Origin of the sequence: Chitinophaga varians, from assembly GCF_014529945.1 — a bacterium.
Lineage (GTDB): Bacteria > Bacteroidota > Bacteroidia > Chitinophagales > Chitinophagaceae > Chitinophaga > Chitinophaga varians.
In genome coordinates, this window is the sequence record NZ_JACVFB010000006.1 from 461,371 (window position 1) to 519,041 (window position 57,671).

At 49.2% G+C, this 57,671-nt stretch carries 52 protein-coding genes (2 of these 52 only partly in view); 35 read left to right on the forward strand and 17 right to left on the reverse strand.

What is annotated here, in order from left to right:
* The 7 genes from ric to ICL55_RS28370 form a co-directional block, all read right to left on the reverse strand.
* Positions 1 to 60 carry the start of an iron-sulfur cluster repair di-iron protein gene (gene ric, locus ICL55_RS28340; RefSeq protein WP_188103988.1) on the reverse strand. 681 nt of this gene lie to the left of the window's left edge, so the window shows 60 of its 741 coding nt (coding positions 1-60); it begins with the start codon at positions 58 to 60; its stop codon lies off the left edge, out of view.
* A gap of 37 nt (positions 61 to 97) precedes the next feature.
* A complete protein-coding gene (locus tag ICL55_RS28345) occupies positions 98 to 487 on the reverse strand; it encodes a group III truncated hemoglobin (protein ID WP_188103990.1) in 390 nt (129 codons plus the stop codon).
* Positions 488 to 644: 157 nt separating this feature from the next.
* On the reverse strand, positions 645 to 1,940 hold the full coding sequence (locus tag ICL55_RS28350) for a hypothetical protein (RefSeq protein WP_188103993.1): 1,296 nt from the start codon (positions 1,938 to 1,940) through the stop codon (positions 645 to 647).
* A 158-nt stretch (positions 1,941 to 2,098) separates the two neighbouring features.
* The gene (locus ICL55_RS28355; RefSeq protein WP_188103995.1) at positions 2,099 to 2,791 is read right to left on the reverse strand and encodes a GDSL-type esterase/lipase family protein; all 693 of its coding nucleotides are present in this window, start codon (positions 2,789 to 2,791) and stop codon (positions 2,099 to 2,101) included.
* A gap of 21 nt (positions 2,792 to 2,812) precedes the next feature.
* On the reverse strand, positions 2,813 to 4,204 hold the full coding sequence (locus tag ICL55_RS28360) for a glycoside hydrolase family 28 protein (protein WP_188103997.1): 1,392 nt from the start codon (positions 4,202 to 4,204) through the stop codon (positions 2,813 to 2,815).
* A 74-nt stretch (positions 4,205 to 4,278) separates the two neighbouring features.
* A complete protein-coding gene (locus tag ICL55_RS28365) occupies positions 4,279 to 4,797 on the reverse strand; it encodes a hypothetical protein (RefSeq protein WP_188103999.1) in 519 nt (172 codons plus the stop codon).
* Positions 4,798 to 4,801: 4 nt separating this feature from the next.
* Positions 4,802 to 5,434, reverse strand: coding sequence for a DUF6000 family protein (locus ICL55_RS28370; RefSeq protein WP_188104001.1), 633 nt, complete (start codon positions 5,432 to 5,434; stop codon positions 4,802 to 4,804).
* Positions 5,435 to 5,543: 109 nt separating this feature from the next.
* Here ICL55_RS28370 and ICL55_RS28375 point away from each other — a divergent pair, with 109 nt between their 5' ends.
* The 7 genes from ICL55_RS28375 to ICL55_RS28405 all read left to right on the forward strand — a co-directional run bounded on the left by ICL55_RS28375 (position 5,544) and on the right by ICL55_RS28405 (position 12,858).
* Positions 5,544 to 6,020, forward strand: a complete 477-nt coding sequence (locus tag ICL55_RS28375; protein ID WP_188104003.1) for a hypothetical protein — start codon at positions 5,544 to 5,546, stop codon at positions 6,018 to 6,020.
* A 97-nt stretch (positions 6,021 to 6,117) separates the two neighbouring features.
* On the forward strand, positions 6,118 to 7,320 hold the full coding sequence (locus ICL55_RS28380) for an acyltransferase family protein (protein ID WP_188104005.1): 1,203 nt from the start codon (positions 6,118 to 6,120) through the stop codon (positions 7,318 to 7,320).
* Between the two features lie 8 nt (positions 7,321 to 7,328).
* Positions 7,329 to 8,357, forward strand: coding sequence for a sensor histidine kinase (locus ICL55_RS28385; RefSeq protein WP_188104007.1), 1,029 nt, complete (start codon positions 7,329 to 7,331; stop codon positions 8,355 to 8,357).
* A 1-nt stretch (position 8,358) separates the two neighbouring features.
* A complete protein-coding gene (locus ICL55_RS28390) occupies positions 8,359 to 9,069 on the forward strand; it encodes a LytR/AlgR family response regulator transcription factor (protein ID WP_188104009.1) in 711 nt (236 codons plus the stop codon).
* A gap of 65 nt (positions 9,070 to 9,134) precedes the next feature.
* Positions 9,135 to 9,707, forward strand: coding sequence for a DUF4142 domain-containing protein (locus ICL55_RS28395; protein WP_188104011.1), 573 nt, complete (start codon positions 9,135 to 9,137; stop codon positions 9,705 to 9,707).
* A 124-nt stretch (positions 9,708 to 9,831) separates the two neighbouring features.
* Positions 9,832 to 12,171 (forward strand): T9SS type A sorting domain-containing protein, encoded by a 2,340-nt coding sequence (locus ICL55_RS28400; RefSeq protein ID WP_188104013.1) that lies wholly within the window; start codon positions 9,832 to 9,834, stop codon positions 12,169 to 12,171.
* Between the two features lie 3 nt (positions 12,172 to 12,174).
* Positions 12,175 to 12,858: a hypothetical protein gene (locus tag ICL55_RS28405; protein WP_188104015.1), complete on the forward strand. Its 684-nt coding sequence runs from the start codon at positions 12,175 to 12,177 to the stop codon at positions 12,856 to 12,858.
* Here ICL55_RS28405 and ICL55_RS28410 read toward each other — a convergent pair.
* The 4 genes from ICL55_RS28410 to ICL55_RS28425 all read right to left on the reverse strand — a co-directional run bounded on the left by ICL55_RS28410 (position 12,851) and on the right by ICL55_RS28425 (position 15,873).
* Complete coding sequence (locus ICL55_RS28410; protein ID WP_188104017.1) at positions 12,851 to 13,459, reverse strand: immunity protein Imm33 domain-containing protein; 609 nt, start codon at positions 13,457 to 13,459, stop codon at positions 12,851 to 12,853. The genes ICL55_RS28405 and ICL55_RS28410 overlap by 8 nt on opposite strands.
* Positions 13,460 to 13,467: 8 nt before the next feature.
* Positions 13,468 to 13,962: a YdeI/OmpD-associated family protein gene (locus ICL55_RS28415; RefSeq protein WP_188104019.1), complete on the reverse strand. Its 495-nt coding sequence runs from the start codon at positions 13,960 to 13,962 to the stop codon at positions 13,468 to 13,470.
* 115 nt (positions 13,963 to 14,077) lie between these two features.
* Complete coding sequence (locus ICL55_RS28420; RefSeq protein ID WP_188104023.1) at positions 14,078 to 14,896, reverse strand: hypothetical protein; 819 nt, start codon at positions 14,894 to 14,896, stop codon at positions 14,078 to 14,080.
* A 149-nt stretch (positions 14,897 to 15,045) separates the two neighbouring features.
* On the reverse strand, positions 15,046 to 15,873 hold the full coding sequence (locus ICL55_RS28425; RefSeq protein WP_188104025.1) for an alpha/beta fold hydrolase: 828 nt from the start codon (positions 15,871 to 15,873) through the stop codon (positions 15,046 to 15,048).
* 98 nt (positions 15,874 to 15,971) lie between these two features.
* Here ICL55_RS28425 and ICL55_RS28430 point away from each other — a divergent pair, with 98 nt between their 5' ends.
* From ICL55_RS28430 to ICL55_RS28475, 10 genes are all read left to right on the forward strand, one after another.
* Positions 15,972 to 16,841, forward strand: coding sequence for a helix-turn-helix domain-containing protein (locus ICL55_RS28430; protein ID WP_188104028.1), 870 nt, complete (start codon positions 15,972 to 15,974; stop codon positions 16,839 to 16,841).
* A gap of 58 nt (positions 16,842 to 16,899) precedes the next feature.
* Positions 16,900 to 17,481, forward strand: coding sequence for an RNA polymerase sigma factor (locus ICL55_RS28435; RefSeq protein WP_188104030.1), 582 nt, complete (start codon positions 16,900 to 16,902; stop codon positions 17,479 to 17,481).
* 72 nt (positions 17,482 to 17,553) lie between these two features.
* Positions 17,554 to 18,717, forward strand: a complete 1,164-nt coding sequence (locus tag ICL55_RS28440; protein ID WP_188104032.1) for a FecR family protein — start codon at positions 17,554 to 17,556, stop codon at positions 18,715 to 18,717.
* Positions 18,718 to 18,945: 228 nt separating this feature from the next.
* On the forward strand, positions 18,946 to 22,305 hold the full coding sequence (locus ICL55_RS28445; RefSeq protein WP_188104035.1) for a SusC/RagA family TonB-linked outer membrane protein: 3,360 nt from the start codon (positions 18,946 to 18,948) through the stop codon (positions 22,303 to 22,305).
* Between the two features lie 28 nt (positions 22,306 to 22,333).
* A complete protein-coding gene (locus ICL55_RS28450) occupies positions 22,334 to 23,737 on the forward strand; it encodes a RagB/SusD family nutrient uptake outer membrane protein (RefSeq protein ID WP_188104038.1) in 1,404 nt (467 codons plus the stop codon).
* Positions 23,738 to 23,767: 30 nt separating this feature from the next.
* Positions 23,768 to 24,502, forward strand: coding sequence for a DUF4843 domain-containing protein (locus tag ICL55_RS28455; RefSeq protein WP_188104040.1), 735 nt, complete (start codon positions 23,768 to 23,770; stop codon positions 24,500 to 24,502).
* A gap of 4 nt (positions 24,503 to 24,506) precedes the next feature.
* Positions 24,507 to 26,174: a PKD-like family lipoprotein gene (locus tag ICL55_RS28460; RefSeq protein WP_188104043.1), complete on the forward strand. Its 1,668-nt coding sequence runs from the start codon at positions 24,507 to 24,509 to the stop codon at positions 26,172 to 26,174.
* Positions 26,175 to 26,182: 8 nt separating this feature from the next.
* A complete protein-coding gene (locus ICL55_RS28465) occupies positions 26,183 to 27,349 on the forward strand; it encodes a thioredoxin family protein (protein WP_188104045.1) in 1,167 nt (388 codons plus the stop codon).
* Between the two features lie 8 nt (positions 27,350 to 27,357).
* Positions 27,358 to 28,551 (forward strand): CE1 family esterase, encoded by a 1,194-nt coding sequence (locus ICL55_RS28470; RefSeq protein ID WP_188104048.1) that lies wholly within the window; start codon positions 27,358 to 27,360, stop codon positions 28,549 to 28,551.
* A gap of 103 nt (positions 28,552 to 28,654) precedes the next feature.
* A complete protein-coding gene (locus ICL55_RS28475) occupies positions 28,655 to 29,281 on the forward strand; it encodes a GrpB family protein (RefSeq protein WP_188104050.1) in 627 nt (208 codons plus the stop codon).
* A 90-nt stretch (positions 29,282 to 29,371) separates the two neighbouring features.
* On the opposite strand, the gene ICL55_RS28480 is transcribed toward ICL55_RS28475, so the two are convergent.
* Positions 29,372 to 29,965 (reverse strand): hypothetical protein, encoded by a 594-nt coding sequence (locus ICL55_RS28480; protein WP_188104053.1) that lies wholly within the window; start codon positions 29,963 to 29,965, stop codon positions 29,372 to 29,374.
* A gap of 229 nt (positions 29,966 to 30,194) precedes the next feature.
* Here ICL55_RS28480 and ICL55_RS28485 point away from each other — a divergent pair, with 229 nt between their 5' ends.
* The gene (locus tag ICL55_RS28485; RefSeq protein WP_188104055.1) at positions 30,195 to 31,424 is read left to right on the forward strand and encodes a thioredoxin family protein; all 1,230 of its coding nucleotides are present in this window, start codon (positions 30,195 to 30,197) and stop codon (positions 31,422 to 31,424) included.
* A 196-nt stretch (positions 31,425 to 31,620) separates the two neighbouring features.
* Positions 31,621 to 32,997 carry a SpoIID/LytB domain-containing protein gene (locus ICL55_RS28490; protein ID WP_188104057.1) on the forward strand — a complete coding sequence of 459 codons (1,377 nt, stop codon included), beginning with the start codon at positions 31,621 to 31,623 and terminating at the stop codon, positions 32,995 to 32,997.
* A 44-nt stretch (positions 32,998 to 33,041) separates the two neighbouring features.
* Here ICL55_RS28490 and ICL55_RS28495 read toward each other — a convergent pair whose 3' ends face one another.
* The gene (locus tag ICL55_RS28495) at positions 33,042 to 35,927 is read right to left on the reverse strand and encodes a ligand-binding sensor domain-containing protein (protein ID WP_188104059.1); all 2,886 of its coding nucleotides are present in this window, start codon (positions 35,925 to 35,927) and stop codon (positions 33,042 to 33,044) included.
* Between the two features lie 182 nt (positions 35,928 to 36,109).
* Here ICL55_RS28495 and ICL55_RS28500 point away from each other — a divergent pair, with 182 nt between their 5' ends.
* From ICL55_RS28500 to ICL55_RS28535, 8 genes are read left to right on the forward strand one after another with little or no spacing between them, the layout of a single operon-like run.
* A complete protein-coding gene (locus ICL55_RS28500) occupies positions 36,110 to 39,187 on the forward strand; it encodes a SusC/RagA family TonB-linked outer membrane protein (RefSeq protein ID WP_188104061.1) in 3,078 nt (1,025 codons plus the stop codon).
* 60 nt (positions 39,188 to 39,247) lie between these two features.
* Positions 39,248 to 40,783, forward strand: coding sequence for a RagB/SusD family nutrient uptake outer membrane protein (locus ICL55_RS28505; protein ID WP_188104063.1), 1,536 nt, complete (start codon positions 39,248 to 39,250; stop codon positions 40,781 to 40,783).
* Between the two features lie 21 nt (positions 40,784 to 40,804).
* Positions 40,805 to 41,620 carry a glycoside hydrolase family 16 protein gene (locus tag ICL55_RS28510; RefSeq protein ID WP_188104065.1) on the forward strand — a complete coding sequence of 272 codons (816 nt, stop codon included), beginning with the start codon at positions 40,805 to 40,807 and terminating at the stop codon, positions 41,618 to 41,620.
* A 51-nt stretch (positions 41,621 to 41,671) separates the two neighbouring features.
* A complete protein-coding gene (locus ICL55_RS28515) occupies positions 41,672 to 42,763 on the forward strand; it encodes a Gfo/Idh/MocA family protein (RefSeq protein WP_188104067.1) in 1,092 nt (363 codons plus the stop codon).
* Positions 42,764 to 42,775: 12 nt separating this feature from the next.
* Positions 42,776 to 43,531, forward strand: coding sequence for a glucosamine-6-phosphate deaminase (locus tag ICL55_RS28520; protein WP_188104068.1), 756 nt, complete (start codon positions 42,776 to 42,778; stop codon positions 43,529 to 43,531).
* The gene (locus tag ICL55_RS28525; protein ID WP_188104069.1) at positions 43,512 to 44,372 is read left to right on the forward strand and encodes an ROK family protein; all 861 of its coding nucleotides are present in this window, start codon (positions 43,512 to 43,514) and stop codon (positions 44,370 to 44,372) included. Before ICL55_RS28520 ends, ICL55_RS28525 begins: the two co-directional genes overlap by 20 nt.
* Positions 44,373 to 44,384: 12 nt before the next feature.
* Entirely contained in the window at positions 44,385 to 46,073 is a 1,689-nt protein-coding gene (locus ICL55_RS28530; RefSeq protein ID WP_188104070.1) for a GMC oxidoreductase, read from the forward strand.
* 57 nt (positions 46,074 to 46,130) lie between these two features.
* Entirely contained in the window at positions 46,131 to 46,982 is an 852-nt protein-coding gene (locus ICL55_RS28535) for a helix-turn-helix domain-containing protein (RefSeq protein ID WP_188104071.1), read from the forward strand.
* Here ICL55_RS28535 and ICL55_RS28540 read toward each other — a convergent pair.
* Positions 46,937 to 47,425, reverse strand: a complete 489-nt coding sequence (locus ICL55_RS28540) for a putative quinol monooxygenase (RefSeq protein WP_188104072.1) — start codon at positions 47,423 to 47,425, stop codon at positions 46,937 to 46,939. The two genes, ICL55_RS28535 and ICL55_RS28540, sit on opposite strands and share 46 nt — an antisense overlap.
* Positions 47,426 to 47,656: 231 nt before the next feature.
* Here ICL55_RS28540 and ICL55_RS28545 point away from each other — a divergent pair, with 231 nt between their 5' ends.
* A complete protein-coding gene (locus tag ICL55_RS28545; RefSeq protein ID WP_188104073.1) occupies positions 47,657 to 48,070 on the forward strand; it encodes a hypothetical protein in 414 nt (137 codons plus the stop codon).
* Positions 48,071 to 48,132: 62 nt separating this feature from the next.
* On the opposite strand, the gene ICL55_RS28550 is transcribed toward ICL55_RS28545, so the two are convergent.
* Positions 48,133 to 48,396: a transporter suffix domain-containing protein gene (locus ICL55_RS28550; protein ID WP_188104074.1), complete on the reverse strand. Its 264-nt coding sequence runs from the start codon at positions 48,394 to 48,396 to the stop codon at positions 48,133 to 48,135.
* Positions 48,397 to 48,709: 313 nt separating this feature from the next.
* On the opposite strand from ICL55_RS28550, the gene ICL55_RS28555 reads away from it, so the two are divergent.
* The 5 genes from ICL55_RS28555 (at position 48,710) to ICL55_RS28575 (ending at position 54,337) form a co-directional block, all read left to right on the forward strand.
* Entirely contained in the window at positions 48,710 to 48,916 is a 207-nt protein-coding gene (locus ICL55_RS28555) for a hypothetical protein (RefSeq protein ID WP_188104075.1), read from the forward strand.
* Positions 48,917 to 49,156: 240 nt separating this feature from the next.
* A complete protein-coding gene (locus tag ICL55_RS28560; RefSeq protein WP_188104076.1) occupies positions 49,157 to 49,702 on the forward strand; it encodes an RNA polymerase sigma-70 factor in 546 nt (181 codons plus the stop codon).
* 44 nt (positions 49,703 to 49,746) lie between these two features.
* Complete coding sequence (locus tag ICL55_RS28565) at positions 49,747 to 50,748, forward strand: FecR family protein (RefSeq protein ID WP_188104079.1); 1,002 nt, start codon at positions 49,747 to 49,749, stop codon at positions 50,746 to 50,748.
* Between the two features lie 43 nt (positions 50,749 to 50,791).
* On the forward strand, positions 50,792 to 53,371 hold the full coding sequence (locus tag ICL55_RS28570) for a TonB-dependent receptor (protein ID WP_188104081.1): 2,580 nt from the start codon (positions 50,792 to 50,794) through the stop codon (positions 53,369 to 53,371).
* 213 nt (positions 53,372 to 53,584) lie between these two features.
* On the forward strand, positions 53,585 to 54,337 hold the full coding sequence (locus tag ICL55_RS28575) for a DUF4397 domain-containing protein (RefSeq protein ID WP_188104083.1): 753 nt from the start codon (positions 53,585 to 53,587) through the stop codon (positions 54,335 to 54,337).
* Positions 54,338 to 54,476: 139 nt separating this feature from the next.
* On the opposite strand, the gene ICL55_RS28580 is transcribed toward ICL55_RS28575, so the two are convergent.
* Positions 54,477 to 55,595 (reverse strand): type I restriction endonuclease, encoded by a 1,119-nt coding sequence (locus tag ICL55_RS28580; protein ID WP_188104085.1) that lies wholly within the window; start codon positions 55,593 to 55,595, stop codon positions 54,477 to 54,479.
* Positions 55,596 to 55,990: 395 nt separating this feature from the next.
* Complete coding sequence (locus tag ICL55_RS28585) at positions 55,991 to 56,620, reverse strand: BPL-N domain-containing protein (protein ID WP_188104087.1); 630 nt, start codon at positions 56,618 to 56,620, stop codon at positions 55,991 to 55,993.
* An 8-nt stretch (positions 56,621 to 56,628) separates the two neighbouring features.
* On the opposite strand from ICL55_RS28585, the gene ICL55_RS28590 reads away from it, so the two are divergent.
* Together ICL55_RS28590 and ICL55_RS28595 are read left to right on the forward strand one after the other, a co-directional pair.
* The gene (locus ICL55_RS28590; protein WP_188104089.1) at positions 56,629 to 57,363 is read left to right on the forward strand and encodes a helix-turn-helix domain-containing protein; all 735 of its coding nucleotides are present in this window, start codon (positions 56,629 to 56,631) and stop codon (positions 57,361 to 57,363) included.
* Positions 57,364 to 57,382: 19 nt separating this feature from the next.
* Positions 57,383 to 57,671, forward strand: partial view of an FAD-dependent oxidoreductase gene (locus ICL55_RS28595; protein WP_188104091.1) — the 5' portion only. 977 nt of this gene lie beyond the right edge of the window; only the first 289 of its 1,266 coding nucleotides appear in the window; its start codon is at positions 57,383 to 57,385; the stop codon falls past the right edge of the window.

Below are 57,671 nucleotides of genomic sequence, written 5' to 3' on the forward strand. Positions count from 1 at the left end.
GGCAGTGCGGTAGTCGGCGGCTACCAGTTGTCCAACGATGGTGTTTTCATTGATTTCCATCTTAAAGCTGTTTTATAGGTATACGGGCCGGTATTCGCTAACGCAGCGGAGGCTGGCCCTGATAATATTCGATTTTGGAGAGGAACATCTGCGCCATTTTTTCGCCGCGCCAGCAGGCTTCTTCCGCTTTGGGGCCTTCGAAGAGACCGTTGACCGTGGCGCGAAACAGCTGTACCCAACGGGTGAAATGGAGCGTGTTGACCGGCATGGTGGCATGCGGATGGAAGGGCGCACCGTGATAGGTGTGGCTGTCCAGTAGTATGGTGTCCCAGAAACGGTACATTTTTTCAAGGTGCTCCGGCCAGCGGTCTTGTATGAGATGGTTGAAGATAGGCCCCAGTAGCTCGTCTTCGCGGACCGTGGTGTAAAAACTGTCTACCATACGTTGTATATCGGCGAGTGTGGAGATATCTTTCTTTGTTTCCATATAAATAAATACTTTTTTGTCCTTAATTACTCGTCGCGTTGGCAACTGTTATCAGGATGCAGGACAAAAGTAAGTATTCTTCCTATAATAAAGGACTAAAATATCTTTTATTTGGGTAAAAATTACGGCGCCAGCCATGGGCGCCGTTTGTAGGGTATTATTGTTTTTTCAGTGCATAGTTGCCGGCAGCATTTTTTTCCAGGAGATATCCTTTGTTCAGTTCCAGTTTCCAGCCCTGACCGGTGACCAGCTGGTCGCTGATATTTTGTGGCAGGCCAACGGAGACCTTGTCCCATTGGGTGCTCATCAGGGCGCCTTCTGTTACGGTAAGAATACCCCAGGCATCGGAGATGCGCATGGTAGGGTAGACGGTACCGTAACCATCTATCGGCACGATATTACCGGGGTTGAAAGAAATATTCATTTTTTCGAGCCGCAGTTCGGTATGCGCCTGTTTGATGAATAATTGCGTATAGGCGGCAATTTGTTCCTGTATTCTTTTCTCGCGGGCGGCTTCTTCCAGTGCCACAGCGTCTCCTTCATACTCCCGTGCATAGGTGGCGGCAGCAGATTTTACATCGGCCGGTATTGCTAACTTAAACGCCTGTACGATCAGCGGCGTCAGTTTTGACTGGCTGTTCAGTTGCCGGTTCCATCCGGGTTTAGCCTGTGAAAGCATATAGCCATACATGGGTATGGTCTGATACGCAAACGACCGTACGAAAGTAGGGTAGTAGTGCACGAAATCGTACAACGATTTATCAAAATGTTTGATGGCCGTAGCTTTATCGCGGTTGCAAACCATCATACCGGTGAATTCTGCCATCCCTTCATGGAGTTCGAGGGCATTTTCGGTAGTGTCAGCACCGGGATACAATTCATAACGGTAATGCCGGAACGTCATGGCATGCAACAGATGTTGCTGCCTTGCTGCCGGAGTCGTGGCGGCAAGGGCCTGTTGTAATGCTGCCAGTTCCAGCCGCAGGTAAATACGGCCGTCTTTTTTGTCGAGGTGGTTGTTGGTCGGATCGGTAGTGTTGAAATGCAGGGTGGGTTGTGCCCGGTGAAACAACTCATGAGCGATCAGATTGATCCTGTCGTCTTTGTCTGTGGGCAGCGGGAGCTGTACCATGGCCCAGCTGCGGCCTTCCCAATACAGCGACGTGTTGGCGATATTGATTTTGGAAGGCAGTTTTCCCGTGTATACAGCGCCCTGTTTCTGTAGTTTCCCGGAGCTGTCGGGCATATTGGCGTACAATTCCCGGGTGGCCGGATTCACGAGCAACATCGGCCCGTAGAGGTCTATGCCCCAGAGGCGTTGTTGTTTTTTGGTAGCGATAGCAGCTTCCTGAAAGGCATGCTGTGCCTGCGTGGCAACGGTATCGGTTTGCTGGCATAAGGCGTCGCCGGCGGTGCAGCCTAACAACAGGCCGGCTAGGTAAAGTGTTTTCATCATTCGTTTGTTAATTCAATGAGGACGGTTGCAGGTATATAAAAGAAAGGAGCAAAAAATTATGAGGCCTAATTTACATTAAAACAATGATACCATCAGCAGAAAGATGAACTGCGGGATGATTATTTATCCCGCAATCCGTATGTTTTGAAAATCAATCAATGGAGATAACCACCTTTCTGCAGCACGTCGGCCCATACGGCATAACCTTCTGGTTTGAGGTGAAGACCGTCCATCGTTAGTTCGGCCCGCAGGTGTTTATCAGCATCCAGAAAATGCGGATAGAGATCGATAATGGTAACATGGTTGCCTTTCAGTTGTCTGATCTGATCGTTCAGCCAAAGAATATGTTCGTCCTTACCGTAATGGTTTTTGAATTTGTTGAAAGCCGCGTTTACCGGCAGCAACGTATAAAAATAGATCTGTGTTTTCTTCGATCCTTTCCGGATACGGCTGATGATGGTTTGATAGTTACGCAGGATCACGCTGTCGGGGATATTCCGGGATACGTCATTGATGCCGATCAGGACAAATACTTTAGCGGGCTTGCCGGCAATTACTTCGTTGAGCCGTTCCAGTACCCCAAAGGTGATATCACCTGAAATACCTCTGTTGACTGCATTAGGTAATGATAATAGTTTAGCCCAATCGGTGCCGGCAGTGATGCTGTTGCCCAGAAATACGAAGTTTTTCCGGGTGATTTTTTCGGCGTTGAACCTGGCGACAAGTTCTTTGTATTTGCCGGGGCGATGGGTGCTATCCCACGCGGGGGCCTGTGCCTGTACGTTACCGGTATAAAGGGCGATGCCCAGGAAGGCTCCGGTGAGCCATTTGCAGCATGTGTTGATCATGTTATGATAGCGATTCAGTTTTCAGTGTGATGGATGGATGACGTTGGCGGCAGTGCTATTAAGGCGGCAGCGGATTGTTTCAAAGCCGGTAACATCGTTAAGCAGGAAAGCTGGCCTGGCATCGGGTTCCAGCGTTTGTACCTGTACATCATCGAAAGAGATGTTTTTCGCATGCCGCACATAAAATGCTGCTGCCGGTAAGACAGCCCCAAACATCCGGTTTTCCGGATAAGCGGTTATATTTTCCGGAACGGCCGTAGCATAGCCGGCGGGCGTGCCACCCGGCGCTATGATACGGACATGGCTGATGCTCACGTTTTCCACCGGATGGCCGGGGATACCCGAGATACAGGAGGTGAGCCGGCTGACGCTGCGCGCGATGATATGGCTGATGATAATGTTTTTAAGGGAGCTGACGGTATTACCCGGACCTTTTTTACGGTCGCCGAGGCGGATGAAAACAGGTGTTTGGACATCCTGCATGGTCACGCCTGAAATAATGACCTGGTCCATGCTACCGCCGTCTACCACTTCCAGTGCAATACCGGCGATGACGCTGGTATCAGCGGTGATGCCCATCCAGGGAAAATTTTTCTTCCAGTGGCGGCGGTTTTCTTCGGATGCTTTATGAATAGCGATGTTATTGACCGTAATGTTTTTAAAGCTGCTGAAGGAGCCGGTACCAAATTTAAGCGCGTTACAGTTGCTGCGCAGGAGACAGTTGCTGATTACAATGTTTTCACAGGAGGCGTTGACTTCACTTTTGAGGCAGAGGGCATCATCATCGGTATCGATGTTGCAATCGGCGATGATGACATTGGCGCTGCCGCTGATATCGATGCCGTCGTTGTTGAAGTTGCCGTGGCTGTATACTTTCAGGCCGCGGAGGCTTACATCGTTGCACTGTTCGTACTTCTGCACCCAGTAGGCAGCGTTGCGGATATGCAGGTCTTTGACCTCAATATGCTGGCAGCGTTCAAAATGCAGCAGCATGGGGCGGATGGCGCCGGTCTTACTATCGTCGCCCAGCTGGAAATTGGGATGGTCGCCCTGGCCGTCGATGGTACCTTCGCCGCAGAGCGTGATATGGGACGCGTCTGAGGCGTAGAGGAGCGCCGGAGCGCTGCCACCGGCGGACTTAGGATAACGGGCCATGTCGGCGATACCGGTGAGGGTAGCACCCAATTCAAGATAGATACGGATATCGGATGACAGGGTGAGCGGTCCGGTGAGATAGTTGCCGGCAGGGATGATAAGAGTGCCCTGTCGGCAGTCGCGGATAGCCTGTTGGATGATGGCGGTATTGTCTGTGTGGCCATCTCCTTTAGCGCCCCGGTCAGCGATGTTGACGCTGCCGGCAAAGGCGGAGCAGAGCCAGCTGGCGGCCATTAGTGTTAGAAAAACTGTTTTCATAACGGGATCTTATTTTATCTGGATGGTAAAAACCATCCGGTAAAAATAAAAAACCGCGTTATAAAATGCATGTGTTATCGGGGAAGCAGGCCCGGATTTTTGCTGATATAGGTATCGAGCTGGCCCTGATCAATGGCTTCAGCGAGTTTATCGAGTGCTTTGTTCTTTTTGATGGCGATGCCTTTACGGTATACTTTGGCGATGGCGGTCAGCCCGGCTTTGGTAGGTTCGAGCGGGTCTTTGTATGATTGCTGGCGGATGCAGTAACTGGAATAGTTGGCCATATATACCGGTAGTAGCATGGGATTACCATCCATTAGTTTGATATGGGGTTTTTCAAATGTGATGGTCACATTGGGAGAGCCGGTTAGCCAGCGAACGACGAATTGGTTAGTGGCAGCCCGTACATCCGGTTGTTTGTCGAGGTCTGTTTCCATGAGCCATTCGGCTGCTGCCACCATGGTTGGCTCATATTTGGCGTAGTCTTCTTTTACCTTCAGCCCGTTTTCATCCGGGAAAGAAGGACGGTATTGTGCCTGTACTGCGGCGAAACCCAGTAATACGAGGACTAGTGTTAGGACGGTATATTTCATGATGTTAGTTTCGCAGGTTTTTGATGACGGCCAGTTGTTCTTCGAGGTATTGCAGGGAAAGACCGAAAGCATGCATCCATTGCTGGCGGAGTTTTTCCCAATGCGGGAAATGCCGGCTGGTATGGTCGGTGCCGTTGATGGCATCCAGGTAGAGGGAGGCTTCCATGGCGGCTTGCTGATCTACATGAAGCTCAGGTCTTTTCAGGTAATAGTGCAGGTATTTGTCGAGGTAGGTTACACTTTTGCTGCTGTTGAAGCTGGCCAGTACCAGGGTATACATGCTGCCTACACAACTGAGTTCACTTTTCAGGAAATGGGTACCAATCATATCTTCCAGATCGGTGTATTGATTTACTGCGGCAAAATAAGCGCCTACTTTCCTTGTCTGCCAATTTACATCTCCCAGTAATAAAGTTGTCAAGTCGTGTGTAATCAATGATTTAACCTGGTAGAAAGGTTCGATCCATTCATCATTCCCGGAACCGACATTCATATAGTAGGGTTTCACCCATTGTTGGAGGATGGAAGCGGGCAACTCAAAGCCATTTTCGTGTGAAGTCAGGCTGGCAAAGGGTGACAGGTGTCTGATAATAGCTCCGGCCGCGTGCAGGTCGGTCACTTTCTGCAAGTCATTCATGGTATAGGATAGCTTAATTGAGGGTAATTTACACGGAATGAACTGAAATAACAAATGGCAACATGACGCTAATTTCCGTAAATTCACGGATACCCCTATACGATGTATCATGAAAGAACCTGCCGTCATTGAATCTTCCTGGTCCCGGGACGTATATTGGGCCAATAAACTCGTTTCCTGGATATTGTTATTGGTGCCGCCTGTAGTGGTGTCGGTGTTTTCTATATTTGATAACGCCGGCGATGATTTCCTATTTCCTGTATTGATACTCACGGGTGTTTGTATCCTCTTCGTCTTCAGTCGTTTTACGACGGTGCTGAGCGTAGAAGGCGACCGGATAAAGGTAATATATGTGCAGTATTTCCGGCGGCGGCAGCGTTATTTTGATATAGCCGGTACCGTGGTAGAGGTACGGAAATATGATGGGATGATGGGAAAAAATATGAGGGAAAGCCCTCCTCATTACTGGTTGCAGATTGTGCAGCAGGGAGACCTGAAATGGCACCTCGATAGCCGCAGAGGGTTTCTGCTGGAGGAAATGCTCCGATTTGTGCAGGTATTTGCCACTGCCCGCTCCGGCAGCTGAGGTTGTTTTTGTCTGTTGACCGCCCCAAACTGTCCACATGTCAAATATCTTTTACCAGGGTCCTGCCAGCGGGTAGGTTTGTGTAAAATTGATATTTATGCAAACCTCTTCCCGACAAACTTATCTGGACTGGCTGCGGATCATTGCCATAGCCGGGGTGCTGTTTTTCCATTCCGCCATGCCCTATGTGGCCGAATGGGGATGGCATATCAAAAATAACGCTACCAGCCATGTGTTGCTGGAAATGAATGATTTTCTTCACCGGTTCCGGATGCCACTACTGTTTTTTATTTCCGGGACGGTAAGCTATTATATGCTGCAAAGCCGGAGTGGCAGTGGATTCCTGGGGTTACGGTTCCGCCGGCTGTTTGTGCCGCTGCTGCTGGGGATACTGGTGATCGTGCCGCCGCAGGTTTACCTGGAGCGGGTTACACAGGGTTATCACGGCAATTTCTGGCATTTTTATGCGGAGATGTTCCGCACCGGCGTCTATCCTAAGGGTAATATGAGCTGGCATCATCTCTGGTTTATCTGTTATCTGCTGGCGTATGATATCCTGTGTGCGCCTTTGTTTGTATGGTGGTCATCTCCCGCAGGGAAAAAATGGCTGCAAAAACTCAATGTGCTGGCATCCGGCAAATGGATATACGTGTTGATGATACCCAGTGTGATTTCTCACGCGTTTTTGTCCCGTATGTATTGGCAGACCGGTGATCTGATCCATGACTATGCCTATTTCCCTTATTGGATGCTGTACCTGGTGGCCGGTTTCGTGTGTATCGCCAATCCTTTGCTGATGGACAGCCTGGAGCGTAACCGCCGCACTTCTTTCGCAGTAGCTTTTGTCACTATCATTGTTATCAATTATTTCCGGTGGAACAAGCTGGAGCCTATGCATGGCTGGCAGGGGATGGCAGGATGGAGTTATACCGCGCTGGCGGTGGTCAGTGCCTGGATGTGGGTGTTTGCCGCTGTAGGGTATGGCAAACGGTACCTGAACCGGAAAAGCAGGGTGCTGGGGTATGCCAACGAGGCGGTGTATCCGTTTTACATCCTGCATCAGACGGTGATCGTGATATTGACTTATTATCTGGCGCCCTTACAGGAAGATATCGGACTGAAATATATTTTTACCGTGGTGCTTACTTTCATGATAAGTATGAGTATCTTTCATTTGTTTATCCGTCCTTACGCGCCGATGCGCTTTGTGTTTGGGATGAAGCCGGCTGCGCGCCGGCAGCCCAAAACGGAGACAATAGACGAACCATCTTTACAACCACAGACCGTACCTGCGACATGAAATTTTTCATGAAATATATATTCCCCGCGTTATATGGGCTAACGGCGTATTTCTTCATCCGCCTGCTGACAGACAGTGTGACAGGCATGGAGTTTTGGCAGCGCTCCTGGGGGTTGAACGGCATAGAAATGAGTTTCGCGATGGGCATGGGATATCTGTTCATCTGGGCTTGTAACCGGTTGATCGCCTACTATGACCGGCGGGGGTACGATCATTTTTCCACCGGCCGGATCGCGAAGGAGTTGTGGGGTGTGTTCCTGCTCAACCTCCTGGTGCAGAACCTCTTCATGACACCGATGGTAGCGTTGACAGACAACGGGCTGCAGTGGTTCGATCTGGCAGAAATCAACACCGTCCCCCTGTTTTTGGCGTTTATTTATTATGGGGTAAAAAGGAGCAGTGCCTATTTACAGGCGTACATTCAAAACAAGTTGCAGTTGGAAAAAATTACCAATGATAAACTGGAAACAGAATTAAAATTCCTGCGGGCGCAGTATCATCCGCACTTCCTGTTCAACGCGCTGAACACCATTTATTTTCAGATGGACGATGATGTGGTGGCCGCCAAAAAAACGGTGGAGCAGTTTGCGGATTTGCTGCGCTACCAGTTGTATGATCAGCAGGAGATGGTCAACATTCATCAGGAAATACAATACATGCAACGTTTTATAGATCTGCAGCAAATACGTTCGTCGCCCCGTTTGCGGCTACAGCTGCACTTTGACGAGCATTTGCAGGATGAAAAAGTATATCCGTTGCTGTTTCTTCCGCTGGTGGAAAATGCATTTAAATACATTGGTGGAGAGTATCTGTTACAGCTGGAATTGTGCAAACAGGGTACGGATATTTATTTTCATATACGGAACTCTATTCCTGCCGTGGAGCCGGAGATCGAAGGAATACCGGTAGTGCGGGAAAAAGGTATCGGGCTGGAGAACCTGCAACGGCGGCTGGAACTGCTGTATCCGGACAGGCATCACTTTTCAGCGGGGATAAAAGAACAACAATTTGTAGCGGAATTAAAAATCAATTTATAACATGAACCCGGTAACGATACGTTGTGTCATCACGGATGATGAACCGCTGGCCGCCAAAGGCATCATGGGATATGCAGCACGGACAGGATTTCTGGAGGTGGTGGCGGTGTGTGAAGACGCGGTGCAGTTAAACACCGTGTTGAAACAACAACCGGTAGATCTGTTGCTGCTGGATATTGAGATGCCTTATATTTCCGGTATTGAGTTTTTGAAAAATTACCCACAACCGCCGAAGGTGATTTTTACCACCGCCTATGAGCGGTACGCTATGCAGGGCTTTGAACTGGATGTGCTGGACTATTTGCTGAAGCCTATTTCCTTTGAGCGGTTTCTGAAGGCGGCGAACAAAGCGTATGATTATTTCGCTGCGCAGCAGACAACGGTGTCTCCCTATTTTTTCATCCGGTCTGAAAAAAAACTGGAGAAGGTATTGTATCAGGATATCCTGTTTGTAGAAGCATTGGAAAACTACGTGGCCGTATATACGACCGATAGGAAAATTTTGGCCCATGCCACCCTGAAATCAGTGGTGGAGATGCTGCCGGCACAGCAGTTTATACAACCGCATAAATCGTACGTCGTTAACATGCAACATATCGGGGCCATCGAAGGAAATATCCTCCATGTGGCGTCTTTCCAGGTGCCTATCAGTAAATATCAGAAGGAAGAAGTGCTGGAGAAAATTGTTAACAATCGCCTGCTCCGCAAATAACAGGGAGATGACAGACCTTGCTACAACTGGCACTGCAATTGAGGCTTTTCCCTAAAATGATGATCATGAAAAAACTTTGTATCCCTGTGCTGGCCATAGCGCTGATGGCTTGCGGCCAACAGCATAAGCCGGGGCAGGAGGGAAGTCATGACAGTACCGTCGCCACCCATGAAAATACCGAGCCGGTGGATGAGCGGGGTTTTCTGGCTCGTATGGCAGCGTCTGATCTGAAAGAAATCAAACTGGGTGAACTGGCCTCGCAAAAAGCGAAAGACGAACGGGTGAAGAAGTTTGGCGCCGACATTGTGAAGGAACGTACCGCTTCCACCCTGCAACTGCAGGAGATTGCCCACCAGGAAGGGATGACGCTGGCGCCGGAGCTGAGCCGCGATGATCAGGATGAAATAGGACTGTTGAGCAACCGGGAGGATATGGACCGCGCTTATATCAAACGCATGGTACATGAACAAAAACGAACTGCTGAAAGACTGGCACAATATACCAATACCAAGGATACCGCTATCAGTTCCTATGTCAGGAAAACTTTGCCGATCGTCAATGCGCGTTATGACGAGGCGAATAAAATTCTCGAAGACATGCGCAAACAGATGAATAACAGAGATATTTCCCACGATTGATAAAAAATGGTAAGGAATCCCCTATACCGGATAATCATCGCATTTTTTAATACGATGTTGTAATACCTGTAATTAATACTTACTTTTAATTCGACCATATCTTATTGACCATATCAGCGAACCCATGAAAACCATTCTGACGATCTTTCAAAAGACCGTGCTGTTGCTGTTGTTTGCCCTGCCGTTGACCGCAGGGGCGCAGATTACAATGACTGTTAAAGTCTTCCCTTATATCAACAATGAAGTTCATCTGACGGCAGTTGTTACTTCCACCTATGCGGTAAAATCGGTGACGGCAGACCTGGCGGGACGTACCGTCGAACTGCTCTATGATCAGTATAATAAGGATTATCGTAATTCACTTTCCCCCGTTGGGCTGCCACAGGGGCCCTTGCCGTTAACGGTTGTAGCAGAAGACATACTGGGCAACCGGCAAACCGATACACAAGTATTTATACACAACACGCCTCCCAATGTGGTGCTGGAAGCGCCGGTGAATAATAGCGGCTGGGGAGCGAAAGTAAAGGTAAAAGCACAGGTTAATGATCCGGGAAGTGCCAACTGTAAAGGAACGGTTACCGGCTGGTGGGGCACTACTGAATTTGTTAACGCGATAGATACTTTTTTTTCAGCTCCGGCAGAACCGGGCGCCACCAAGTCCCTTATTTCAGTGTACGCGATAGACAGTTCCGGGCTACAGACAGGGACCGGAAGTTACGTCTACGTGGATAACAGCCCTCATCTGAAGCCACAATTTGCAGTACCGGGTATTATTATGGGTTTCAGGGATACCCGTTTGTTGACAGTGGATACCGATGAAGCCTATACGAAGAAAAAGTACTATGTGACAGATATGCGTGATTCCAGCGTGAAGCGCATACCTATTGACAGTACGAAACTAAAGGAGATGGGTATTGTGAGAGGTATTCTTTGCGAGGGGGGAGCGGCATTCATCATCAATTATAACATTGACGCCTGGGACGACTATTTTCATTTTTATATTTACCGCAACGGCAGGTTGTTCAATATTTCCGAACCGCTGCATTTGAGAGCTTCCGGTTCGCCGGTCAGCGAAGGAAATTATGTACTGTGGACGGCCTCAGACCACCGGTTGGGAATAACGGACCTGACTACACTGACGACCACCTTCATTGGCAAAGATGTATTTAGCTATACGCTCAACCGGCAGGGGGTAGTGGTCTACGTAGACAAGCTGGACCCCAACAAGGGACTCGAGATATTCCGCTATTCCATTGCCAGCCAGACAACAGAGCAGCTGACGCAGGCAAATGGTATTTATGGCGCCTTGGGGCAGGTGGTGGACAGCAACGATATTATATACGCCCGGTATTCGGCTGACAGAACAAAGGACTCCATTTATTTCTACGACGGACAGCAGACCCGCGCTGTAAGCCCCTACGATAATACCAGTAAGTATTTTCTTCGTGACCGCTATATTCTTTTCGGTATTAAAGACAATATGGGCGCCGCGCAGGTATGGCAACGCACTCCGGCTGATACACTCCGGCGGCTGAGCTTTTTCAGTACCGATAGCAGACCGGACTTGCTGGGAAATTATGGGAAAGCGCTTTTTTTGAATAATAAAAGCCGGTATTATACGGATAACAAGACCTCTTTCACCCGCGTCTCAGGGGAAATGGGGACTACCTATAGCCAGGGCGGGCGGTTTTATCTCACTTTGGGTGGAGCGTTGTTCCAATATGATATGGGAGAAGATACTTTGTCACCACTGCCTGCCAATAGCTTCATCATTACCAATACCGGCGCCAGCTGCCGGGGGTCTGCCAACGGCGCTATCAACGTGAGTGCAAAGGTAGCTGACGATTATGTGGCCACCCTGTCCGGAAACGGTAAGGACGCTACGTATACTTTCACCCGCTCCCTCACCGTGGAAGGACTGGCTGCCGGGACGTACAATATCTGCCTTACTACCCAGGACCCGCAACGGCCACCGCAATGTTTCACCACTGTGATCAAAGAGCCGGCAGCCCTCTCCGTAGCCATGGTGACCAGCGAGGCGGATGGTAAAACGCGGTTAATGCTTTCCGGTGGCGACGTATACCATGTGGAGGTGAACGGCCGCTTGCAAACCACACAAGCTGGTGAAATAACACCTGAGCTCCGCAATGGGATGAATACCATCGTCGTTTCCACAGACAAGCCCTGTCAGGGAACTATTGTCAAACACATCACCAGGGAAGGTGATGCCACCGTGTACCCTAATCCGTTTAGTGAGTCATTGGTGATCAGTTTGGGCAATAAACCCGTATCCAGAGCGGTGGTGACGTTGTATGACGCCAATGGTAAAATAGTCTATTCCAGGGTATATACACAGCAATCGGGTGCGATAACGATAGAGCCGGGAGACATCGGCAACGGCATGTATATGCTGAAACTGAATGGAGACCAGCGGGAACAAACTTTTAAACTCCTCAAAAAATGACACATGAAACGATATTTGATAGGCGGTGGTCTGTTGCTGGTACTGGGTTGCGGTAAAGATGATACCCCGACTGTACCTCTACCGGGCAAGGCTGTATTGGTTTTTCCGGCAAAGGATGAAGCCTGTACTAATGGGAAGGTAGTGTCGGAAGCGGAAAGTATGATTGAGTTTAGCTGGAAAGCCGCGGATAATACAGATAGTTATGAACTGTACATCCGTAACCTGCAAACCGCCGATAGTATGATGGTGACAGCCACTACTAACAAAGCTACGGCTACGCTGCTGCGTAGTGCGCCGTATGCCTGGCGGGTGGTGTCCAAATCATCGAAGAGTAAGGAGACGGCCACCAGCGACACCTGGAAGTTTTACAATGCCGGTCAGGGGAGTACCAGTTACGCACCTTTCCCGGCTAATATCACCGCGCCGCTTTTTGCACAGAAAATCGGCGCGGCGGCCGGCAGCGTGAAACTGCAATGGCAGGGGAGTGATGCCGACAATGATATTGCCGGTTATACGGTGTGCTTTGGTACCGATGCCAATCCGCCGGTGTATAAAAACGATGTAAAAGATATGTTCCTGGACATGGTGCCTGTGAGCAGTGGGCAAAAATACTATTGGAGTGTTACCACCAAAGATGCGGCGGGCAATACCGCCGGATCGGGAGTGTATTGGTTTACGGTTAACTAGGGGTTTGCCAGTCCTTTACTGCGGTGTAATCCATGGCTTCTTCATCCCATTCAAAAGCCTGATGTCCGGAAGCCATAGCTTTTTCCAACCGGGGTTCCATCTCCAGTATTTTGTTGAGAGGGAGGATCACCGCGTTGCGATGGTCGTTGAGGTAAGTATTATCTTCATCACCATAAAAAAATTGCCAGCCGCAGTCTTGCTCGTTATGTGGTTTGTCGCGGAAAAGCCAGTTGATTTCACGGTTTTGTAACGCCCGCAGGGTGATGATGGCTTTTTTATTTTCATCGAATGGGACTTTTATCAGTATAGAAGCGATGTTGTTCCGATGAAAATAGATGGTGTCCCCTGGTTGAAGATCGTTAATATAGGCAGGTTTATTGGTCAGGTATCCGTGAAACTGGTCGCCCTCACGGCCGGTGATTTTCACCCACATCCGTTCGGCACGGCAACCATCGCTTGTGTCAAAATCGAGCACAAAAAACAATCTCACAAGTTCGCCGGTTTGCAGACGGTCAATTTCTTCCGCAGAAGGAATAAGAAAATGTCTTGGGTCTGCCCGATGAGCATGGGTAACGTCCTGAAGGTGAAATGAAGCCTGCATAACTATGATTATTTAATTTTTGTTCCGAGATAACTTCTGCCTTCTGCGAGATGGTTGATCGCGTCTGCCATGCGTTGAATCCGGGCATCGGGCACACTCACCTCCATCAGCCATTGCAGACATTTTTCCTGGTCTGCCGGCGGCATGGCCTGGAAGTTACGCAGCGCGGCAGGTTCGTCGCGCAGACATTCCATGAAGTCGCCCGGGATGATTTCTTTGCTTTGTGGCCCTACGGAATATAGTATCAATCTCACCCGGTCACCGGCTTCTTTTTTTATTTGTTTGCGGATAGCGGCTTTTACCGGCAACATCATGACGCCTTTTTTGAAAGGCATCAGGTTGCAGGGGGGCAGTTCATATTGATCAATGAAGCCCTGTACCTTCCGCATGCCAAAGTAGCCCTGCTGGCCTTTGGGGACGTCCGGAAGACGGATGAAAGTCCATCCGCCTTTGCCGTCGAAGCGTTCCAGTAACAGGTCCTGATCAATCAGTGGTGTTTCCATATTAGGCGTGAAAGTTATTACAATTGCCTGTAATAAAAAATGGTTGCCGGTTTTGCCGGCAACCATTGAAAAGTTTGACAGGATAATTTATTCCGGTTGCTGAGCAGCCGGCAGACTAAAAATTGGTATCTGTTGGATTAGCGCCCCAGGCGTTATTGACCATTACCTTAAACTCATTTCTGTTGTCCGGAGAATACAATGTGCCGGTGACCGTTGTTTTGTTATTAGCTTTTATTTTTGTAACAACGAATTTTCTTTCTGTGGCCCCTGTAGCTCTGTTTTTGTATTCAATGGTTACCGTGGGCGTATTAAGATCGTTCAGAATAAAATCGCTGAATTTGGTGGCACTCTTTGCTGCAACAGGCATCGGAGTATTCCTGTCACCTCCGGCTACTGTCCGGGTTTTGTCGAAGGAGGTTGCTTCATAGCTGAAAAATACTTTTACCTCGTCGGCGGGTGTGGCATCCAGTACATTTACTTCGAGTAAGCCAACCCTTCTCTGAAGGGTCAATGCCAGTGGAGCGCCTGGGGTGCTGCCAACGGTGAAATCCACACGGGTAGAGAATATCTCCGGGAAAGCGCCTGCGGGTGTCTCAGAGGGGAAAGGCTGAGCGGTACCGGTAACGGCAATATAATAAGATCCCTGGTCCAGGGAATCTTTAATTACACCGAAGTCCAGCGCGTCGGAGGTTTGGTGGACACTCTTTACAATATGAAAACCGGGCGTTGTGCCTACGATGACATAATAAAGATCACTTACGGTTGTCAGCGAAGCATCTTTACTATTGGAAACAGCAGCCTTACGTACATTTTTACCATCCATCGGTTCTATCTGGCTGGCGAAGTTACTTACATTAAACTGAACAGCAACTTTGGTTGCATAGGAGGGAGCGGTGGCTGCGTTGTCTTCTTTTTTACATGCGAAAAACGTCATAGCTACACCGCATGCGATTAACAATCTTTTTGTCATAGGTATTATACTAAAAGTTAAAAGTGGATTAACGGCTGCAATTTAAATAAAAATTGCATGGTCCATTCAATTGAATGGACCATGTAAAGTTTAAGAGCATGTTGTGTGGATATCTATTGCAGGAACCCAAGAACGATACGGTTGAAATCTTCTGTCAGCTCCACATTGGAGAGGTGTACCGCAGGGAGCATGACCAGCTGCGCATCCGGAATGGTATCCGCGAGGTAGGAGCTGTGTTCCGGTAAGGTAACGGTATCGTATTCGCCGCCGATGACCAGGGTATGGTGGGGAATGAGCGCGGCTGTTTTGCGGAGATCACCGTCGCGTACGGCGGCGAAGGAGCCTGCCAGCCCGGTGGGTGACATGTCCAGTATCACTTTACGGAAAGGCTGTATCCGGGCATCGTTGGCGGTGATCATCCTTTCGGGGAACCAGTTACGGATAAACATCTGTTCAAATGGCGCCATATCAGCATGTTCCCGCAGGGTTTTGATGTTGTTATTGAATCCTTCCATCGGACCAAGATGTGCTGCGGTATGGGTCAGTATCAGTTTGTCGATTCTTTCCGGCATGTGCGTAGCGATGTACTGGGCAATAAAGCCGCCGAGCGACAGGCCGATGAAATGAACGCGGTCGATCCCGAGGTGGTCCAGCAGTTCGATAACGTCGAGGGACATACGATTCAGGGAGTAGTCGCCGGCTGGTGAACCGGAAGCGCCGTTGCCTCTGGTGTCGAAGCGCAGTACCCTGAAATGCGGTGTGAAAGCCGCTATCTGTGCATCCCACATATGATAATCCGTGGCGATGGAATTGGACAGTACGACTACTGGTTTGTCTTCCGCTCCGTCCAGCTGCCAGGCAATACGTACGCCGTCGGCAGTCGTAAAATATTGTTGTTGACCGGTGATGATGGCTGTCGTTGTAATGGTATCGTTGTTCATGTTGATATCGTTTTTTGTTTTATTGATATGTCAAAATTAGGAAGGAGGGCACTGGTGGCCGAGGTATATACACGGGTTTATTCTGTATATTTACAGGTATGGAAAAATTACTGTACCGGCCGTTCGATTTACAGGTGTCAGCAGAGGAGCAGTGGGAGAAAAGACCACTGGTATATCACTTTTTTGAGATCGTGCATATATTGGAGGGCAGCGGTTCCCGGGAGGTGAACAGGAACAAACTGACTTTTTCCCAGGGCGATACCTTTCTTTTTACGCCGTTGGATTGCAGGGGATTTCACAGCGAAATGCCTACCCGTTTCTGCTCGATACGTTTCTCGGAGATATTTATCTCCCAGTATAAACAGGCACAAGACCAGGAGCGTGCGCTCCGGTGGTTAAAACAACTGGAACATATTTTCTTTCAGCACAACCGTTTTCAGTGTATCCAGATCACTGATCCCGGAGATCATCGTATTATCGGACAGCTGATACAGAGCATGATCGAAGAACACGATCAGCAGAAAGAGCATTATCAGGAGAATATGCAGCATTTCATTTCGCTGCTGCTCAATATACTGGCCCGCAATGTGGCCGACAGCAGCCGTGAAAGCGCTGGCAATACAGCGGAAGAGCCGCTGATCAACAGGATGCTGGTGCATATACATACCCATATCGGAGAACCGGACCAGTTAAAAATGGATTTTCTGGCCGCCAGCTTTCATCTCTCGGCCAACTATGTGAGCGAATACTTTAAGAAGTTTACCGGCGTAGGGCTGCAACAGTATATCAGCCAGTACCGCATTAAGCTGGTGGAACAGCGGCTGCTCAACAGTGTGCTCACGATAGGGCAGATTGCCGACGAATTTGGTTTTACCGACGAAAGTCATCTCAACAGGGTATTCAGAAAACACCATGGTGTCAGTCCCACTGTATTCCGTAAACCAGCGGTGAAAGGGGCCGTTGCCTGATCATGGCTTGCGTAATTTGCTTTTTTGCGCTACTTTAGCGGCTTCTTATCAACATTTATTGGAACCAACCAGTACACATAACGCGACCATCCCGGCCCTGGTGGCCCAGGGGGACCAGACTGCATTTACGCAGCTGTTTCTCCGGTACCGCGATCGGGTGTACACCACTGCCTACCGTGTCACCGAATCGGCCATGGAAGCGGAGGAGATCGTGCAGGACGTGTTTATGAAAGTATGGACCATCCGGCAAGAGCTGCCTGCCATCGATAACCTCGAAGCCTATATTTTTACCATTGCCCGCAATTTTACTTTTAATGCCCTGAAGCGATTGTTGCGCGAACGGGAGCGGACAGGCCTGTGGCCTGGCGCCGACGGTCAGCCTGCCGTTTCCCCCGAGGCCGCTGCCAACGCCCGGGAGTTTATGCAGGTATTGCAGCAGGCCATTGATCAGTTGCCACCGCAGCAGAAGCAGGTGTACCTGCTTATCCGGGAAGAAGAGCTGACGAAAGCTGAGGTGGCGGAAAAAATGGGTATCTCTCCCCATACCGTAAAAAGCCACTTTGACGCTGCTGTAAGGGCTGTGCGGGCCTATTGCGCTCCTTACCGAAAGCTCTCCGCTCTCTTTTTTCTTCTTTTCTGAAAAATATTTTTCACCCCACTCACCAGTTGACCACTTTGCGGTTGTCTTTATAGATAAACCGACCAAAGACCTATGCACGAACGGCTCCTATACTTATTTGACCAGTATTACCGTAAAACTATTTCTCCGGAGGAGAAAGAAGAGCTGTTTACGCTGATGGCCGACCCTTCTCTGGAAGAACCGCTGAAAGCATTGATACTGGAGAGTTATAGCCGGGGAGAAAAAGACATGATGCCTGCTGCCGCTTCTGCTGCCGTGTTGCAGGCGATATTGGGCACGCCCACGGTTGTACGCCGTTCTTTCCCGCTGCGCCGTGCTATCGCCATCGCAGCAGCAGTGGCCATTGTGGTGGCCGTAGGGGCGTGGTGGTTATGGCGCCCGCATGTTGTCGTGCCGGTGACAGCCAAAAAATCAATCCCTGTTGCTAGGCCCAAAAAAGAGGCGGAGGGGGCCATGCTTACCCTGGCCGACGGCCGGCGTATTTCGCTGGACAGCCTGATGAACGGAGCGGTGGCCACCGACGGCGGCGCCGACATCGCTTTTAAAGATGGTCAACTTTCGTATAACGGTGCAGGTAAGAAAGCCGATCCCAATGCCTTTAATGTTATTCACACCCCGCGTGGCAAACAGTTTCATGTAGTACTGGCCGACGGTACCCGTGTATGGCTCAATGCCGCCACCACCTTGCGTTATCCTGCCATGTTCGCAAAAGAGCGGGTGGTGGAAGTGACGGGCGAAGCTTATTTCGAAGCAGCACAACAGGCAACGGCGCCTTTCCGGGTAATCGTACCAGGACAAGCCACCATCCAGGTGCTGGGCACTCATTTTAACGTTAACGCCTATCCGGAAGGCGGTAGTGTAAAAACAACGCTGCTGCACGGCGCGGTGAGAGTAGCTGCCGCAGCGGCCCCGGACGCATCGGTGGTACTGTCGCCCGGACAGCAGGCCCGCGTGCGCGATGCCCGTAAAATAGCCGTGGCCAAAGTAGATACGGAAAATGTCATGGCGTGGAGAAATGGCATTTTCAACTTCGAAGGCGTGGCGCTGAAAGAGGTCATGGACGAGCTGTCACGTTGGTATAACGTGGAGGTGGTATACGAAAAAGGGGTACCCGATATCCATTTCTTCGGGGAACTGAGTCGTAGTCTACCCCTGACAGACATTGTCAAAGCGCTGGAAGATTCAAAAGTGCATATCAGAATGGAAGGCACCAGCCGGATGGTGGTGCTGCCCTGATTTATATATCAACAACCAGGATCCAATAAGCAGGGAAAAGAAAGCCGGCAGTAGTGGAGTACTGCCGGCCGGAGATTCCGGCTGATCAGACATACTGTTTCAAAGAGTCATCATTTCTCAACCAAATCAATGCAATTTATGCAAAAAAATTACGATTGCAGCCGGGCCTGTGGACTGCCCCCAGGGCGGTTCAGAAGGCGACGGCCGGTAGCCAAAATTCTGATCGCAATGAAATCAACCATTTGTCTATTGACAGTAGCCATGCTGCATGTACATGGAACGGGCCTATCCCAGACCGTTTCTTTCTCTGAGCGGCACGCCTCTCTTCAAAAGGTATTCAACGCCGTAAAAAGTCAGACCGGATACGTGGTATTCGGCAATGCCGCCTTGCTGGAGACTGCCCGCGCAGCCTCGCTGAATGTACAGGATATGCCTGTGGCCGACTTCCTGCAACTGGTGCTCAAAGACCAGCCGCTTACTTTCCGTATTGCGGGTAAAAACATTATTATCTCCGAGAAAACAGCCGCTCCTTCCGCCATATCGGTACCGGTTGCGGATGCAGCACTGCCGCCCGACTCTGTGCGGGGCGTCATCCTGTCTGCCCAGGGCACACCGCTGCCCGGCGCTTCAGTAAGAGTCAAAGGCGGTTCCCTGGGGGCTGTGACGAACACGCACGGACATTTCTCCCTGAAGAACATTCCGGACAACGCGGTGCTGGTGGTGTCTATGATGGGCTTTGAACCGATGGAAGTGCGCCTTGTTAAAAACGGTAACGGCTACACGGCCGCTGCGGTGGACAATCGCCAGGCTGCCCTGCTGAAAACAGCCGCTGGCCCTTTCGCCATCACCGTGAAACTACAGGAGGCCGTTGGTCAACTGAAAGAAAACGTGGTGACCGGCTACTTCGTGAAATCCCGTGAATCCTTTACCGGCGCGGAAAGAACTATCAGCGGCCAGGAAATCCGCCAGGTAGGCACCGCCAACGTATTGCAAACGATCTCCCTGCTGGACGCGGCCGTGTCGCTGAAAGAAAGCATCGATTTCGGCTCAGACCCCAACAGGGTACCGGAGATCACTATCCGTGGCGAAAACAGCTTCGACCTGCGTGGCTCGGCAGATGATGGTAAAACCAATCCCAACAGCCCGCTGTTTATCCTCGATGGCGTGGAAGTAGGCGCCGAACGTATATACGATCTGGACATGAACCGCATTGAAACGATCACCATCCTGAAAGACGCCTCCGCTACCGCATTGTATGGTTCCCGCGGCGCCAACGGTGTGATCGTGATCCGTACCATCCGCCCGAAAGCCGGTGAGATACGCGTTTCACTCAATGCCAACTACATCGTCTCCGCACCGGACCTGCGGGATTACAACCTCATGAACGCACAGGAAAAACTGCAGTATGAAAAGCTCGCCGGCAAATGGACAGACCCGCTGAAAAACTACGATACGCAGTTGGACCTCGACATTAAATACAATGAAAAATATAAAGAAGTATTGAGAGGCGTGAATACCTACTGGCTGAGCAAACCTCTCCGGACCTCCGTCAACCAGCGTTACAACCTCTTCTTTGAAGGCGGCGATAAAAATTTCCGCTACGGTATCACGCTGCGCAATGACAACGACAAGGGTGTTATGAAAGGGTCTGACCGTAAACGGAACGGTATCGGTATCACCTTTAACTACGATATCGGCCAGGACTTCCTGGTACGCAACGATCTCTTTGTGGATGAAGTAGTCGGTAATAACTCTCCCTACGGCTCCTTCGATATTTTCGCGAAGGAAAACCCACACGACCGCATATACGATGATAATGGTGATTTCATCCTGAAACTGAGCAGTGGCCGCGATAACCCGCTGATCAATGCCACGCTGCCGCAGAAAGATTTTACCAAATATGTGGCCATACAGGACAACTTCAGCATCGACTGGCGGATCATCCCGGCGCTGCGCCTGCAAGGCCGTGCCAGCCTGACCAAACAGCTCGAAAAATCTGAGTACTACCGCTCTCCCTTCTCCTCCGAATACGCCACCGTACCGGAACCGGAAAAGAAAGGAGAGTACCGTGCCCTCAATACCGAAATGCTGAATGTGGACGGTAACATGACACTGGCCTACAACAAGGTGATGGACAAACATGTGATCAACGTGGGCGTGGGCGCCAACGTGCTCACCAACTTCAAGAGCGGCAGCGGTTTTACTGCCACCGGCTTCCTCAATGACAACATGACCTTTGTGGAATATGCCGCTCAGTTCAAAGAGAACTCCAAACCTTCCGGTGTATTCGATAAATCGAGAATGATCGGTTTCTTCGGTAACCTCAACTATGGATACGATGGCCGTTATTATATTGACGCGTCCTATCGTGCAGACGGTTCCAGCAAGTTTGGCCGTGACTCCCGCTTTGCGCCGTTCTGGGCAGTAGGGATGGCCTGGAACGTCAACAAAGAACGTTTCTGGGGCCACAATACCAATACGCTGAAAATACGTGCCTCTGCCGGTAGTACCGGTACGGTCAACTTCTCATCCAGCCAGGCGCTCACCGCTTATCGCTACAGCCAGAACAGCGAATATAACGGCAGCCTCGGCGCCCGCCTCATGGGTTTTGGCAACTCCTCCCTGAGATGGCAGAACACCCTGTCCTACAACGTAGGAGGTGACCTGACCCTGTTCCGCAATTTCCTGCAGATTAACGTGGACGGATATATTAAGCTGACCGATAACCTGCTGCTGCCGATCGACGTGGCGCCTTCCACTGGTTTTACCAGCTATGTGGAAAACATGGGCCAGATGAAAAACAGCGGCGTGGACGTACGGGTGCGTATGAACCTGATCCGGGATGCCAAACGTAATTTCAACTGGAGCGTGACACTGGCCGCCATCAGCAACCAGAATAAAATACAGAAACTCTCCAACGCGCTGCAGGCGATGAACGCCGAAGCCAACAAAGACTCCAACGCGATAGGACCGAAGCCGCTGCGTACCTACGAAGTAGGCCGCTCCCAGAGCGCGCTGATGGTAGTACGTTCTGCCGGTATTGACCCTGCCACCGGTAATGAGATCTATATTAAACGCAATGGGGAATATACTTTCGATTACGACTACCGCGATAAAGTAGTAGTAGGCGACACACGCGCCACGGTAGAAGGTACTTTCAGCTCCAACCTGAACTGGAAAGGCTTCAACCTGCTGGCCATCTTCTCCTATCGTGTAGGTGGCAAGATCTTCAACTCCACGCTCAAAACAAACGTGGAAGGCGCAGATCCGCTGTATAATGCCGACCGGAGAGTATTGTATGACCGCTGGCAACAGCCGGGCAGCACTGCCAGGTTCAAACGGATCGATGATAAATCACCTACCTATCAGACCTCCCGTTTTGTGCAGGATAATAACCTGTTGACACTTTCCTCCCTCTCGCTCACTTACGACCTGCCTACTGTGCTGTCTAAGAAAATGAGGGCTGAAAGAATAAGACTGCAATGCTCTGCCACGGAACTGTTCCGGCTGTCTACCGTAAAGGCGGAAAGAGGAACGATGTATCCCTATGCACAAACTTATAATGGCGGGTTCAATGTCACTTTCTAAATCTCTATCATCCTTTAAATCTTCACACATGAAATCCAGGCTTTTGATACTGAGCATGCTGATGCTGATATTTTCATCGTGTAAAAAATGGCTCGATGTAGATCTGATCAATCAGGTGGATGAAAACAAGCTGTTTAGCAAGGAACAGGGTTTTACAGATGCCCTCGCCGGCGCGTATAATCAGATGGCGGAACGGAATCTTTACGGCCGCAAGCTGACTTTCGAAATGCTGGATGTACTGGGACAGTATTACAGTTATACCGGTATTGCAGAATCGTATAAGCCTTACCGTGATTATCAATATAAAGATGCTTCCGTACGCGGACAAATAGATGCCATCTGGACGGATATGTATGGCAACATCGCTGCTGTCAATAACATTGTTCGCTGGGAGCAGAAAAATGGGGCCGTGATGCGCCCGAATGTCCGCAAACAGGTGTTGGGCGAAGCGCTGGCCCTGCGCGCCTACCTGCACTTTGACCTGATGCGCATGTTCTGCGAAGACATCAAATTCAATCATCAGGCTAAAGGCATTCCTTATAACAAACAGTTCGGCGTAGCGCTGCCACCCGTATACACGCTGGCGGAATGTTACCAGCTGGTGATGGCTGATCTGGAAGCGGCATGGACCAATCTGGACGAAGTGGATGCCATCAATAATAATGTACCGTATTTGTCGGCCGATAAAAACGTGGCAGACAGGGATGTGGCACGTATGAACAAATATGCCGTAAAAGCCCTGATGGCCCGCGTGTATATGGCAAAGGGCGATAAAGCCAATGCCATCCGTTGTGCCAAAGAAGTGGTGGACTCCCGCAAATTCCGGTTGCTCGATTTTAAAACCAGTGTAGATGTGGACGAGAACAAAAGAGACATCCTTTTCTCCGATGAACATATTTTTTCACTGCGCAACAAAACCATTCCGGAACTGTCGAATGAAGTACATTTCGATATCACTACGCCCACCAGCACTACTTTTGCGAAACTGCCTTTCGGCGATGCCGCAGGCATCTATGGCTCCAATACCGATGATGCCCGTTATCAGCTCTGGTTCGACGGTAACAAGGTGACCAAATACACCCGTGGCAAAGCCAATGTCTTTATGCCTAAAGTACCGATGATCAAGCTGGCAGAGATGTACCTGATTTTAACAGAGGCGTATTATGATACCGATCGTAATCTCTCCCTGCAGTACCTCAATGATCTGCGTCGTTCCCGTATCAGGAATGTGTCTGACTGGCATTACATCACCCGGGACAATATTTTTGAAGAGATCGTCCGTGAATTCCCGGGAGAGGGCCAGCTGTTCTTTGCCTATAAACGGCTGAATAAGGCCATCCGCAATACTGCCGGCACCGGGGACATCCCACCGTCCAATAATATTTTCGTATTCCCGATACCTGATAAGGAACTGGAAACAGGGAACCGGTAAATGATTTTCTGACCGCTATCAACAAAGCACATGAAAAAACTGATGATCATATATGCGCTGGCGTTATTGGGTGCCTCCTGTACCAAAGATGCCGGCCTTACCTATACAGAAAAGGACAAGATCTACTTTGCCTATAACTATCTCTACTATACGCAGGTGATAGCGTATGATAAAGTAGTGTTCTCCTTTGGCATGAAGCCTGACTCCATCATCAAAGACACCGCCAAAATTGGTATCCGCGTAATGGGGCAGCAGTCCGGCAAAGACAGGCAATACCGTATTTCTATTGATAAAGACTCCTCTACCGCGCAGGAAGGCGTACACTACGAAGGGCTGAAAGAGCTGAATACTATCGGGAAAGGACTTATTCTGGATACGCTCCGCATTGTGGTGCTGCGTAGTCAACTCAATAGCAGCCATATCACCCAGGAGAACCGCCGGTTGCGGCTTCGCATGGAAAGCAGCGACGATTTTGACAAAGGAACGCAGAAAGGCGCTGTCATCGATCTTTATCTGAACAACTACCTGTCGGAACCCAAATGGTGGAAGCGGTATGAAAGCTTCGGATTGTATTTCTATCATCCGGAGAAATGGAAAATACTGATGTCGTTTCATCCGAGCTTCCGGGACGCTAATTCGGATTACCCGATGAATGCCAACCAGGTGTCGACCTATTTCTCCTCTCTGCGGGCTTATCTGGCGCAGATCCCCACCTACGATAAAGAAACCCATGCGCGGGTATTAATTGACAAACTTGTACCGTAGCCTTATGAAAAAAATCACATTACTATCGGGTATGTTCCTGGTGGCAGCAGCGGTATCTTCCTGCTACAAAGACAAAGGGAACTACGACTATACAGAACTGAACGAGCTGAGTCTTAAAGGCCTGGAAACCCGCTATGAGCGTGATCAGGACGACTCGCTGAATATCATCACCGACCTGAAAGGCACCCAGTATGCAGACACGTCCCGCTTCACTTATGCCTGGGAAATTGGCCGGACGGTCTTCTCTATGCAGAAAGATCTGCATCTGAAAGTGAACATGGCCACCGGTGACCATCTGGCCCGTTTTGTAGTTACCGACAAAGACAACGGCGTAAAATCCTATTTCCGTTTCAGCCTGCGCGTAGTGTCAGCCACCGCCGGAGATCTGTTGCTCGTATTGAGCAACTACAACGGCCGGGCAGAACTCTCTTACCGGCGGCTGGACAAAGACGCAGATTTTGCCGTGAACTACTACCAGCAACGGTTTGGACAGTCGCTGGGCACCGGTCCGAAACAGATCTGCATCGGTTATAATACCATGGCCAATCAGCAGCCTTTTGCGGATACGTCCGGCAGCGTGCAGGTGATCACAGCAGAAGGGATGAAGATCATCTATAAAAATACGATGGGGCCTAAATACAATTTCAACTATGTGACCGGCGGCACTTTCGCTTCTTTCCTGCCCCCTTACCCGGTGCAGGACGTGTCTGGCTTCATTCCCGAGTACGCCGCTTACCAGGTAGAGATGTGGAACCACAACCCTTACGGAGGTATTAACCAGAACGGACGCCTGTACGTTATCTCAGGCGGTGCGCTATATTCCGATATGCTGGACCGTGACCGTATTACCGTGTATGCCAACCAAAAAATAGACAAAGGCTACCTGGCGCCGGCATTGTGTTTTGCCTCCGTGGCGAATTCACCACAGACCAGTCCTACCCTGAAGATGCGTGGTTTCGACGTATCCAGCTATGTATTGCTATTCGATAATACCAACGGCAGGTTCCTGTACAGCAACTACGGCAACCGGCCATTGACGATCGTGGACAAGGACTTCAGGGAATACCTGCCTACCTATCCCGGTTATAAGATGATCTATGCCTCCCATACGTCTACCCCTAATAAATGTGTGGCAGTGCTGAATAATGGTACTAAAACAAAGCTGGTATACCTGACCGTGCCGGGCAATGCTACCCAGCAGACCACCATGCCTTTTGCTGTGAACGGTGAAGTAGAGGTGAGTAATAACCTGATCAATGAAGACACCCGTTTCTATATGATGCGGTACTCTCCGTATCTGTTGTTCAGCAGCGGCAGCCGCATTTACCGGTACAACGTACTGAATATCCCGAGCGGCGCCGCTCCTGCAGACGCCATTGCAGACCTGAGCAGTATGGGCTATAGCGGCGATGCCGTTATCAAGGCATTTACCGTGTCCCGTACAGAGCAGAACCTGCTGCTGGCAGTGTCCCGCTATGGCGCTACCACCAGTGGCGACGGACCGCTGCGCGGCGACGTGGTGAAGCTGTTGTTTGATAATGCCGGCATCAGCCTGAAGTTTGATAAAAAGTATGAAGCCGTATCCGGCAATCCGGTAGACATCCGGATTAAATACCAGACCCACCAACGGGACGGGGTAGACAGGAACGGTGTATTGGTAGATAAAATCTGATATTTATTATGAAAAAGATATTGACCATCATCGCGCTGCTTTTCGCTACCATGGCTTATGCCGGGAAAGGCCTCCGCTTTTCCCACATCAGCTGGAGCGAGGCGCTGCAACAGGCGAAGCAGGAAAAGAAACTCATCTTCATCGATTTTTATACGCAGTGGTGCGGCCCCTGTCGCGCGATGGCCGATGAAGTATTTATCACCCGCGCCGTAGGCGATTTTTATAACAGTCATTTCATCAACCTGAAGATTGACGCGGAATCGCCGGATGGCAGCGTACTGGCGCGCAAGTACGGCGTGAAAGTATATCCCACTTTTGTATACATCGATCCGGCCACAGAAAACCCGGTACATTTTTCCACCAGCCGCCAGGATGAAGACATTTTCCTGTTTACCGGCGCATCAGCCCTGAGCCGCGACCGGAACTCCGTATTCCTGTACGACCGGGAGGAACAGGGCGCTACTGACGCCACCTTCCTGTATAACATGGCGTATTATCTCTCCAGTATTTATCAGCGGGAGGCAGCAGAGAAAAAGTTCGGCCAGCTGCTCAGCCTAAAAGGGCAGGACCTGACTAATGCCAACATATGGGAGTACTACACCCGTTTCATCCGGGACAGGCAACATCCGTTGAGCCAGGAACTGCTGCGTCAACCGGAGAAATACAGCCGGTTGTATGGCCCGGAAGCGGTGGCTGATCAGCTGTATGCCCTGTACCGTTGGGAAAGGGAAGTGTCTGTATTGCAGCAGGCGCCCGCATTTGAAGGCCGCTCTTATCTCATTGCCAAACAGCGGTTTGAAGAAGCGATGAAAGCCCGCGACTACCAACGGGCAGGCCTACTCGCAGATAGTATGTTGTTGCAGGCCGGAAGCCGCAATCAGGAAGTGTGTGCCGACCTCGACTTTATGGTCAGGGTGCGGGATGAAAATACCGCTATGCCGGAGGCGCAGCTGGCCATCATCGCCAAGCTGGCACAATACGCCGCTTACAATGTGCCCGACAGGGAAAATGGCATCGCGCACTTTAACTATGCCCGACTGCTGGAATACATCCTCCGTCAACAGCCACAGCAGGGCGCCCGGCTGATAGCCGCGCCAGCCATCGGCGCACGGGAATACTCATTAAGGCCGCCGGGGCTGCAAGCCAAGCCGGTCAAAACAAAAACCACCAAATAGCATCGTCCATGAAAAAATATATCTGTTTACTGGCAGTGGCCATCGTGCTGCTTTCCTGTAAAAAAGACACCAGCGTATATGCGCCACAGCAGAAAGAGCAGGTGCCTGGCGGGCAGCTGTTTAATCCCGATGGCCCTGATCAGTGGCCCGATGGTGTGCTCAAATCCGGTATCAACAAGGTGGTCCTCGACGTGACCATGCCTACCGGCGAAAAAGTAAAAAGGGAGTTTAAATACTATTTCCCTATTTCACTGAACCCGCAGAAACCGATATCGCTGGTGTTCAACTTCCACGGCAGTTATACCTATACCGCCGGCACCACGCCACCAGACCCTATCGGGAATGTGACGCAGCAGGACCCGCTCAACCGGCTGGCCGATACTGCCAATATCATCGCGGTATTTCCTGCCGGTACCGCAGAACCGGGCGCTGTCAACTGGCAGTTCTCCGAAAAGCATATCCCGTTTGTGAAAGCGATGATCGCTTTCTTCAAGGCAGCCACGCCCTCCGTAGATGCCAACCGGATCTATACCTGCGGCCATTCCAGTGGGGCTATCTTTTCGTTTGTGCTGGCCCGTGAGATGAACGATGTCTTTGCCGCAGCATGTCCTGTCTCCGGGCAGATGAAGCTGGTTGATTTTACCGCTCCCGCACGGACTACCGCTGTACGGGCGTTTAACGGGCAGAAGGATGCTTCGGTGAATCATGCCGCAGCGCTGGACAATATCAGGGTGTGGGCCGATGTGATGGGCGGCTACTATGTTAAAGACAGCATCAAAGGCCAGCAGGCGATCGTTGCAGGCACCTACACCTTATTGCCGATCAAATGGGGCAACGGTAATGGTAACATCGAATTTTATTCTATCCCGGAGGCTGATCATGGTATCAACTGGAATAACATCATTACTTATATGTGGGAATTCATGCGGGCCAATCCGTTGAACAAACCCACCGGCGCCTATGTGGGTGTAAAACAAAATACACTTTCTTTTACGCCGGGCAATACCTACAGCATTCCCGTACGGACTGCGAACAACGTAACGGTGAGGATTGCTGCTGCGCCGGCAGGGTTTAATGTAAGCCTGTCCGGAAACAATTTGCAGATAGAAGCGCTGGCCAATGCCGCTAACGGCAAGATTGTGCTGGAAGGCACATGGAATGGCGCCACGCAGAATACAGAGGTAAGTCTGACAAAGAATTAAGTCCGGATTCGACACGTTTTTTTGACAAGGGATGATGCCGTAAAGCGGTATCATCCCTTTTTACCTATGGAGATATTTGTATTTTGCGTGAAAATAGAAGACTATGTCTGTTGACCGTAACCTGTATTACATTCCATCCTCGCTTACTGTACACGATATCATTCATCAGGTGGAGTCTGACCCTGATGAAGTGCCCTGGGTAAGAGGAGTGCCTAAGAAAGAACATATTCACATTGAAGCATATAATCCGCAATGGCCGGTATTGTTTGAGCAGCTGAAGGGGATTGTTCAACAAGCCCTTGGCGCCACCGCTCTGCATATAGAGCACGTTGGCTCCACCGCAGTGGAGCAGCTTCCGGCCAAGCCGGTGATTGATATGGACGTGACGGTGGCCGATTCTTCCAGGGAAGAGCTATATGTTCCTGCTTTGGAAGCACTCGGCTATCAGCTGGAAGTACGGGAGCCTACCTGGTATGAGCACCGGGTGCTCCGGCTGGAAAATCCGCGGGTGAACCTGCATGTTTTCAGTCCTGATTGTCCGGAGGCCATACGCCACATCCTGTTCCGTAACTGGCTGCGCGAGCATACGGAGGACCGTGAGCGTTATGCTGCCATCAAATACGAAGCGGCCAGGGATGTGGAGAACGCAGGGGACTACAACGCAAAGAAAAATGCCGTAGTGAAAGCGATCTACCACCGGATGTTCAGCGCGTTGGGGCTGGTGGAGTAGTGTTGCCGATATAGTACGATAAAAAATAACCGGTATGAAAGGTGGGTCATCCACGGTTCATACCGGTTGTTTTTTCTTTCGGTGATGAAATTATTTCAGTACTACCGTACTATCTCTGGCAATTTTGAAATAGCCTTCAGTGATTTCTTTTTCGCCGGTCACATTCTTTTCTCCTCCGAAAGCCCTACCGCTGAAAGTGCCTTCAATGAAAGCAGCATCATAACGGGTGATCTCAATGCGGAAGGGGGCATCCGGATGTTTGGATGAGTTGCCGGACGCATGATAAATGTCCTGAAGTCCCCAGTTATCAATGAATGTTTGCCATTCAAAGGCATTGTCGATGCCGGTAGTAACGGCGCCATAGACCCCTTTTTTGATCTCATGTCCGGGGAAATTGATCCTGACATACAGGAGCGCTTTTTTATCCTTTCCCGCTTTGCCTACAGCAGGGTCATTTCCCCTTAGTTCAATCATGGAGAACTGGTCACTGGTTTTTTGAAAATAACTTTTGGTGGTCAGCGAGTCGATGAAAAGCGTGCCATTCACTTTCATGCTGATAAACTGGACAGATGGCTGGTGTTCAGTGCGTGGGTTGTTGTCTCCTGGTGAGCTTTGATGATCTTTTTTACAGGCGGAGGAGAGAAAAAGCATTAACATAAATGCCGGTACAACTAATGGTTTCATATCGTTTAACGTTGTGGTGATAAAATGCGGCGTCACAAAAGATGCCTCATCACTATGGTATAAAATTCGTTCCAAAGAATAAAAAAGAGGGTGTAAAAAGGCGACAATTTTTGTCTGGATAATTTCTGAAGGAGGTATTGCGCTTGATAAGAATACGGGAGATAACGGCCTGCCATATATGAAATTCCCTTAAATTCGGAGTATATCTTAAACCAACACACAACTAGTTATGAAAAAATTACTCTTGTTAGCCTCCTGGCTGCCGATGATGGCTGTAGCACAGGACAAAGGCATGCATTTTGAGCACGGTAGCACCTGGGCCGAGGTAAAGGCCAAAGCCAAAGCAGAGAACAAGTATATTTTTGTAGACTGTTACACTACCTGGTGCGGCCCCTGCAAGTATATGTCTGCTAATATCTTCCCACAGGAAAAAGTGGGTGACTTCATGAATGCCAAATATATCAACGTAAAGGTGCAGATGGACCAAACCGACAAAGACGGAGAGGACGTGAAAAAATGGTATGCTGACGCACAAAAGATAGAAAAAGACTACAGCATACGGGCGTACCCTACCTTCCTGGTATTCGGACCGGATGGTCAGATCGTAGACCGGCAGGTGGGTGGAGCTGACGCAGACCAGTTCATTGAAAGGTGCGCCGCTTCCCTGGAGCCATCCAAACAGTATTATCCACAGCTGACCAAATACCAGAATGGCCAGAGAGATACCGCTTTCCTGCGCAGGCTGGCTTTCCTCGCCATGGAAAAATACGATCAGACCAATGCCAATGCGGTAGCCAAGGACTATCTGAGTCAACAAAAAGACCTCTATACTCCTGTTAATATCGATTTTGTGAGCAGGTTCACCCAAAGCTCTAAAGATCCGGGTTTTGATATGTTCCTGCATCATGCCGACAAAGTGAATAAAGTACTGGGCGCCGGTAAAGCGGAAGCCAAAGTGCTGGCGATTGCCGCTAATGAAGAGGTATATCCGCGCCTGCGTACCAAAGACAATACGGCACCAGACTGGGCTGGCATCGAAAAAGATGTGAAAGCCAAATACCCCGGCATTGCAGAAGAACTGATGCTGAAATCCAAAGTGCAGTTCTATGTGTTTATGAAAGATGCCAACAACGCAGTTTCCAGCATTGTGGCCTACATGAAAAAATACGGTCACAAAGCAGATCCCCAGGCGCTGAACGAATATGCCTGGACCATCTTCGAAAAATGCAATGACGCCAAATGCATAGAAGAGGCGCTGGAATGGAGCAAACGTTCTTTCAAAGACAGGGAAATTCCTGCTTTCATGGACACCTATGCCAACCTGTTGTATAAAGCCGGTAAAAAGGCAGATGCGCTGGCCTGGGAAGAAAAAGCCATGAACAAGGCAGAAGGTGATGAGAGAAAGAATTATGAGTCTACCCTGGAAAAAATGAAAAAAGGGGAGAAGCTCTGGGACTGATTTTCAGCCGCTGAAATCATATAATAACGGAGAAAGCCGTGCCTGTTACAGGCACGGCTTTCTCCGTTATTACATCGTCGCTCCGGAAGTGCGATTGCAGTAAGAAATAGTAGCTTCAGTATGTTTAGTATTGGGCAGCACGAAGATTCCACAGATTCCACGATCCTGAAAAACCTTTAACCCAAAATCCAAATACATGAAAAAACAATTCCTGATGATGACCCTCGCCGGTTGCGCTGTTGCCAGCTCGTGCGAAAAAAAGGATGCTGCCGGTAACCCGGACAGTCCCTCCAACGCCAAAACTACCCGTATAGACTTCACCGTTACCGATGTTGTGACGGGTTTCGCCATCCCGGATGCTACCATCAGCGTGAAAGGCCCCGATGGAAAAGAGAGCAGCCTGACAGCCGGAAAGAACGGCGTGGCTTCCTTCCCCGCCACCAACGGAAAATTTACTTTCGTGATAAACGGGCAGGGATACAACCAGCTGGAAACGTATTTCTCTGCCGGTGAAGACTCCGTGATCCGGGCACAGATTCATCTGGACCCGCAGGTGAATCCCGTAGCCGCGAGGAACACGGAAAACGACAATACGATCACCATCAGCGGATATCTGAGTGATGCTGATGCACATGCTCCCCTGGCAGACGTGTCCCTGAATCTGGGCGACCATACCGCCAGGACAGACAGCAGAGGCTATTTTAGCGCCACTTTTCCCGCTGACCCGCTTAGCGCCGATCCGGCGGTCAAACCTGCCAATATCACCCTCAGCGCCGGCAAAGCAGGATTTGTGACCCACGTGCTGAAAAACTTCTACCTCATACCGGGCGCCTATACGTTTAAAATTGCACTCCGCAACGTTGCTTCGAAATCCGCCGCAGCGGCCGATGGCAGAGCAGTCAATGAAGAGGTGGAAGAGCTGCGTCAGGGACTGTTGGACAGGACTGCCAATGAATCCCAACAACGCGAGGCAGCAGCCGTAGCGGCAGAACGCAGCGTGGTCGCCTCTGGTAAGGCCGCCGCACTGGCCTTGCCCGCCAGTATCCGCGTAGGACTTAATTGTTCCTGCCTTACCTGTAGTTCCGTGCAGGTCATGAGCCTGGAATCCTATACCGGATCAGGGCTTGACAACGAATGGATTTCCAGCTGGAAAGCCGCTTCTCTGCAGGCTGGTGCGGTGGCGTACCGCTCTTATGGCGCGTGGCATGTGCTGCATCCGATCAGGAGCAATTATGATATCTCCAGTACTACCTGTTCACAGGTATGGGGTAGTCAGACCGCTGCGTCCTGTATCAATGCTGCCAGTGCCACGGCAGGTGTCTATCTGTCACAGAACGGCGCCATTTTCAGGTCAGAGTATTCTGCTGAAAATAACAATGCCGGTTGTGGTGACGGCTTCAGTGGTACCGGCAGCTCATGGCCCTGTATCTCTGACGCCCGCTGTGCCGGACGGGCCACTAACGGCCATGGCCGGGGCATGTGCCAGTGGGGTTCCAGCTTCTGGGCCAGTGATAAAGACTATCGTTGGATATTGAATCATTACTACAACCCTGGTGGTGTAGTGGTGCAATAATAACAGGTGGCCGGCAGCAGTTGTGAACTGCCGGCCATCATCTGCTAAATCTGGTTTAAGAAAGTACTTAACGACTGCTCCGTTTGCAGGCCGATCTTTTTTCTGATCCTATACCGGCTTACTTCCACTCCCCGCACCGTGATGTTGAGCAGCTGGGAAACCTCTTTGGTAGTCAGATTCAGCTTAATATAGGTACACATCTTCAGATCGGTATTGGTCAGCTGCGGGTATTGTTTTTTCAGTTTATTCAAAAAACCGTCATTCAACTCATCAAAATGGGCGGCGAATGCCTCCCAGTTAGCATTGATTTTTTCGGTGTCTTTGATCAGGTCCGTGATGCTTTTGATGTCGCTGTTGCTGGTGGTCTCCGTATTGAGGCGGGACACTTTCTCCTTTATCTTCGTTAAGGTATCTGCTTTTTCCATCAGGTGCATACTGGTGTTGGCCAATTCCTTTTTCTTCAACAGTATCTCCTGTGCTAATTTTTCATTTTGAAGCTTGATGATTTCTTTTTCATTTTTCTCCAGCTCCAGGTGATGGATGTATTTTAGTCTTTTCTGCTCTTCCTCAAATTTTTGCTGCTGTAGCCGCAGTTTATGCTTTTGCCGTTGCTGTATGAAGCATATCAGGCCGGCGAACAGGGCGATGTAACCCAGTATGGCCCAGGAGGTCTTGTACCAGGGCGCTTTTATTATAAAGCTGTAGGCAACGACTGCCGATTCATTGTGCTGGTTGTCGCGGGCTTTGATTTTGAAGGTGTATTTTCCATTCGACAGGTTGGTGTAGTCTTTTTCTGTTTTGGTGTCCCAGGAAGACCAGTCGCTGTCATAGCCTTCCAGTTGGTAACTATACTCAATGCTCTTTTGAAATTCGTAGGAGGGGGAGCTGTATTCAAAATGGAAGGCATTAAAAGCAGCTGGCCACGGGTGGACCTCTCCGTTGCGCGTGTGCTGATAGCCGCCAAAGATGGTGCTGTCGGCTTTACCCGTGTACTTTATCATGCCCAGCCGGACGGTTACATTGGGTTTGGCGGCCGCATATCTTTTGTAGTCAAGATGTATTAACCCTTTTTCAGCGCCGATAAATACGTTTTCCCGGCTATAGGGATATATGTTTTCGAACTTCGACAGGAGCTGTCCGGCCAGTTCCGGGAAGTACGTGACGCTGGGATTGCTGATAGCATCGGCGGGAAAGAAGTGTATCACGCCGGTTCCCTTTTCGTTGCAAAACCAGATGTTGCCTTCTCTGTCTTCTGTCAGGTACAATATTTTCATGCTGCCAAAGACGGAAGAAAGAAACCCGGAAGGGGAGAACCGGTTTGTCTGAGGATTAAATTCATACAGTCCCCTGGCGGTGGCGAAGAGAATCTGATTTTTTATTTTGAAGACAAAGTTATTTAACGCGGAGGGAAGCCCGTCGTGCGGGGTATATAGCTGCGAGGCGTATTTTTTCTTGTCTTGTGATAAGTGGAAGCGATAAATACCACGATAAGGATGCGATGCCCAGATGTCTCCATTATTATCCAGGGCCATGAAGCGATAGGAGTCATACAGGCCGTCTATTTTCCCTTCGTCCTTAAACTGGTTGTTTTCATACCGAAGTCGTTTCAGTCCGTTATAAGTGCCTACGATGACATCTTGTGCCGGATACACGGACGACAGAGGCAGAAAATACCAGCTGCCGGTACCGCCGGAGACCAGGCGTGCGTCGGCGCCCTGTATATCATAAGTTCCGATATCGTTGCCGAGCAGCAGATGTCCATTGACCTCATGAAGGTTCCAGGCCTCGCGGTTTTCGGTGTTGTTGACGAGGGAGAAATCATCTTTTGTTACGTGGACGGTATTATTGTCGGATAAAGGGGCACTGTATAAGCCGTTGGAAGTGCCGACATACAGCCGGTTGTGGAAGATTTGTGTGGAATAGGCGGGCAGATTATTGGCTTTGCCAATCTGAAGGTACCTGATGGCGGAGTTGTAGTTGATATAACTGATGCCGCTGTTTAATCCTGTCCAGAGGTTACGGTTGGCATCCGCAAAAATGCTCAGCGCATTGTTATTTTGCAGTCCCTGGCCATCAGAAAAGCTCTGCCATTCATTCTTTTGTATGTTAAATACCAGGCATCCGTTGGCGGAAGTGGCCACGGCAAATTCGGTATCGCTTATTTTGGTGGTAGCATTGATGTATAGATTATTTTGCCCGTTATTTTTTTGCGGGGAGATGATACCGTCGTGTAATAAAAAGATGCCGTTGGTTCTCGTGACAACGAAGACACTGTCATTTCCCATGGGGATCATGCCGGCAATGAGCACGCCTGCCAGTTTTTTTCCTTCCCGCAGCGGTGTCCACAGATTTTCGTTTAGTTGTAGTAGTCCGGCAACGCGGTCTGATGCATATAGCTGTTCCCCGGCCCGGGCCATGAACAGCCATTGGGAGCCGGATGGGTGTACACGGACCGAGTGGCCATTATATTCAAAGATGCGATCATCGGCCTGGAAAAAGATCCTGTTGCCCATGATGGCGATATGCCATACATCGGCGAACCTGGTATGCTGTTCCGGGATTTTGTCTTTTAGAGAGGTATATGTCAATATGCCATTCGCTCCCGGAGAAAAATATCCTATTTCGTCTTGTCCTCCGACAAAGATTTTCCCGTCATCGCTGAGCGCGAGAGACCAGGCAACGGTGTTGTTGGGCAACGGATATAATTTCCAGTGACTGCCGTCGAAACTTAGCAGCCCCTCGTTGTTGGCAAAATACATGATCCGTTGTTTGTCCTGCCCTATGTCCCAGTTCTGGCTGCCTCCGTGATAATCAAATTTGGTGTAGTTGACTACAGCCGGAATGCCGGTTCCGCTTTGCGCGTGCGCAGCATGGCAGCATGTTGACAATAGCCCAAAGAAAAGCAGGATGTTAAGCAGGATCTTATTCATGGCTCAGGCTCCTCACGTGGATGTAGTAGTATTGTAGTAGTGTCTCCGGTCATAAAAATAGAGAATTACCGGATAAGACGTAGTAATGAAGTAGCGTTTTCTTCACATTTTCTGACAAGCTGACCTACTTTTGTTTTTCCACGATCCACTTTCAGGAATAAGCCAAAAACTAAATTTTGCGTATGAAAAAAAAGTTCTTCAGAATTTTTCTCCCCTTTTTGCTTTCGATGATCGCCCATTTTACCACCTATGCTCAAAACAAAATTGTAAAAGGTACTGTGACAGATGACAAAAATGCACCTGTCATTGGAGCTTCCATAGGTGTAAAAGGTACGGTTATCGGTACCTCTACAAATGAAGCAGGGGCTTTTACCCTTTCCGTGCCTGCCGGCGCAGACTCCATCGTGGTGTCGATGGTAGGATTTAAAAGGAAGGTGGTTGCCATTACCGGCAGCACGGTGAATATTCAGCTGGAGTCTTCGAGTACCGGGCTGGAAGAAGTGGTGGTGGTAGGGTATGGTACCCAGAAGAAGGCCGACCTCACCGCTCCGATCAGCACCGTGAATACAGAAAATATGCTGAAGCGGACCACCGCTTCTCCCATGGAGGCGTTGCAGGGCAGCGTTCCCGGTGTGCAGGTAGTCACCAGCGGCGCGCCGGGCAGTTCCCCGAATGTCCGCATCAGAGGCGTAGGATCATTTAATAATGAAAATCCATTATATGTGGTGGATGGTATGTTCGTCAACGATATCAGCTTTCTGAATCCCAATGATATTGCTGACATGTCCATTCTCAAAGACGCCTCCGGAGCGGCTATTTACGGTGTACGTGCAGCCAATGGGGTGGTATTGATCACCACCAAAAAGGGAAAGACCAATATGAAGACCCGCGTGACCTACAATGGCTACGTGGGGGTGCAGAAACCAACACACGTGCTGAAAATGGCTAACGGTCAGCAATACACGGCGTTTTCCCTGCAAAGAGGGTCTGTCGCCGATACCGGCACGGTGCTGTTGTCTTCCCGGAAATACGGGGGCAGTGGCCTGAACCCCACTACCAGCACCGACTGGTACGACGTGATATTGAGGAAAAGCGCGCTGCTGACCAACCATGGCATTGACGTGCAGGGAGGGAGTGACAAAGTAACCTACTCCATGGGACTGAACTATACTTATCAGGATGGTATCCTGAACGCGCTGAACAACTTTAAAAGATACAACGGACGGCTGCAACTGGAAGCCCGGGCGTTCCCGTGGCTGAAAGTGGGCTTCTCTGCCATTTTCAACAATTCCGTTACTTTCAGTCCTAACAACTCCGCATTTCTGGATGCTTACACCGCTTCCCCGCTGTTCCCGGTGTACGACAGTACCAATGTCAATGCCTTCCCGGTGAAATTCACGGCGCCTTCCGTGATCGGAAGATCGGATGATAAAAACCCGATGGCCTCCGCCTATTATAATTATGACCGGTCAAAAGCATTCCAGATCCTGCCCACCTTGTATGCCGAAGCCGGTTTCTGGGAAAATAAAATCACTTTCCGGTCACAGTTGAGCCAGATATATGGTTCGTTGCTGGGAACAAAATACCGGCCTCAGATGAATGCCGGGCCCGGCGCCGGGTCTACGGTGTCTCATCTGACATCCATTCAGGAACGGACGACCAATTATATATTGGACAACCTGCTGACCTACAGAGACGGTAAAGGCGCACATCATTGGAGCATATTACTGGGGCAGTCCACCAGGGAGGAGCGCTGGCGTCAGACACGGACGGAAGCGGATAATGTTCCTAACGTGGAAGAGTCCTGGTATACCGGTCAGGGTACGCCCAACGCCGCCTACTACGGAGAAAACGGCACGCGCAATGCAGGGCTTTCCTATTTTACCCGCGCCACCTACGATTTTGATAATAAATACCTGCTGACGGCCACCTTCCGTGCAGACGGCAGCTCCAAGTACCAGACCAAATGGGGGTATTTCCCCTCTGTGGGCCTGGGATGGGTGCTGAGCAAAGAAGCCTTTATGAAAAACCAGCGCATCTTCGACTTCCTGAAACTCAGGGGCAGCTGGGGACAGCTGGGCAATGACGGCGTAAATGCCAACGCAGGATATGCCATCGTAAAAACGGGTAACAGCACCTCCGCTGTATTTGGCAGCACCGCCGGCGCCAATGGAGAATATGTGCCGGGCTACTCCGTGAACCGGTTCTTTACAGACATCAGCTGGGAAGTAGTGACCGAGTGGGACGGCGGTGTTGATTTTGAGATGTTCAAAGGTAAATTAAAAGGCTCCGTTGATTATTACAACAGAAAAACTACCAGGGCCGCTTTCTATCGCCCGTTCCCCTTCACGTATACCACTATTTATGGCAACTGGGCTGATATGCAGAACAGTGGCTGGGACATTGCCCTGAACTGGAATGACAAAATAGGCCAGGTAGGCTATTCGATTGGCGCCAATCTGTCGACCCTGAAAAACAAAGTCACCAATTTAGGAACGCTCCCCAGCTCCACCAGCGGTTTCCCGGAGTGGACCGCGGAATTCCCCAATCGTATATTGGTAGGAGAGCCCATCAACTATTTCTATGGGTATGAATTTACCGGTGTGTACCAAACACAACAGGAGATTAACAGTGACCCTGTAGCCGTCCATTATAATCAGACATCCTCCTCACCTATTGTGCCCGGCTTCCCTAAATATAAAGACCAGAACGGCGACGGCGTGCTGGATGATAAAGACCGTATCAATATGGGAAGCTATCTTCCTAAAATCACCTATGGTTTCAACATCGGTCTTACCTATAAACAATTCGATTTCAGCATCGCCTTCCAGGGTGTTTCGGGAAACAAAATATTCAACCTCAACAGGGGACGGCTGTACAAGGCGTCCACTTCGCTGAACCTGGACGAAAAATTTGCCAGCAGTCTGTGGACAGGCCCCGGTTCTACCAATGCGTACCCTTCTGCCTATGCACTGGGACAGGGCTGGTTTAAAGTCAGCAATTCCTTTTTCGTAGAGAGCGGCGCTTATCTGCGTATACAGAATATTCAGCTGGGTTATAATTTTAATGTAGGTAAAAAATCTCCTATTGGTATGAGAGTATTTGCCACTGCTGACCGGCCATTTTTATTCACCCGGTACAATGGCTTTACGCCTGAAGTGGGTACCAATACAGGCGGTGGTTACCCGGTTTCCGGTTATGATGCCAACGTTTATCCGGTTTCTTCCACCTACAGTTTAGGTGTCAGGGCTACTTTCTAGCGATATCTCCTGAACGGATATACGAAAATGTTTCCCGCAACAGCAAACAAAAAAGAAATCATGAAAAGCTATATATCTATTTTATTTCTGATAATACTTTTATCTTCCGGTTGTTCCAAGTTTTTGGACCGCCCATTGGAAAATCAGCCGCAGGCTACCACCATCGACTATACGGACCTGTCGCTGATGTACCAGCCCGTTTCCGGTGTGTACAGAACAGCCGCCAGCGGCACTTTTGGGAAATGGATCAGCGTTGCTATCCGGTCGGTGCACAGCGATGATGTGGTACCGGGGAATGACGACGCCGGACAGAACGCCATCCATAATTTTCAGAATGATGTGACCGTAAAAAGTTACTGGGGCATCAACGACATGTGGATCAGCATGTATTCGGTGGTATTGGGAGCCAACAGCGCCCTGGCCGAACTGGATAAATTTGGAAAGAACATCCCGGCCAACGATGCGGAGAAAAACAAACTGCTGGCGAAGTATCAGGCGGAAGTCCGCTTTTACAGGGCGCTGGCCCATTTCTGGCTTTGCAGGAACTATGGCCCGGTGCCTATTCTTGGCATAGAAAGTAACGATCCGGCCAACCTGGGCGGCGTTACCAAAAGCAGCGTGGAAGAGGTGAAAAAGCATGTTATCTCCGAAATGGATTTCTGTATTGCGAACCTGGAAGATGCCCGTCCCAATGCAGCCACCCATATCGGCGCCGTTACCAAATATACCGCCCTGATGTTAAAGGCAAAGGCCGCAATGGACCTGGCCGGTAATAACAATGGCAGCCCTTATTGGGACGTGGTGCTGGACTGCACCAACCAGATTGTCAACAGTGGTAAATTCTCTCTGTTTGCCGATTATTATCAATTGTTTAAAAAGCCCGGTAAGTTATGTGATGAAGCTATTCTGGAACTGCAATACTCTGATTTTGGAAAGTCTACCGGCGATATCGTGATCTCCGGCGGCCCCGGTGAAGAATGGGGTAACTTCTTTTTCTTCCAGGGCCCTGAGAATACCTACAGCCCTGTGATCACCGGCCCGGGCTGGATGGTGCCCTCGCAAAAGGCAGTAGATTTTCTGACCGCACGCAACGACAGCATCCGTTTGAAGACAACGATCCAGTATTGCGGCATTAATGGCGATCCGGCTACCTATTCCGTGACGCCCGATGGAGACACCATCTCCGGCAATGCCTCACGGAAGAAATACTTCAACGGGAAAGCCTATTCACCCCGGTCACAAATGACGCCCGACAGGATCGATTATTACGGCGCGAACAATAATGTCCGTATCATGCGGTATGCGGAAGTGCTGCTCATGAATGCGGAAGCCAAGATCCGCAAAGGACAAAGCGGGGACGCGGAAGTGAACCAGGTTAGGAACCGCGTGAAACTGGCGGCTATTGCGAACGTAACCTTGCAGCAATTGCTGGATGAGCGTCATGCAGAGTTGATTTGCGAATGGTGGGGAGAAAGATTTAATGACCTGGTGAGAACAGATCAGGCGGCAACAGTGCTTCCCGGCTTTATAAAAGGGCAGAGTGAATATATTCCCATTCCGCAGGCGCAGGAAGATGTAAACCCAAGACTCAAATAATTTAGACAGATATTTAAGCAGATGAAAAAAAGTATTTATTATCTTTTGGTGATAGCGGCCGGATGCTGCTATATGGCTACGACACAGGCACAGTCGATTCAACGTCATAAGAAATGGAAGCTGGCCTGGAGTGATGAGTTTAATTACACCGGGCTGCCGGACAGCACAAAATGGGGATATCAAACCGGTAAGTCGGGCTGGGGGAATAATGAGCTACAGTATTATACCGCCGCAGACACCCATAACGCTAAGGTGGAGAATGGCAACCTGTACATTACCGCCAGAAACACCGGCACAGGGGATCATCATTATACGTCGGCGAGGATGATCACCAAAAACAAAGGTGACTGGAAATACGGGAAGCTGGAAGTGAAAGCTAAACTGCCCAAAGGCAGAGGGCTCTGGCCTGCCATCTGGATGTTGTCGACGGATAATGAATACGGTGGCTGGCCGGAAAGCGGAGAGATCGATGTGATGGAGCATGTAGGATACATGAAGGACAGCATCTTCGGAAGCCTGCACAGCAAAACGTATAATCATATCATCGGCACACAGAAAACAAAAGGCATTTTTATTAAAAATCCTTATGATAAGTTTCACGTGTATGCCGTGGAATGGACGCCGGACCATATCACTTTCCTGCTCGACGGGCAAGTGTATTACCAGGTGGCCAACGAACACAAAGGTCATGAAGGATGGCCGTTTGACAAGCGGTTCTTTTTACTGCTGAATGTCGCCGTTGGCGGCAACTGGGGCGGAAAGGAAGGGGTGGATGAAACCGTGTTCCCCGCTGCCATGCAGGTAGACTATGTCAGAATGTACGACCGGATAGAATAACCACGGAGGTTATTGACTATATTTTTTAATGGACCTTTTAAATGTTAAAGTATGAAGCGGGTTAAAGTAGCCATATTGGGCGCAGGATTTATTGCAGACATCCACATGGAAAGTTATTCACGGTTTGTTCCGGAAGCGGAGATAGTAGCGGTTTTTACACGTAGCGAAGAAAAAGCCCGGGCCTTTGCCGCTAAACACCATATTGCACAACATTTTTCGTCGATCGATGAGCTGCTCAAAAATACAGATGTAGATGTAGTGGATATCTGTCTACCTAACTTTTTGCACCGGGAGGCGACACTGAAAGCCGCCGCCGCAGGTAAACATATTATTATCGAAAAACCGCTGGCCGTGACGCTGGAAGAAGCCGATGAAATGATTGCTGCCTGCGAGAAGGCCAATGTGAAACTGATGTATGCGGAAGAACTATGTTTCGCGCCGAAATATGAACGCGCGCGGGCCCTGGTAGCAGAAGGCGCGGTAGGGGAGATCTATATGTTAAAACAGTCGGAGAAACATTCGGGTCCGCACTCCGACTGGTTTTATGATGTCAACCAATCCGGTGGCGGCGTACTGATGGATATGGGATGTCATGGCATCGCCTGGTTCAGATGGATGCTGAAAAACAGTAAAGCGGTGAGCGTGATGGCGTCTATGAAAACAGTGCTGCACAAAGAAAGAACAAAAGGGGAAGACAATTCCGTGGTGATCATAGAATTCGAAAACGGCGTCACCGGCGTGGTGGAGAACTCCTGGGCCAAACATGGCGGTATGGACGATCGCAGTGAAATTTACGGCACAGGCGGCGTGGCCTATGCTGATTTGTTTGTGGGCAATTCTGTTCTGGCGTATAGCCGCAACGGTTATGGCTATGCCATGGAAAAAACAGATACAACGGTAGGCTGGAGCTTCTGCATATTTGAAGAAGCTTTTAACCAGGGATATCCCCAGGAACTGAAACATTTTATTGAATGTGTGCAACATGACCGTGAGCCACTGGTGACGGGGAAAGACGGCCGGGCCGTGCTGGAAATTATCTATGCAGCGTACGCCTCTGCCGGCGAAGGCAAAAAGATCATGCTGCCATTTGATCAGCGGGTGGAGAAGCCTATCGACTTATGGCTGAAACCTTCCCGACCTTAAAAAAATAAAATCATGGAAATAAGGATCTATCCTACGTATGAGGCCCTTTCAGCGAAGGCCGCTGAAAGGGTATTGCTGCTGATGTCCGGCTATGAGACACCATTGCTCTGTCCTGCTTCCGGCGACACGCCGGCCGGCTTATACAAAGCATTGTCGGCAAGATATCAGGTACGGAAAGCGGAGATGGACACCTGGAGCTTTGTGGGCCTGGACGAATGGGTGGGCCTCAACGGCAATGACGAAGGGAGTTGTCGGTACTTTATCGACAAAACGCTGTTTCATCCGCTGCAGGTGGCCGGGGAGCGCATTTGTTTTTTTGATGGTCGTGCCGCCGGTCTGCCGAAAGAATGCGACGAGGCAGAGCTGTTTATCCGGAAACGGAACGGTATTGACGTGGCTATCCTCGGGTTGGGCATGAACGGGCATATCGCCATGAATGAACCCGGATGTGTGGCAGATGGCAGGGCGCAGGTGGTAGCACTGCATCCTGTGACCAAGCTGGTGGGACAGAAATATTTTACGCAACAGCTGGAGCTGGAAGAAGGCATCACCCTGGGGCTGGGCACCCTGCTGGAAAGCAGGCATATCATTTTGATGGTGAGTGGTAAGCACAAATCCAGGATTGTGCGGAAGATGCTGGAAGAACCTGCTACCAATGAGCTGCCGGCGAGCCTGCTGCTGCGTCATCCGTCGGTGACCATTTTTTTAGATGAAGATGCCGCTTCCGGTTTGTCAAACAAGGATGTACATGGAGATAATAGGAATTGACCTCGGCGGCACCAATTTACGCGCCGGTATTGTAAGGGATGGCGTCCTTCAACCGGTTCTTTCGCAGCTGCTGAAGGCCGATGGTACCCGCGATGAAGTGATGGAACAAATTTTTGGGATAACAGATAAAATCATTCACCGCGATGTGAAGGCCATCGGCATAGGCGTGCCGGGGCTGGTAGATCCTGTCAGCAGAATATTACATGATGTGGTGAATATTCCGGCTATCAATGAAACGGACCTTCGGAGCATATTGGAACAACGGTATCAGCTACCGGTGAAAATAGAGAACGATGCCAATTGTTTTGCCATGGGAGAATTTCATTTCGGCGCCGCGCAGTCTTACAAGTCTGTTGTCGGGCTGACGATAGGAACGGGACTGGGAGCGGGAATCATCAACAACGGAAAGTTGTTGACCGGAAAACGGGGCGGGGCCGGGGAATTCGGCATGATCAGTTATCTCGGTAAAAATATAGAGTACTATGTCAGTGGCCGTTTTTTTGAACAGGAGTATCAGACAACAGGAGAAGTAGTTTACAGAAGGGCCCTGGAAGGGGACCTTGAAGCGGGCTATATGTATGAAGATTTTGGCAGGCATCTGGGAGAAGCCATTAAGCTGGTGCTCTATGTATTGGATACGGAATGCATTGTCATTGGCGGGGCTTTAAAGGCAGCATTTCCCTTTTATGCGAGAAGCATGTGGGAAACCGTGCGGGGCTTCCCTTTTCAGCGTGCTGTTGCTTCCCTGAAAATAGTAGCTTCTGCGCTGCCAGGCAGCAATATTCTGGGGGCCGCCGCCTTACATCTGCCGGCAGGCATGAATGGTAAGTTTAACAACTAAATATCTTTTGGTATGGCCGATAATAAAGATTTCGACGCGATCGTGGTGGGCAGCGGTATCAGTGGAGGATGGGCCGCAAAGGAGCTGTGTGAAAAAGGGCTTAAAACGCTGGTATTGGAGCGTGGCAGAAATGTGGAGCATATAAAGGACTATCCCACTGCCAATACGCCGATCTGGGAGTTTAAGCACCGGGGCGCGCTGCCCAAAGCGGTACTGGACGCCAACCCGTTCATCAGCAGAGCGGCCGGATATGATGATAGTACCGCTCATTTCTTCGTAAAAGATGCAGATCACCCTTACATTCAGGAGAAACCTTTTGAGTGGATACGCGGCTATCAGGTGGGCGGGAAATCGCTGATCTGGGGAAGAGCGTGTGCCCGTTGGAGTGAGATGGACTTCACGGCGCCGCATCGTTATGGGTATGGGATTGAATGGCCCATTGGCTATCAGGACATCGCGCCCTGGTATAGCCATGTGGAGAAATTCATTGGTGTTTGCGGCAATCGGGAGGGAATAGCGACCATGCCGGATGGGGAGTTCCTGCCAGCGTTTGAATTGAACTGCGTGGAGCAGCATTTGAAGGATGTGCTGGCCGAAAAGTTTAACCGCCATTATGTGTCCGGCAGGTGGGCGCAGGTAACAAAGCCGCAGGATATCCATAAAGAACAACATCGTCAATGCCTGAGCCGCAATCTTTGTATGCGGGGATGCCCGTTTGGCGGGTACTTTAGTTCCAACGCCTCCACGCTGCCCTGGGCGGAAAAAACAGGCCATCTCACGGTCCGGCCTTTTTCCGTGGTGCATTCCGTGATCTATGACGAGCAGTCGGGCAAAGCCACCGGCGTAAAAGTGATCGATGCGCAGACAAAAGAGGAAATCATCTATCATGCAAAAATTATTTTCCTCAACGCATCTGCGTTGAACACCAATCTCATTTTGCTGAATTCCACTTCGCAACGTTTTCCCAACGGATTGGGTAATGATAACGGCCTGCTGGGGAAATATATCTGTTTCCATAATTACCGGGCCGGCATGAGCGGCGAGTTTGAAGGCTTTGAGGATAAATATTATAAAGTGTCGAAACCATCGGAATGTATTATTCCCAATTTCAGAAATGTTTATCAGCAGGATACTGATTTTGTAGGTGGCTATGTGATTTTCAGCGCTGCCTACCGGGAGAGGCTAAACGATAAAAACATCCCCGCTGCCTTAGGGGCTGAATTTAAAGAAGCCATCAGCAAACCAGGGAAATGGGGCGCGTATATGTATATGCAGGGAGAAACGGTCCCGAAGGAAAGTAATCATGTGAGGTTGAGTAAAGATAAAAAAGACCAATGGGGAATTCCTTTGCTGATCACCGCTGTAGACTATGATGATAACGACGACAGAATGGTGAAGGACTTTATAGAACAGGGCAGGGCCATGCTGGCAGCCGCAGGTGCTAAGAATATTACGGTAACCGACAACCATCAGCCGCCGGGGCTGGACATACACGAAATGGGCGGCGTACGCATGGGGAAAGATCCGGCTACTTCACTGTTGAATGAATGGAACCAGTTACATCATTGCAAAAATGTGTTTGTCACCGACGGCGCCTGTATGACCAGTACCGGCAATCAAAGTCCGTCTATTCTGTATATGTCGTTGACGGCGAGAGCGGCTAACTATGCGGTGGAGCAATTTAAAAAAGGGGCGTTGTAAAAAGATAACGAGGGGCTGCGCTGGTACGCCTGCATAAATATTTCCTACCTTCATACTATGGATGCGCTGCTGAAAAAGACGTCTTATCCGCCGCCGCTCGCACTACGCCCATATATCGACCGCTTCTGGACCTGCGAAGGTACTTCGGCCACCTATTCGATGCCTACGATGGCCATGGGTACCGGTGCCGAAATGATCTTCCAGCTCAAAGCGCCGATGACGCTAGTGTCAAAGGAACAGACCCTTCATACGCCGCCTGCTCATGCGGTTTATTGTGTCCGCCATCAGCATTACAAGGCGATGGTCAATCATGCACATTTTTTTCTGGCTGTCCGTTTCAAAGCGGGGGCGATCAGGCATTTCTGTCCCGCGCCGGTGGCTGATCTGACGGAGTGTTTTCCGGATATCAATGTACTTTATGGAGATGACGGCAAATGGTTCACCGAAAGGCTGCGCAATAACATCAGTATTTCACAGCAACTGGAGCTGACGGGGGACTTCCTGCTTGGGCTGCTCCGCAAACACCACTGTCCGCATGTATTGGTAGATGAAGCGGTGAGGCAGCTGTATTACAATCGGGAGATACCTGACCTGGTATCTTTCAGTGCCGGCCTGGGAAGCAGCTACCGACAGTTTGAGCGGGTTTTTATGAAGCATATAGGGGTTACGCCCAACGCATTTATGCAGACTGCCCGGTTGAATAACACCCTGAAATACCTACTGTTCCGGGAGGTCCGTGACTACCTGCCGGTGGCATTCGATTTCGGATATTATGACCAGTCTCACTTTATAAGGGCTTGCAGGAAATTTTTCGGCGATAAGCCCCGTGCCATCTTATCTCCCGCAAGCCGCGATCAACACTTCTACTTATCCTCTTTCAAAGCATCAGGTTCGGACGACAGAAAATAAACCTTCAGGTCCTTCGATTTCCACCCTTCCATTTTTTTGACGAAGTCCGCCAGATAAGACTGCGCGAAATGATATTTAAGGCCTGCCTGGTCCCGGTAGTGTTCTATCAGCGTAAACGCGCCTTCTTCTCCCGGCTCAGGGTACCAGGTGTATTGGATACAGCCTGGTTCTTTTCTGGTCTGTGCCGCCAGTTCTTCCAGTGCCCGGCGGAAGGCATCCATCGATTCGGGCCGGATATACAGTTTGGCGATAACGAATTTTTCCGTAGCGGTAATGGTGTTCATCAGGTGAAGTTTGTTAGCGGATGTTTTTCCGGTACGGGCGATAGATATATTCCGGTCTTCAGCAGCTGGTTTGTCCGGCTGCGTTGACGGACAGCTGAAGGCTGGAATTGACAATACGATACAGGCAAGCTGCCATAGCAACATCTTGATGCGGTTCATAACGACTGGTTATTGATGAAATGATACTGCGAAACTAGGGCTCGTTGTGCTGGTAAAATTGGATAAATCTGCCAACCTCCTTCGACTTCACATAGCGGTCACGTTTCAGTGGGATAACTTTCCATTTCAACCCCTGATTTGGCTGTTTGGATCATTTAGTTAAAAAAAGAAGGCATGGGATAGGATAAGTTTGCATTGTTCTGTTTTAGTTACCCTTTTAAAACTAAAAAGATGATTAAAGTATTAGCGCTGGCATGTATTGCATTGGTTTGTCTGGCTGTTACCGTCAGAGCGCAGCGATCAGAAAGGCTGCATAAGGCCACAGCAAGTGCCTTTATACAGGTTTTTAAGGTGTCCAGTGTGGATGCCTCTGACAGGGGCGGTTTATTGGAAGCAACGGAGTCGTTAGGACGGGAAATACGCATGACCATCACGGACAATACATTGAGGCTGGATATCTCAGAGGAAAACAAACCATACATTTTCAAGAAGTTATCAGACACCACTTACTATCTGACAGACCACTATCTCACTTACAGGTTGTCATTGGCGAAAGTGCCGGGGATGAGCAGTTTTATTTTGGTTAAGTACAACAGGAAAGGCAATGAATCCGCATGGCAAAGTTTGACGGCCCGGAAACTTTAGCATAGGTGCATTGGGAAATGTGGACCAGGTGGTTGGTTGTTTAATGGTAATCCCCGGCGGAGCTATTCGGCCGGGGATTTTATGTCTTTTTTGCGCGTGAAAAAACGTTTGGTGGCCGCTTTGATCTTACCCCAATATTCCTTGCCCAGCAAGGCGATGGTAATAATGAAAATACCTTCGTTGATAACCGCTACCGTGGTAATGACGGCCACCTTATACGGAAAATGGAAAAAGGGAAGTATCGGGACGGCGATCCAACCTAATACCACTATTCCCAGTAACAGCAATCCCGTTTTTTTCCTGATGTTGCGTTTCTCCTGTGACATAATAACCATGTTTAAATCAGTTTGACATCCTACCCTGCTTTTGAGAGAGGTGTTGGTTTGCTCTCATTGTTTCGGTTTACAAATTTATCCCCGGCATGTCCTCTATGCGGACCATTCGTGCCGAAGCTGCCATAACAGGCGTTGAAACGTTCATTTGCAGGGGCCAGTCAAAGTCACGTCAGCAGGGCCTTTAACAGAAGTTTAACAGCCGCTGTGGCCAAAGCAGATAGGAAGATCCGGTGACCGGATGTTTTACTGTCATACGGCGGTTATTTCCGACCGGATATTCACTCACTTGACTAAAAACAGTTTTATGAAGTACAGGGTATTTTTTGCAGCCATGCTGGCAACGGCAGTAACCATGATAACAGCAGCCGGAGCAATGGCACAGCATGCACCATCCAAAGAACAGCGTAAACAGGTTGATACCGCCCGGAAAGATAACCGGCATGCAGTGGTGCCGGTAGGAAAAGGTACGCCTAAGGCTGATACCGCCCGTAAACCGGTTAAAAAGCACTAGTGCAGCTTGATATGGTTTGTGCACCACGTGGTCTCCCGCAATTGCAGGGGACCTTTCGTGTATGGCGGACAGCAGCCCGCCGGAAAAGAATCAAAAAATTAATGATGGGCATTAGAGGGATACATGGGGACATTCCGTCTTCTGTATACGAAAACACGGAAACCGGTGATAACCAATTCCGGGATACCCCTTATAGCCATATCAGAGGTACTGTATTATATTTTATAAAATTTATCACTTGTGCGTGAAGACGGTCTCTACAAACAGTTTCGGCTGGGATTTGAAAAATTTTATAACCCGCTTTGTCTGTATGCGAACAGTTTCGTGAAGGAACACAGCGTGTGCGAAGATATTGTACAAGAGGTGTTCGTGAGGATCTGGGAAACCCGGAAAGACCTGGTACAGTCCGATAACCTGAGATTTTATCTGTTCACGGCGGTGCGTAATAACTGTCTTACTCACCTTAGCAAAGAACAACGCATGCCTGTATACAGCCTGTCCGACATAGATCTGGAAGATGATGATACGGCTGATGTTACACCTGCCGGGGATGAAACACTGAATTATCATGCCTTGCTGGGGCAGGGGATAGAACAGCTTCCGCCTAAATGCAAGGAGGTATTTCTCCTGTGCCGTCTGGGGGAGCTGAGCAACCAGCAGGTGGCCGACAGTCTTGGTATTTCCGTTAAAACAGTTAATAACCAGTTATGGAAAGCATTAAAAATGCTCAGGGCTTTTGTGAAGAATACGGGAGTAGTGCTGTTAATTTTTTTATGGACAGCATAGGAAAATCCGATATGATTTTGTTTTCTAAGTAGGAGAGGGAAAATATGATGGAACTACCTGATAACATAAAAGCAATTATTGTAAACAGGATCCGGGGAGTCATCTCACCGGAAGAAGAACAGATGCTGCGGGAATGGGAGCGTGAATATGCTGTTGAAGAGGAGGCGCTGGACAGCTATGATAAGATATGGACAGAAAGCAGCAACATTATCAGCCAGTCGCATTTTGATACGGCGAAAGGCTGGCAGCGTCTGGACCAGCGACTGAAAGGCGCCGGGATGGTGGAAGAGCCGGTAGTCCGTAAGGTAGGGCTGCGGAGATATTGGGGAGCAGCCGCCGCTGCCGCAGCGGCCATGGTCATTATCATAGCAGGATACTGGATGTTCTTCCGCTCAGCAGAACCGCAGCAGATCACGTGGTCCAAAGTGGTGACCGCAGATGCCACCAATAAGTATTTACGGCTGCCCGACAGCACGTTGGTGTTGCTGCGAAAAGGAGCTACGATCACTTATTCCACCACTTTCGGAGAAAGCGACAGGCTGATAACACTCACCGGTGATGCCTTCTTCGATGTGGCGGCAAAGGAGAACATACCTTTCCGCATACAAACGGAAAGAGCCATGGTAAAAGTACTGGGCACTTCGTTTGTAGTGAACGCCACCCCCGGTGGGGATCGTGTGGTGGTGGTCACCGGAAAGGTACTGTTGACAGATAAAGCCAGACCCGAAAACAAGTGCATCGTTTCGGCCAAAGAGCAGGTGTCTTTTGCAGGAGATAGTTTTGAAAAGAAAAATGTAAACGATTCAAACTACCTCGCATGGCAAACCGGTATACTACGGTTTACCAACACTCCGCTGAAAGAAGTAGTGAAAGAGCTCTCGACCTATTATGGTACCGCTGTTAATGTGAATGATACGTTGAAAGCAGGATCGGTAAAGGTAACAGCCAGTTTCCGGGAACAGCCGCTGAATGAGGTGCTGGAGGAAATCACCGTCATCACCGGACTGCGTTATCGTAAACAGCAGGACAGTATTATTATTTATTGATCTTCCTGTAAAAAGGATAGAAAAAGCCAGTAATTTAAACTAAATGATAAAAGGGGTGTCCGCTCCGCTACGACGTCGTAAAACAGGACTGCAACTACTACTACTGATATTGATTATTCTAGCCGGCAATATAACGGTCACTGCGCAGACCGGATTGCTCGGAAAGAGGTTTACGTGCCATGAAATTCATGGCACGATTCCTTTTTTATTGGAAAAGGTCAGCACCTACAGTGGAACAGTGATCGAATATGCAAGCGGATACCTGGATGGAAAAGGAGATACCCGTCTTCGCGAAGGAACAACCACGGTGGGGGCCGTACTGAATGAACTGCTGGCCGGAAAATATGTGAAGATAGAAGAGCGAAACGGAAAAGTGATGCTGGTGCCTTCTGCGACAGTACTGGCAGGCGATAGCCTGGTGAATGAATATACGTTGTTCGGTTATATCACGGAAGAAAACAGCCTGGAACCGATCCCTTATGCGATGATAAAAGACGAGGAGTCAGGACGGATAGGCCAGTCCAACAGGTTTGGGTATTACAGCCTGCGGCTAAAAAGTGGTGTTCATCATATCAGGGTAATACATGCCGGTTATCCTCCTGTTGTGTCAGTGGTGCCTGTCAACAGCAACATCAGGCGTAATCTGATGATGCGTGCAGCCGTATTGCGGGAAGTGAAAGTGACGCCGGGTTGTATGTTGCAAAAAGACGGTGGCTCCAGCGTCGATAAATACCTTCCTTCTGCCTACAGTAATTTTTTGGGAGAGAGTGATCCGGTGAGATCATTATACCTGTTGCCCGGTAATATTGAATCGCAGGAAACAACCGGTAAACTGATGGTGCGCGGCGGAGATCCGGAGCAGAACATTTTTCTGCTGGATGGTAATGAAGTATTTAATCCTACGCATATGTTGGGAGAGCTGTCTATCGTTAGTGAGGGCACACTGAAATCGATACGGCAGTTTAAGAATGATTTCCCCGGCAGGTTCGACGGCGCATTGTCTTCCGTTACCGAAGTGAATACGAAAGACGGTAGTATGGACACCTGGAGCGGACAGATAAATGCCGGACTGCTGGCCGGCGCCATAGCGGTAGACGGGCCGCTGATAAAGAAACGTACAGCTATCGTGGCTTCTGTCAGGAAAAGCTGGTCGGACCCATTACTGAACGTGCTGGATAGCAATTACCGGCTGCGCTTTTATGATGTTCACTTCAAGGTTACTCATCTGCTGGACGTCAATAACAAAATAATGCTCAGCGGCTATATGGGCAAAGACCGGTTGGAGCTGACGGAAAACGATTATCAGAATCTGCAGGTATGGGGCAACCGGTTGGCTACGCTCAACTGGAATCACGTGATCGGCGCCCGGTCGTTTGTAAATACCACCCTGAACATCAGCAATTATCATAATCTGGCAGGTATGAAGCTCATCCAGTATGATGATTCCACCGGGGAGGAAAAGGATACCAAAGCATATAACAATTACGCATCGGTGGAACGTTATGAGGCCAGAACGCAGTTTGAAATCAATGCGTCATCTAAGCTGCAGTACCGCTTCGGAGGGAAGTTCCTGCATACGGTCATTCATCCTTTCGGAACGAATATTACTTCCAAACTGGGGGAAGTGCCGGATGGCTTCCGGCCCATGAAGCCACTGCCTTTCACAGAATATTCCTTTTATTATGAAAATGAATTTAAACTGAGTCAACGTTTCCTGTTGAGGCCGGGACTACTTTTCAGTGCCTATCAGTTCAAATCATTCCACTACCACTCACTACAGCCACGGTTGTTTGCCGCCTACCGGATCGGAAAAAACCAACAGCTGACTTTTTCCTACGCACGAATGGCACAATACCTTCATCAGGTAACAAGCCCCTTTCTGGGTATCAATAGCGTATTGTGGGTGCCCAGCACGGCTATTCTGCGGCCTGCGGAAAGTGATATGTTCAACCTGGGTTATAGTTTCAATGATAACAAAGGCACTTTGTTATCTGCCGATGTCTACTACCGTAAAATGAACAACGTCACCAATTTCGCGGAGCGGGGAAATATTTTTTATAATGAAGATACCTGGGAACAGGATATTATTACCGGCCAGGGATGGGGCTACGGCGCAGAGCTGCTGGCCGGAAAACGCTGGCGCAAATGGCAGCTTCAGTTGTCGTATACATTGGCCTGGGCCTGGCGCCAGTTCGATGATGTGAATGACGGAGAGAAATTTCCCTTCCTTTTCGACAGGCGCCATCAGCTGAACATAGCGGCCAACTTCCGGCCGGACAAACACTGGGATATTGGCGCGGTATGGTACTTCAGCTCGGGCGACTGGATGCGGCGGCCGATGGGCACGCTACCTGCGGAAGAAGGAGAGCCGTTCAGGTATGAAGGGATGTCTTACTACGACAAACGTGGCCCCAACTATCAACGCCTCAATTGTAATGTCAACTATCGCTTTGTTACCGGAAGACTGAAACACAAGATCTCCACCGGTGTGTATAATGCCTATCATGCAGATGGACAGTATTCCACTGATATCCTGAATACGCGCGACAATAACAATGTAACCTTATCGGGCAACCGGTTATTTGACCTGACCTACTACCTCTCCTATACACTGAATTTTTAGCCCCTGTTTTATTTTTTTTGAAAAAGATATAGACCGCGTAGGAAGTTATACTGATCTGCTGTTTTAACAGTAGAGAACAATGTCTGTACTGTTAAAACAACTGTTATCTGTTATTGCCTGCTGTTTGAAGATGCCGGTAACCGCGTAACAGTGGTGATATGCGCGAGTACCGAAGCATCGATCAGGAATCAATTTAATAAATCAAAAAAGTATATGAAACACGTAAGAACTCAATCAGGGATGTCTCTGACAGGGATCTCCTGTGCACTGTTGGTGGCAGCAGCTTTTATGTCCTGCAAAAAGAACAATGACCCCGCACCGCAGCCTGTTGCGAAAAATGCCGGTATACAGATCGTGCACACCGCCCCTAAAGTAGGTGACCTGACGGTGGAAATAGATGGGAAAAAATTACAGGATAAATTATCATTCCTGAATGCCTCCAAGGGGTATATGAATCTGCCGCTTCAAAACGAAAGCAGCCTGAAATTCACGCTGGATGGCAACAAAGTGATCGTAGATGCAAAGTATAAATTCAATGATAAAGGCACATACTCTCTGTTTCTGTATGATACCCTGCTGAACAATAAAGCCAGGGCCGTGTTGCTGAGCGATAATCTCGCTGATCCCGGCAAAGGAAAGACCAGCCTGCGCTTCCTCCATTTGTCTCCCAATACCACGCCTGTTGATATTGATGTTTTCAAAGGCAGGGATAGCATCCGTCTGATAAGTAATGTGGCCTATATCAGTGATAAACCGGATGTTGCAGTACTGTCTCCTTTCAAATCAATTGCTTCCGGTGATTATCGGGTGAAAGTAAAGACTAAAGTAGGCACCACTACTACAACCGTTCTTGATATACCGTCTGTAAAACTGCTGGAAGGAAAAGTAGTGACGCTTTACCTCAGTGGCTTAACGAAAGCCACTGGCGCCTTAGGGGTGGGCCTCCAGCTATGGCAGCACAGATAAGCAATAGGAAACCATGTCCAGGGCTGTCCCATTCCTGGGACGGCCCCTCTGTATTGAGGTGTAGCCGGACACAAAGAAGCGCTGTAATTTTTACTTACAGGCCTTCTTTGTGTCTGGAAATTATAAATCGGAAAGAGGTTTAATTGCTACTGCTTTGCTCCATTTCTGAATCTGTTGAAATTTTCTTGCTGTCATAAGTTCGCACCGTCTCCAGCAGGGCCCTGGAATGGGTGTATAAGTCATCGAGACTTAGTATCTCAATTTTAGATTCTTTTTTATTACTATCAAATAATCCTACCTGCTTCTTAGCGCCATTGAAATAGAGTCGGCAGATTGTTTTCCTGTTATTATCATCCAAAAGAATGGAAAAATAGGACTGCGCATCCCTGTAAACAATCCTGTTTACCGGTATGATTTGTCTCAGAATGGACTTTACTATTAAAAATCCATCAATTTCTTCCTGCGTCGTAAATATCTTTGGCTCATCTTCTGCCAGGGGGGCTTCATTCTCGGTAGTTGTCGTTTCCTGCTTTTGGTTTTCCGCCTCTTTGCTCAAAGCTGATTTGAGCCGATCAGTGATGATGTCATTGATGTACTGGGTAAATGATTTTTTGGTGAGTTCCGTAAACTGGTCTACAATTTTTTGAGTAACAGCACCTGGGTAAATTTGCCTTGCAAAATACTTTACAAAATCAGGCGATGGATTATTCAACTCTTGGGCGATGAGTAGTTTCAGCTCATTTGTATATTTTAATTCACTGGCAGTATTGACGATTTTAGTGAAGTCAAAGTTCGTTTTGTGAAACTTCTTTAACTCTTCGATTTGAGTATCTTTCATTTCAGAGATGTCAAAAACAAAGAACGGTTTTTCATCCATTCTGTTAGGTTCAACAAGATCTGTATAAAATCGATATTCTATTCCATTCGTTAAAATGGAGAATTTAGCTTTAGTTGCATGGAAATACCTGAAGAGTTGAGATGCATTGTTTACATTGAGAGGCCCTATATGGCATTTACATTCTATCAGAATAATGGGGGAGCCATCCTTTATTATAGCATAGTCAATTTTTTCTCCCTGCTTTATTCCAATGTCTGCTACAAATTCAGGGATAACTTCAAGGGGGTTAAAGACATCATAACCTAATTCCCTGATAAATGGCATGATAAAAGCATTTTTTGTCGCTTCTTCAGTAAGCACCTGGGACTTTAGTTTGGTCACTCTGTCGCCAAGCTGTTTAATTGCGTCTTTGAAATCCATAGTTATAGTTTTTGAGATTAAATTGAGTTTGTTGAAAAAGTGGAATGATACACTGATAGTTATTTTGAATTACATTGAATTAACAATGAATACTCCGTGGATGGTAGGCTATGAATCAGATGCAGGGGGCTACAATGACTTATTTTCAGGCGTTGTACTAGATAATTTTAAGATAAAATGAGATAATGACTATAGCTGCTATTGGAAAAAGATAGATCTTCTAATGTTTAAAATACTGAATATTTACGCGATGAACAAAACAAAATGGCTTGCCCGGGGCCTTAAGTGGCCATTGTACGCCATGGAACAGAACAGATTCCGGATACCTAACAGTTATACTACCTGGGTAATATCCACGACTGTAGCGGATATTATCCAGGTAGTATAACGACTATCTATCGGTAAAAACTATTGATAAGATCCCTGAATAGGTCACGGGATGGTCTTTCCTCCAAAGAAAGTCCTGCATCATCAAACCAGGAGCTGTCTGCTTCAGGATGCGGGCCGGCTAAGACGACCAGTCCTTTCCCATACGAGTACCGCGCAGCAGCCAGATCGCCATTTTCATAGGACGCAATTTTCAGGAACTTCTTATCGCTGGCTTTAGGCAGCAGGTAGGGGCCGTCCTGGTAAAAGATATATTCCTTACGGCCCAGCCAATTCACCACCACTGCGGCATCCTCAATAGTGGTAACGGGAAAGTCTGTACGACCCACTTCAGACTCCATTTCGTAGTCGACAAGGCCAATATAGGACGCTTCCGCAAGATAGGCCCCCATGCACAAGCCGAGATATCGTCCGCCCTGAGCAACGTAATGACGGATAGCATCGACCCGTTCGTCGCCCAGACTATTAAATGCGCCCATGAGGTTTTGTCCTCCACCCGGCTGAACATACATATCGTAATGGCTCAACGTTTCATCCGTAATGTCGATCTCCTCTTTCGGCCCTACAAAATCAATCTGACATTTGATGCCTGTTTTTTCGATAGCTGAATAAAAACGTAGTTTTATTGCTGTAATCATCACGCAGCATGGAACTGAAAAGCATACAGCCTGCTAAAGGCCTTACTGATTTTGTAGAGAGCTTTTGGATGATCCGTAACGACGCAGCGGAAGAGAAAGAAATTATTGTGCTGCCCGATGGCCGGTTCGATATTATCTTTTCTATCGCTGCCGGTCAGGATTTTCATGCTACGCTTCGGGGCCTGGACACGCGCCCTGAGCAAGGGACCGTTCCGGCGCACATCGTCATGTTTGCAGTGAGTTTTAAACTGCTGGCCATCGAATATTTACTCGATATCAAAATGGCCGCCGTGTTGAATGACGGGCAGCGGCTGCCGGATGGATTCTGGAATATCGGTCCGCGGGATCTGGAAGACTTTGAAAGCTTTTGCGCAAAGATTTCCGCGACAATGCTGGGTCTGATCAAACCCGGCATCGACAACCGTAAGAAAGAATTATTTGATCTGATTTATGCTTCCAACGGTTCGCTGCCTGTGCAGGAGCTGGCGGACCGTGTGGCCTGGAGCAGAAGGCAGATCAACCGGTATTTTAATGAACAATTCGGTATTTCCTTAAAAGCCTACTGCAATATTTTTCGCTTTAAGGCCTCTCTGCAGCAGATCAAAGAAGGGCGCCTCTTCCCTGAATTGGATTTTGCGGACCAGACCCATTTTATTAAAGAAGTCAAAAGGTTTTCGGGAGTGTCCCCGAAGGAGCTGGCTAAAAATCAAAACGGCCGATTTATACTATTATCCGACTTGTAGCAGCCATAATTTTGCTGTTATGAAAATAAATAATAAAAAGATCGCTATCGTGGGCGGAGGCCCCGGTGGCCTCACCTTAGCAAGACTCTTGCAGTTAAAAGGCATACAGGTGAAAGTATACGAACGCGATGTAAATAAGGATGTGAGGTTACAGGGTGGCGCGCTGGACCTGCATACCGAATCCGGTTTGGCGGCGCTCACCAAAGCCGGCCTGATGGATGAATTTAAAGCACATTATCGGCCGGCAGCGGGACTGATGCGGGTGGTGGATGATCAGCTGCATATACATTTTGATGAACATCCGGAAG

Bases quoted from the DNA above. Each gene is read 5' to 3' on its own strand.
- ICL55_RS28345 (WP_188103990.1), bottom strand. From the start codon at position 487: ATGGAAACAAAGAAAGATATCTCCACACTCGCCGATATACAACGTATG.
- ICL55_RS28350 (WP_188103993.1), bottom strand. From the start codon at position 1,940: ATGAAAACACTTTACCTAGCCGGCCTGTTGTTAGGCTGCACCGCCGGC.
- ICL55_RS28355 (WP_188103995.1), bottom strand. From the start codon at position 2,791: ATGATCAACACATGCTGCAAATGGCTCACCGGAGCCTTCCTGGGCATC.
- ICL55_RS28360 (WP_188103997.1), bottom strand. From the start codon at position 4,204: ATGAAAACAGTTTTTCTAACACTAATGGCCGCCAGCTGGCTCTGCTCC.
- ICL55_RS28365 (WP_188103999.1), bottom strand. From the start codon at position 4,797: ATGAAATATACCGTCCTAACACTAGTCCTCGTATTACTGGGTTTCGCC.
- ICL55_RS28370 (WP_188104001.1), bottom strand. From the start codon at position 5,434: ATGAATGACTTGCAGAAAGTGACCGACCTGCACGCGGCCGGAGCTATT.
- ICL55_RS28375 (WP_188104003.1), top strand. From the start codon at position 5,544: ATGAAAGAACCTGCCGTCATTGAATCTTCCTGGTCCCGGGACGTATAT.
- ICL55_RS28380 (WP_188104005.1), top strand. From the start codon at position 6,118: ATGCAAACCTCTTCCCGACAAACTTATCTGGACTGGCTGCGGATCATT.
- ICL55_RS28385 (WP_188104007.1), top strand. From the start codon at position 7,329: ATGAAATATATATTCCCCGCGTTATATGGGCTAACGGCGTATTTCTTC.
- ICL55_RS28390 (WP_188104009.1), top strand. From the start codon at position 8,359: ATGAACCCGGTAACGATACGTTGTGTCATCACGGATGATGAACCGCTG.
- ICL55_RS28395 (WP_188104011.1), top strand. From the start codon at position 9,135: ATGAAAAAACTTTGTATCCCTGTGCTGGCCATAGCGCTGATGGCTTGC.
- ICL55_RS28400 (WP_188104013.1), top strand. From the start codon at position 9,832: ATGAAAACCATTCTGACGATCTTTCAAAAGACCGTGCTGTTGCTGTTG.
- ICL55_RS28405 (WP_188104015.1), top strand. From the start codon at position 12,175: ATGAAACGATATTTGATAGGCGGTGGTCTGTTGCTGGTACTGGGTTGC.
- ICL55_RS28410 (WP_188104017.1), bottom strand. From the start codon at position 13,459: ATGCAGGCTTCATTTCACCTTCAGGACGTTACCCATGCTCATCGGGCA.
- ICL55_RS28415 (WP_188104019.1), bottom strand. From the start codon at position 13,962: ATGGAAACACCACTGATTGATCAGGACCTGTTACTGGAACGCTTCGAC.
- ICL55_RS28420 (WP_188104023.1), bottom strand. From the start codon at position 14,896: ATGACGTTTTTCGCATGTAAAAAAGAAGACAACGCAGCCACCGCTCCC.
- ICL55_RS28425 (WP_188104025.1), bottom strand. From the start codon at position 15,873: ATGAACAACGATACCATTACAACGACAGCCATCATCACCGGTCAACAA.
- ICL55_RS28430 (WP_188104028.1), top strand. From the start codon at position 15,972: ATGGAAAAATTACTGTACCGGCCGTTCGATTTACAGGTGTCAGCAGAG.
- ICL55_RS28440 (WP_188104032.1), top strand. From the start codon at position 17,554: ATGCACGAACGGCTCCTATACTTATTTGACCAGTATTACCGTAAAACT.
- ICL55_RS28445 (WP_188104035.1), top strand. From the start codon at position 18,946: ATGAAATCAACCATTTGTCTATTGACAGTAGCCATGCTGCATGTACAT.
- ICL55_RS28450 (WP_188104038.1), top strand. From the start codon at position 22,334: ATGAAATCCAGGCTTTTGATACTGAGCATGCTGATGCTGATATTTTCA.
- ICL55_RS28455 (WP_188104040.1), top strand. From the start codon at position 23,768: ATGAAAAAACTGATGATCATATATGCGCTGGCGTTATTGGGTGCCTCC.
- ICL55_RS28460 (WP_188104043.1), top strand. From the start codon at position 24,507: ATGAAAAAAATCACATTACTATCGGGTATGTTCCTGGTGGCAGCAGCG.
- ICL55_RS28465 (WP_188104045.1), top strand. From the start codon at position 26,183: ATGAAAAAGATATTGACCATCATCGCGCTGCTTTTCGCTACCATGGCT.
- ICL55_RS28470 (WP_188104048.1), top strand. From the start codon at position 27,358: ATGAAAAAATATATCTGTTTACTGGCAGTGGCCATCGTGCTGCTTTCC.
- ICL55_RS28475 (WP_188104050.1), top strand. From the start codon at position 28,655: ATGTCTGTTGACCGTAACCTGTATTACATTCCATCCTCGCTTACTGTA.
- ICL55_RS28480 (WP_188104053.1), bottom strand. From the start codon at position 29,965: ATGAAACCATTAGTTGTACCGGCATTTATGTTAATGCTTTTTCTCTCC.
- ICL55_RS28485 (WP_188104055.1), top strand. From the start codon at position 30,195: ATGAAAAAATTACTCTTGTTAGCCTCCTGGCTGCCGATGATGGCTGTA.
- ICL55_RS28490 (WP_188104057.1), top strand. From the start codon at position 31,621: ATGAAAAAACAATTCCTGATGATGACCCTCGCCGGTTGCGCTGTTGCC.
- ICL55_RS28495 (WP_188104059.1), bottom strand. From the start codon at position 35,927: ATGAATAAGATCCTGCTTAACATCCTGCTTTTCTTTGGGCTATTGTCA.
- ICL55_RS28500 (WP_188104061.1), top strand. From the start codon at position 36,110: ATGAAAAAAAAGTTCTTCAGAATTTTTCTCCCCTTTTTGCTTTCGATG.
- ICL55_RS28505 (WP_188104063.1), top strand. From the start codon at position 39,248: ATGAAAAGCTATATATCTATTTTATTTCTGATAATACTTTTATCTTCC.
- ICL55_RS28510 (WP_188104065.1), top strand. From the start codon at position 40,805: ATGAAAAAAAGTATTTATTATCTTTTGGTGATAGCGGCCGGATGCTGC.
- ICL55_RS28515 (WP_188104067.1), top strand. From the start codon at position 41,672: ATGAAGCGGGTTAAAGTAGCCATATTGGGCGCAGGATTTATTGCAGAC.
- ICL55_RS28520 (WP_188104068.1), top strand. From the start codon at position 42,776: ATGGAAATAAGGATCTATCCTACGTATGAGGCCCTTTCAGCGAAGGCC.
- ICL55_RS28525 (WP_188104069.1), top strand. From the start codon at position 43,512: ATGGAGATAATAGGAATTGACCTCGGCGGCACCAATTTACGCGCCGGT.
- ICL55_RS28530 (WP_188104070.1), top strand. From the start codon at position 44,385: ATGGCCGATAATAAAGATTTCGACGCGATCGTGGTGGGCAGCGGTATC.
- ICL55_RS28535 (WP_188104071.1), top strand. From the start codon at position 46,131: ATGGATGCGCTGCTGAAAAAGACGTCTTATCCGCCGCCGCTCGCACTA.
- ICL55_RS28540 (WP_188104072.1), bottom strand. From the start codon at position 47,425: ATGAACCGCATCAAGATGTTGCTATGGCAGCTTGCCTGTATCGTATTG.
- ICL55_RS28545 (WP_188104073.1), top strand. From the start codon at position 47,657: ATGATTAAAGTATTAGCGCTGGCATGTATTGCATTGGTTTGTCTGGCT.
- ICL55_RS28550 (WP_188104074.1), bottom strand. From the start codon at position 48,396: ATGTCACAGGAGAAACGCAACATCAGGAAAAAAACGGGATTGCTGTTA.
- ICL55_RS28555 (WP_188104075.1), top strand. From the start codon at position 48,710: ATGAAGTACAGGGTATTTTTTGCAGCCATGCTGGCAACGGCAGTAACC.
- ICL55_RS28565 (WP_188104079.1), top strand. From the start codon at position 49,747: ATGATGGAACTACCTGATAACATAAAAGCAATTATTGTAAACAGGATC.
- ICL55_RS28570 (WP_188104081.1), top strand. From the start codon at position 50,792: ATGATAAAAGGGGTGTCCGCTCCGCTACGACGTCGTAAAACAGGACTG.
- ICL55_RS28575 (WP_188104083.1), top strand. From the start codon at position 53,585: ATGAAACACGTAAGAACTCAATCAGGGATGTCTCTGACAGGGATCTCC.
- ICL55_RS28580 (WP_188104085.1), bottom strand. From the start codon at position 55,595: ATGGATTTCAAAGACGCAATTAAACAGCTTGGCGACAGAGTGACCAAA.
- ICL55_RS28585 (WP_188104087.1), bottom strand. From the start codon at position 56,620: ATGATTACAGCAATAAAACTACGTTTTTATTCAGCTATCGAAAAAACA.
- ICL55_RS28590 (WP_188104089.1), top strand. From the start codon at position 56,629: ATGGAACTGAAAAGCATACAGCCTGCTAAAGGCCTTACTGATTTTGTA.